This is a genomic window from Bradyrhizobium centrolobii (assembly GCF_001641635.1).
Classification (GTDB): Bacteria; Pseudomonadota; Alphaproteobacteria; order Rhizobiales; family Xanthobacteraceae; genus Bradyrhizobium; species Bradyrhizobium centrolobii.
On record NZ_LUUB01000041.1, the window covers coordinates 1 to 57,098 of the forward strand.

52 protein-coding genes and 1 tRNA gene (1 of these 53 running past the window's edge) are annotated in these 57,098 nt (G+C 59.8%); 41 read left to right on the forward strand and 12 right to left on the reverse strand.

Going from position 1 to position 57,098, the window contains the following annotated elements:
* Positions 1-39: 39 nt before the first annotated feature.
* Positions 40-1,935: a group II intron reverse transcriptase/maturase gene (gene ltrA, locus AYJ54_RS11030; RefSeq protein ID WP_063696148.1), complete on the reverse strand. Its 1,896-nt coding sequence runs from the start codon at positions 1,933-1,935 to the stop codon at positions 40-42.
* Between the two features lie 937 nt (positions 1,936-2,872).
* Here ltrA and AYJ54_RS11035 point away from each other — a divergent pair.
* The 3 genes from AYJ54_RS11035 (at position 2,873) to AYJ54_RS11045 (ending at position 7,877) form a co-directional block, all read left to right on the forward strand.
* Complete coding sequence (locus tag AYJ54_RS11035) at positions 2,873-5,248, forward strand: DUF3363 domain-containing protein (RefSeq protein ID WP_245328988.1); 2,376 nt, start codon at positions 2,873-2,875, stop codon at positions 5,246-5,248.
* A 205-nt stretch (positions 5,249-5,453) separates the two neighbouring features.
* Positions 5,454-7,460: a conjugal transfer protein TraG gene (locus tag AYJ54_RS11040; protein ID WP_063698954.1), complete on the forward strand. Its 2,007-nt coding sequence runs from the start codon at positions 5,454-5,456 to the stop codon at positions 7,458-7,460.
* Positions 7,461-7,463: 3 nt separating this feature from the next.
* The gene (locus AYJ54_RS11045) at positions 7,464-7,877 is read left to right on the forward strand and encodes a hypothetical protein (protein ID WP_063698955.1); all 414 of its coding nucleotides are present in this window, start codon (positions 7,464-7,466) and stop codon (positions 7,875-7,877) included.
* A gap of 367 nt (positions 7,878-8,244) precedes the next feature.
* On the opposite strand, the gene AYJ54_RS11050 is transcribed toward AYJ54_RS11045, so the two are convergent.
* A complete protein-coding gene (locus tag AYJ54_RS11050; RefSeq protein ID WP_136623612.1) occupies positions 8,245-8,604 on the reverse strand; it encodes a hypothetical protein in 360 nt (119 codons plus the stop codon).
* Here AYJ54_RS11050 and AYJ54_RS11055 point away from each other — a divergent pair.
* The 12 genes from AYJ54_RS11055 to AYJ54_RS47060 all read left to right on the forward strand — a co-directional run bounded on the left by AYJ54_RS11055 (position 8,572) and on the right by AYJ54_RS47060 (position 20,377).
* Positions 8,572-10,350, forward strand: a complete 1,779-nt coding sequence (locus AYJ54_RS11055; protein ID WP_347337210.1) for an MFS transporter — start codon at positions 8,572-8,574, stop codon at positions 10,348-10,350. The genes AYJ54_RS11050 and AYJ54_RS11055 overlap by 33 nt on opposite strands.
* Before the next feature lie 666 nt (positions 10,351-11,016).
* Entirely contained in the window at positions 11,017-11,937 is a 921-nt protein-coding gene (gene trbB, locus AYJ54_RS11060) for a P-type conjugative transfer ATPase TrbB (protein WP_063698957.1), read from the forward strand.
* Entirely contained in the window at positions 11,934-12,260 is a 327-nt protein-coding gene (locus AYJ54_RS11065) for a TrbC/VirB2 family type IV secretion system protein (RefSeq protein ID WP_082905608.1), read from the forward strand. The genes trbB and AYJ54_RS11065 overlap by 4 nt, the downstream gene beginning before the upstream one ends.
* The gene (locus AYJ54_RS11070; RefSeq protein ID WP_063698958.1) at positions 12,260-12,523 is read left to right on the forward strand and encodes a VirB3 family type IV secretion system protein; all 264 of its coding nucleotides are present in this window, start codon (positions 12,260-12,262) and stop codon (positions 12,521-12,523) included. The genes AYJ54_RS11065 and AYJ54_RS11070 overlap by 1 nt, the downstream gene beginning before the upstream one ends.
* Before the next feature lie 8 nt (positions 12,524-12,531).
* The gene (gene trbE / locus AYJ54_RS11075) at positions 12,532-14,973 is read left to right on the forward strand and encodes a conjugal transfer protein TrbE (RefSeq protein WP_063698959.1); all 2,442 of its coding nucleotides are present in this window, start codon (positions 12,532-12,534) and stop codon (positions 14,971-14,973) included.
* Positions 14,970-15,704, forward strand: a complete 735-nt coding sequence (gene trbJ / locus AYJ54_RS11080) for a P-type conjugative transfer protein TrbJ (RefSeq protein WP_063698960.1) — start codon at positions 14,970-14,972, stop codon at positions 15,702-15,704. Before trbE ends, trbJ begins: the two co-directional genes overlap by 4 nt.
* Positions 15,704-16,078 (forward strand): putative entry exclusion protein TrbK-alt, encoded by a 375-nt coding sequence (trbK-alt, locus tag AYJ54_RS11085; protein WP_063698961.1) that lies wholly within the window; start codon positions 15,704-15,706, stop codon positions 16,076-16,078. The genes trbJ and trbK-alt overlap by 1 nt, the downstream gene beginning before the upstream one ends.
* Positions 16,079-16,081: 3 nt before the next feature.
* Positions 16,082-17,287: a P-type conjugative transfer protein TrbL gene (gene trbL, locus AYJ54_RS11090; protein WP_063698962.1), complete on the forward strand. Its 1,206-nt coding sequence runs from the start codon at positions 16,082-16,084 to the stop codon at positions 17,285-17,287.
* On the forward strand, positions 17,287-17,967 hold the full coding sequence (gene trbF, locus AYJ54_RS11095) for a conjugal transfer protein TrbF (RefSeq protein ID WP_063698963.1): 681 nt from the start codon (positions 17,287-17,289) through the stop codon (positions 17,965-17,967). Before trbL ends, trbF begins: the two co-directional genes overlap by 1 nt.
* Entirely contained in the window at positions 17,967-18,950 is a 984-nt protein-coding gene (trbG, locus tag AYJ54_RS11100; protein ID WP_063698964.1) for a P-type conjugative transfer protein TrbG, read from the forward strand. Before trbF ends, trbG begins: the two co-directional genes overlap by 1 nt.
* A complete protein-coding gene (locus tag AYJ54_RS11105; RefSeq protein WP_063698965.1) occupies positions 18,947-20,140 on the forward strand; it encodes a TraB/TrbI/VirB10 family type IV secretion system protein in 1,194 nt (397 codons plus the stop codon). Before trbG ends, AYJ54_RS11105 begins: the two co-directional genes overlap by 4 nt.
* A 6-nt stretch (positions 20,141-20,146) precedes the next feature.
* Positions 20,147-20,377, forward strand: a complete 231-nt coding sequence (locus AYJ54_RS47060; RefSeq protein ID WP_082905609.1) for a DUF2274 domain-containing protein — start codon at positions 20,147-20,149, stop codon at positions 20,375-20,377.
* Here the strand turns inward: AYJ54_RS47060 and AYJ54_RS11110 are convergent.
* Complete coding sequence (locus AYJ54_RS11110) at positions 20,359-21,291, reverse strand: LysR family transcriptional regulator (protein ID WP_082905610.1); 933 nt, start codon at positions 21,289-21,291, stop codon at positions 20,359-20,361. The two genes, AYJ54_RS47060 and AYJ54_RS11110, sit on opposite strands and share 19 nt — an antisense overlap.
* 656 nt (positions 21,292-21,947) lie before the next feature.
* Between AYJ54_RS11110 and ccrA the strand changes: the two genes are divergently transcribed.
* The 3 genes from ccrA (at position 21,948) to AYJ54_RS11125 (ending at position 25,529) form a co-directional block, all read left to right on the forward strand.
* A complete protein-coding gene (gene ccrA, locus AYJ54_RS11115) occupies positions 21,948-23,213 on the forward strand; it encodes a crotonyl-CoA carboxylase/reductase (protein ID WP_063699002.1) in 1,266 nt (421 codons plus the stop codon).
* 80 nt (positions 23,214-23,293) lie between these two features.
* Positions 23,294-24,133, forward strand: coding sequence for an enoyl-CoA hydratase/isomerase family protein (locus AYJ54_RS11120; protein WP_063698967.1), 840 nt, complete (start codon positions 23,294-23,296; stop codon positions 24,131-24,133).
* 4 nt (positions 24,134-24,137) lie between these two features.
* Positions 24,138-25,529, forward strand: coding sequence for a class I adenylate-forming enzyme family protein (locus AYJ54_RS11125; RefSeq protein WP_063698968.1), 1,392 nt, complete (start codon positions 24,138-24,140; stop codon positions 25,527-25,529).
* A gap of 35 nt (positions 25,530-25,564) precedes the next feature.
* On the opposite strand, the gene AYJ54_RS11130 is transcribed toward AYJ54_RS11125, so the two are convergent.
* A complete protein-coding gene (locus tag AYJ54_RS11130; RefSeq protein WP_245328989.1) occupies positions 25,565-26,416 on the reverse strand; it encodes a FadR/GntR family transcriptional regulator in 852 nt (283 codons plus the stop codon).
* Between the two features lie 98 nt (positions 26,417-26,514).
* Between AYJ54_RS11130 and AYJ54_RS11135 the strand changes: the two genes are divergently transcribed.
* The 14 genes from AYJ54_RS11135 to scpA all read left to right on the forward strand — a co-directional run bounded on the left by AYJ54_RS11135 (position 26,515) and on the right by scpA (position 42,274).
* Positions 26,515-27,315, forward strand: a complete 801-nt coding sequence (locus tag AYJ54_RS11135; RefSeq protein ID WP_063698969.1) for an enoyl-CoA hydratase-related protein — start codon at positions 26,515-26,517, stop codon at positions 27,313-27,315.
* 9 nt (positions 27,316-27,324) lie between these two features.
* Positions 27,325-28,488 carry an iron-containing alcohol dehydrogenase gene (locus AYJ54_RS11140; protein WP_063698970.1) on the forward strand — a complete coding sequence of 388 codons (1,164 nt, stop codon included), beginning with the start codon at positions 27,325-27,327 and terminating at the stop codon, positions 28,486-28,488.
* A gap of 12 nt (positions 28,489-28,500) precedes the next feature.
* Positions 28,501-30,060, forward strand: coding sequence for a CoA-acylating methylmalonate-semialdehyde dehydrogenase (locus tag AYJ54_RS11145; RefSeq protein ID WP_082905611.1), 1,560 nt, complete (start codon positions 28,501-28,503; stop codon positions 30,058-30,060).
* A 33-nt stretch (positions 30,061-30,093) separates the two neighbouring features.
* The gene (locus AYJ54_RS11150; RefSeq protein WP_063698971.1) at positions 30,094-31,206 is read left to right on the forward strand and encodes an enoyl-CoA hydratase/isomerase family protein; all 1,113 of its coding nucleotides are present in this window, start codon (positions 30,094-30,096) and stop codon (positions 31,204-31,206) included.
* Positions 31,207-31,221: 15 nt separating this feature from the next.
* A complete protein-coding gene (locus tag AYJ54_RS11155; RefSeq protein ID WP_063698972.1) occupies positions 31,222-31,980 on the forward strand; it encodes an ABC transporter ATP-binding protein in 759 nt (252 codons plus the stop codon).
* Complete coding sequence (locus AYJ54_RS11160; protein WP_063698973.1) at positions 31,973-32,713, forward strand: ABC transporter ATP-binding protein; 741 nt, start codon at positions 31,973-31,975, stop codon at positions 32,711-32,713. Before AYJ54_RS11155 ends, AYJ54_RS11160 begins: the two co-directional genes overlap by 8 nt.
* A 34-nt stretch (positions 32,714-32,747) precedes the next feature.
* Complete coding sequence (locus AYJ54_RS11165; protein WP_063698974.1) at positions 32,748-33,965, forward strand: ABC transporter substrate-binding protein; 1,218 nt, start codon at positions 32,748-32,750, stop codon at positions 33,963-33,965.
* Positions 33,966-34,025: 60 nt separating this feature from the next.
* Positions 34,026-34,889 carry a branched-chain amino acid ABC transporter permease gene (locus AYJ54_RS11170; protein ID WP_063698975.1) on the forward strand — a complete coding sequence of 288 codons (864 nt, stop codon included), beginning with the start codon at positions 34,026-34,028 and terminating at the stop codon, positions 34,887-34,889.
* A gap of 1 nt (position 34,890) precedes the next feature.
* On the forward strand, positions 34,891-35,865 hold the full coding sequence (locus tag AYJ54_RS11175) for a branched-chain amino acid ABC transporter permease (RefSeq protein ID WP_063698976.1): 975 nt from the start codon (positions 34,891-34,893) through the stop codon (positions 35,863-35,865).
* A gap of 236 nt (positions 35,866-36,101) precedes the next feature.
* Complete coding sequence (locus AYJ54_RS47065) at positions 36,102-36,815, forward strand: AraC family transcriptional regulator (RefSeq protein ID WP_245328991.1); 714 nt, start codon at positions 36,102-36,104, stop codon at positions 36,813-36,815.
* A gap of 251 nt (positions 36,816-37,066) precedes the next feature.
* On the forward strand, positions 37,067-37,852 hold the full coding sequence (locus tag AYJ54_RS11180; RefSeq protein ID WP_136623613.1) for a hypothetical protein: 786 nt from the start codon (positions 37,067-37,069) through the stop codon (positions 37,850-37,852).
* 22 nt (positions 37,853-37,874) lie between these two features.
* Positions 37,875-39,026, forward strand: a complete 1,152-nt coding sequence (locus AYJ54_RS11185; protein WP_063698978.1) for a CaiB/BaiF CoA transferase family protein — start codon at positions 37,875-37,877, stop codon at positions 39,024-39,026.
* Between the two features lie 106 nt (positions 39,027-39,132).
* Positions 39,133-39,897 (forward strand): AraC family transcriptional regulator, encoded by a 765-nt coding sequence (locus AYJ54_RS11190; RefSeq protein ID WP_063698979.1) that lies wholly within the window; start codon positions 39,133-39,135, stop codon positions 39,895-39,897.
* Positions 39,898-40,138: 241 nt separating this feature from the next.
* Positions 40,139-42,274: a methylmalonyl-CoA mutase gene (gene scpA / locus AYJ54_RS11195; RefSeq protein ID WP_063698980.1), complete on the forward strand. Its 2,136-nt coding sequence runs from the start codon at positions 40,139-40,141 to the stop codon at positions 42,272-42,274.
* A 196-nt stretch (positions 42,275-42,470) separates the two neighbouring features.
* Here scpA and AYJ54_RS11200 read toward each other — a convergent pair whose 3' ends face one another.
* A complete protein-coding gene (locus AYJ54_RS11200; RefSeq protein WP_063698981.1) occupies positions 42,471-43,841 on the reverse strand; it encodes a tyrosine-type recombinase/integrase in 1,371 nt (456 codons plus the stop codon).
* A gap of 222 nt (positions 43,842-44,063) precedes the next feature.
* Positions 44,064-44,148 (reverse strand) — tRNA-Leu (locus AYJ54_RS11205).
* 159 nt (positions 44,149-44,307) lie between these two features.
* On the opposite strand from AYJ54_RS11205, the gene AYJ54_RS11210 reads away from it, so the two are divergent.
* Positions 44,308-44,850, forward strand: a complete 543-nt coding sequence (locus AYJ54_RS11210) for a disulfide bond formation protein B (protein WP_063698982.1) — start codon at positions 44,308-44,310, stop codon at positions 44,848-44,850.
* 105 nt (positions 44,851-44,955) lie between these two features.
* On the opposite strand, the gene AYJ54_RS11215 is transcribed toward AYJ54_RS11210, so the two are convergent.
* Positions 44,956-46,041, reverse strand: coding sequence for an AbrB family transcriptional regulator (locus AYJ54_RS11215; protein WP_063698983.1), 1,086 nt, complete (start codon positions 46,039-46,041; stop codon positions 44,956-44,958).
* A 101-nt stretch (positions 46,042-46,142) separates the two neighbouring features.
* Positions 46,143-46,412, reverse strand: a complete 270-nt coding sequence (locus tag AYJ54_RS51240) for a PsiF family protein (RefSeq protein ID WP_063698984.1) — start codon at positions 46,410-46,412, stop codon at positions 46,143-46,145.
* Positions 46,413-46,612: 200 nt separating this feature from the next.
* On the opposite strand from AYJ54_RS51240, the gene AYJ54_RS11225 reads away from it, so the two are divergent.
* A complete protein-coding gene (locus AYJ54_RS11225) occupies positions 46,613-47,104 on the forward strand; it encodes a hypothetical protein (RefSeq protein ID WP_063698985.1) in 492 nt (163 codons plus the stop codon).
* 45 nt (positions 47,105-47,149) lie between these two features.
* Here the strand turns inward: AYJ54_RS11225 and AYJ54_RS11230 are convergent, their stop codons facing one another.
* Positions 47,150-47,698, reverse strand: a complete 549-nt coding sequence (locus AYJ54_RS11230) for a TetR/AcrR family transcriptional regulator (RefSeq protein ID WP_063698986.1) — start codon at positions 47,696-47,698, stop codon at positions 47,150-47,152.
* 111 nt (positions 47,699-47,809) lie between these two features.
* Here AYJ54_RS11230 and AYJ54_RS11235 point away from each other — a divergent pair, with 111 nt between their 5' ends.
* The 3 genes from AYJ54_RS11235 (at position 47,810) to AYJ54_RS11245 (ending at position 49,560) form a co-directional block, all read left to right on the forward strand.
* On the forward strand, positions 47,810-48,238 hold the full coding sequence (locus AYJ54_RS11235) for an acyl-CoA thioesterase (RefSeq protein WP_063698987.1): 429 nt from the start codon (positions 47,810-47,812) through the stop codon (positions 48,236-48,238).
* A 3-nt stretch (positions 48,239-48,241) separates the two neighbouring features.
* Positions 48,242-48,685, forward strand: a complete 444-nt coding sequence (locus AYJ54_RS11240; protein ID WP_063698988.1) for a PaaI family thioesterase — start codon at positions 48,242-48,244, stop codon at positions 48,683-48,685.
* A 212-nt stretch (positions 48,686-48,897) separates the two neighbouring features.
* Entirely contained in the window at positions 48,898-49,560 is a 663-nt protein-coding gene (locus AYJ54_RS11245; RefSeq protein WP_063698989.1) for a DsbA family protein, read from the forward strand.
* 80 nt (positions 49,561-49,640) lie between these two features.
* Here the strand turns inward: AYJ54_RS11245 and AYJ54_RS11250 are convergent, their stop codons facing one another.
* The 3 genes from AYJ54_RS11250 to AYJ54_RS11260 all read right to left on the reverse strand — a co-directional run bounded on the left by AYJ54_RS11250 (position 49,641) and on the right by AYJ54_RS11260 (position 52,005).
* The gene (locus tag AYJ54_RS11250; protein ID WP_018316294.1) at positions 49,641-49,847 is read right to left on the reverse strand and encodes a hypothetical protein; all 207 of its coding nucleotides are present in this window, start codon (positions 49,845-49,847) and stop codon (positions 49,641-49,643) included.
* An 81-nt stretch (positions 49,848-49,928) separates the two neighbouring features.
* Positions 49,929-50,999 carry a carboxylesterase family protein gene (locus AYJ54_RS11255; RefSeq protein WP_063698990.1) on the reverse strand — a complete coding sequence of 357 codons (1,071 nt, stop codon included), beginning with the start codon at positions 50,997-50,999 and terminating at the stop codon, positions 49,929-49,931.
* Positions 51,000-51,033: 34 nt separating this feature from the next.
* Positions 51,034-52,005 carry a S1C family serine protease gene (locus tag AYJ54_RS11260; RefSeq protein WP_063698991.1) on the reverse strand — a complete coding sequence of 324 codons (972 nt, stop codon included), beginning with the start codon at positions 52,003-52,005 and terminating at the stop codon, positions 51,034-51,036.
* A 290-nt stretch (positions 52,006-52,295) separates the two neighbouring features.
* Here AYJ54_RS11260 and AYJ54_RS11265 point away from each other — a divergent pair, with 290 nt between their 5' ends.
* From AYJ54_RS11265 to AYJ54_RS11280, 4 genes are all read left to right on the forward strand, one after another.
* Positions 52,296-53,714, forward strand: coding sequence for a M20 family metallopeptidase (locus AYJ54_RS11265; protein ID WP_063698992.1), 1,419 nt, complete (start codon positions 52,296-52,298; stop codon positions 53,712-53,714).
* Between the two features lie 264 nt (positions 53,715-53,978).
* Entirely contained in the window at positions 53,979-55,769 is a 1,791-nt protein-coding gene (locus tag AYJ54_RS11270) for a peptide ABC transporter substrate-binding protein (RefSeq protein ID WP_063698993.1), read from the forward strand.
* A 30-nt stretch (positions 55,770-55,799) separates the two neighbouring features.
* Positions 55,800-56,759, forward strand: coding sequence for an ABC transporter permease (locus tag AYJ54_RS11275; RefSeq protein WP_063698994.1), 960 nt, complete (start codon positions 55,800-55,802; stop codon positions 56,757-56,759).
* A protein-coding gene (locus AYJ54_RS11280; protein WP_063698995.1) for an ABC transporter permease crosses the window boundary here: on the forward strand, positions 56,725-57,098 show its beginning. It continues 544 nt past the right edge of the window; the window shows 374 of its 918 coding nt (coding positions 1-374); the start codon lies at positions 56,725-56,727; its stop codon lies beyond the right edge, outside the window. The genes AYJ54_RS11275 and AYJ54_RS11280 overlap by 35 nt, the downstream gene beginning before the upstream one ends.

Here is a 57,098-nt window from a genome sequence, read left to right on the forward strand (position 1 = left end):
CGGTAGGGTAGGCGTGGAACACCTCCGCGGAGGATGTCCCTACGCCTCCCCCCAAACCGTGCGGGCACCTTTGCGATGCACACGGCTTTCCATATGCGTATACTCTCGATTGGAAACGGCCACCCGGCACGACGGGCACAGGACGATCGTCTTGCGCCGCCAGCCGGACCGTTTCCAGACTATCAGCGACCCACTCTGCAGGTCTCGAACGCGGCGGAGGTGATGCATCTCGAATGGTCCTGTCGCGCCGCCACATGCTTCGCATCGGCGAGCATGCAGCCGGTCGATTAGGTCATTCGAGTTTATGACCCACCACGCGCCTCTTGTGAGATCGTCAATTCCTTGACTTATCCAAAAGGTTCGCGTGAGGTGCTTCAGTCTCCACAGTTTGATCGTGCGAAGCTTGCCTCGGACTACAGAGGACACCTCGTAATCCGACCCTTTCCACAGACGGGCCATGATTTGTGCCCTCGTCGTTCGATGGCGCAACGCCAGCGTCTTGATGAGGCTGCGGAACACAACGAGCTCCAGCACTCCCAAGGCACGTTTGTTGTCATCGGCAAACGAGTAATAGTTGGCAAAACCACGGAACTCCGAGTTATAGGCGAGCACGGTCGCGGTGTCGCTGGTGACCAAGAACTGCTCACGAGCACGGCCGGTCTTCCTGGCGAGGTCGCCATACCCATGCCGTTTGCAGAACTCGGTTATCCGCTTGCGTGGCACACGCAGACTGATGTTGCCGGTAGTCGGCCGACGCGTAACGCGCCATGTCCGTGCTGCCGGTCCCTTGCGGTTGGACTTTCGTCCACCCCCGTAGGACGTGTACGCCGCGATGCGGTAGCCGAGGAAGGTCACTCCCTTTGAAGCGGCCTGAATCCCACTCTTCTCAGGCGAGATCGCGAGCTTCAGCGTCTCTGTCAAGAATCGCTCAACAGAGGCCATGGTCTCACGAGCCTCCTCCTTGCTGCCGATGATGCCGATCAGGAAGTCGTCGGCGTATCGACAGTAGCGGAGCCTTTTGAAATTGGGATCCATGGGATCGACGGAAGGTAGTTTCCGTCTCTCCTTATTGATGGCTTTGATCTCTGCCAATGCGGCATTGATCTCGGCCAGCTCCGCGCCGTTGGCGCGCAGCCGCTCAATCTTCCGGCGGAGGCCCAGGACGCGCCTTTGCAACGCCGCATAGGGCGGGAATGCGCGTCGGTCGCGGCCTCTATCGAATCCCGCCCTCATTGTCTGCATGTGCTGATCCAGCTCGTGCAGATAGATGTTGGCGAGCAAGGGCGATACGACTCCGCCCTGTGGTGTACCGCTGTATGTGCGTCCATAGACCCAATCTTCCATGTAACCCGCTTTCAGCATTCCTTCGATCAGACCGATGAATCTGTCATCATCGATCCGCTTCTTGAGAAGCCTGAGCAGGACGTCATGGTCGATGTTGTCAAAGAACCCACGCACATCCACTTCGATCAGCCACTTGCAACCCGTCCAAGTCTTCTTGACGAGATTTAAAGCGGTGTGACAGGACCGCCTCGGGCGGAACCCATGCGACTCACCGAGGAACACAGGTTCATAGATTGCTTCGAGGATGGTCCTGACCGCCTCCTGAACGAGTCGGTCTTCCACCGTGGGAATTCCCAGCGGTCGTGTCTTGCCGTTGCCCTTCGGGATATAAACCCGTCGGACAGGTCGGAAGCGATATGTGCCCTCTGCCACGCGACGGGCGAGGTCGGCGAGCTTCGCCAGCGACATGCCGTCGAAGGTCTTGCCGTCAACACCAGGCGTCAAGGCTCCCTTATTTTGGGAGACCTTTTCGTAGGCCCGCTCAAAGAGAAATGGAGATCTCATCAGGCGGTGAAGGCCATTGATCCGCTTGCCCGACCGCGACAAGGTCGGAAGTGATTCAATTCTCCTCTGGATGGTAGCGGCCTGCATCAGCAGAACCTCTCCGTCGAAGAATCTCTTCTACGCATACTGCAAATGCCGTTTTTAGCGGCATCGTCCTTCCCCCGATCGGAGGCGCTTTCGATCCGGTCACCCGGCCTTATACGCATGATCGTCCGCCTTGCGGCGGCTGTCCCGGCCGTTACGCCAGGCATTTGGGTACTACGACGGCTCCGTCGCCATACAGGCTCGCGAACGAACCTGCTGCAGGCGATCCCGTAGTTGCGTGTGTGGGGAGTTGCGGTGTGTTTAGGTGTCCCATTTGCTTCCTTGACCCTCCGATGGAGGTCGTCCCACGCGGACTGGTGGCAGATCGCACTGGCCGGTGCGTTTTGCCCCGCGTGGCGTAGCGTGTCAGCCGCGTTCGCTACCGCCAACCCTTTAGCGACTGGAAACTGGGATTCAGGCAATACAGCTTTCACCGTGCACACCTTACTCTGTGCTCTCCACCGGGCTGCGGCGCCCGATTTCGAGACGTTTCCCGACATGCTCTGGTCCCGTTCCTCTTTCGAGGTCTCAGTCGTTTCCGACACCGGTAAGTCGGGCAAGTAAGAGCCAAACCAGTAGGCTCCATTCTTTCGAACACTCCCTTCTTCTTCACGCCACAACGGCGCACGCCCTTCGGGTAACGATCGCTATCGCAAACGCTCGCTTCGCTCGCAAACGGTTCGGGGCTTCGCAAGTCAACTGCCAAGTCGCGGCGGCTCTTTCGCAATGAATCGGCCACCAGCCGACGTGTTCGGGCAGGCGCTATTGGAGGATCCACCGCAATGGGCCGAACTGCATGTTGTCGCAAATCGCCGCGAGTACCGAGAGTCTCTTGGCTTGGAAGTTGGGCCCTGGGAACCAGCGAACCAGCGACCGAGGAGGGCAAGATAAAGCGAACTGGCGTTCGCAAATTCGCCGACCTTCAGCGATCGAGAAACCTTTGTCTGCACATTGGTTTTTAGCAACGCGACGACTGGCGCTCAAACGACGTTTAGGTGAGGGCGGCTGGCGCCGTTCAAACTTTTCGAACAATCTCAACGCGCCAAGAGATGGCGCTCGCGGAGTTCGATTTGAAGATTTCCGCATTTTATTCGATCTCGTGCGCCTCACTACGATTTTATGCGATCGACCCGTCGTGGCTCTTGCGCGAGGCGCAAGCGATGAGGATCGTCAGTTCATGGCGCAAGATCAAGGCGACGATTTTCATGTGCGGCCTGGACGCGTTGGTAGCCGCGGGGCCCGGATCAATCCACGCGGCAACCTCCGGTCACAGCCGTTTCTGAAGCAGGTACAGGTGGCCGTCAGGAAGGCTGGCGGTGACCCGAACAGGATTGGCCGCGAACCTGGTCCCAGTGGCGGGCGGCAGAGAGGGCTAAGCGGGCGGTTCAATGCGCGGGGACGCGGCGCAAAAGTTGTCCCTTTGTTTCTTCGTGAGGGGCACGATGGTGGTTGGCAGCAGGACTCAAGCGGTCGTTTCCGATCACGTCGCGTCGCCGTCAAGGCGAGGATCATCAAGCTCAATCCCCAGGGGCTGAAGCACAAGCCGCATGGGACTGAGAGGGCCAAGGCGGCGAGCAAGGCGATTGATGCTCATCTCCGCTACCTCGAACGCGATGGGGTCAATCGGGACGGGCAGAGAGGGAAGGCCTATTCGGCCGTTGAGAACGAAGCCGATGGCAAAGCCTTTGTCGAGCGGGGTCGAGACGATAGGCATCAGTTCCGTTTTATTGTGGCGCCCGAAGACTCCAATGAAATGGCCGATCTGAGAAGCTTCACGCGAGACCTGATGCGCCAGGTCGAAAAGGACCTGGAGACGCGCCTCGACTGGATCGCGATCAATCACTACAACACCGGCCATCCCCATACCCACATCATTGTCCGCGGAGTCCTCGATGGAGGCGGTGTCCTCAATATCGCCGGAGATTATATCGCCCACGGCATTCGTCATCGCGCTTCCGAACTGGTGACGCTGGAGCTCGGACACCAGAGCGAGCTCGAACTTCAGGCCAAGTTGGAGACGGAGGTTGAGGCGGAACGGTGGACCCGGCTCGACAAGCTGCTGGCGGCCGAGCAGAGGGAAAGGGGGATAATTGACCTACGACCGGGAGAAGGGACGACCTACGCATTTCGTGAGAACCGCGGGGTCATGATCGGACGGGTGAAGTTCCTGGAACGTTATGGCTTATCGAGCCAGGTTGAGACGGGGCAATGGGTGATCTCAGATCGTGCCGAGGAGACCTTGAAGGAGCTCTCCGATCGAAACGATATCATCAAGACCATGCATCGGGCGCTCGCAAGCCACGGACTGGAAGAAGAGCGCGGGATCGAACAGTACGTCCGCCATGGTGTTCGGCCGGGCGAGAAGATCGCAGGTCGAATCCTCGCCAAGGGGTTGGCCGGCGATGAAATGGACGAGCGGGTCTATTTGGTGATCGACGGGGTCGACGGCCGTGTCCATCACGTTGAATTCCCCGACGGCTCGCATCTGAAGGATATTGGACGGGACGCGATTGTGGAGGTGGTTCCGGCCACCTCCGGACCGCGAACCGCTGATCGCAATATCGCGCTCAACAGCGGCGAGAACGATGGAATTTACCGGCCGAGCCGGCACTTGCAACGGATCCGCCAGCAGTTCGAACGAGAACTCAAGGATCCTGAGTCGTTTGTCCGCTCGCATGTCCGCAGGTTGGAGGCCTTGCGTCGCGCGGGACACGTCGAACGGATCAACGACGACCATTGGAAAATCCCCGGAGATATCCTTGAACGTGGCCAGGCCTACGATCGCACGAGAGGCGGTGATGGGCCGAGGATTAAGATCCTTTCGTCGGAAAAGCTCGAGCGGCAAATTGCAACGGAGGGCGCCACATGGCTCGATCGTGAGCTGACGGCTCGCGAGCCTCAGGCTATCGCTGATAGTGGCTTCGGCCGAGACGTCAAAAGTGCTCTTCAGCGCCGCGCCGAGCGCCTCGTTGAAATGGGCTATGCCACCGTCAGAGAGGGCACCGTCCGAATTCCGCCCCATACCGTCGCAAATCTGGAGCAACGGGAGGTGGATCGCGTCGGTCGCGAAATGGCTTCCGAGCGAGGCTTGACCTTCACGTCCAGTAAAACGGGCGAATATGTCAGTGGCCGCCTCACCGGTGTTGCCTCTCTTGCCAGCGGACGTTTTGCCATGATCGAAGATGGATTGGGTTTCCGGCTTGTGCCTTGGCAACCCATTCTCGAAAACCGCATCGGCCAATTCATGGGCGGCATTCAGCGAGACAGCGGCGGCATCGATTGGGACTTCGGAAGGAAACGTGGGTTGGGACTGTAAATCCCGTTTGAAAAAAGCGAGCGGTCTAACGGATCATAGCCGTCAACGATGAGATCGTCTCGCTCCCAGAACTTGACTGCCCTGTTTGACGCCTAATCGCTGATCGCCCGCGAACGCTTGTCCGATTTCTACGCCAGGACCACATGTTCTACCACCGCAAGCGAATCCGTCTTGCGGCGTGCCGAGGACTCCGCAACCTGCGCGTATGTCCTCGACCAGAATCCTTTGGGGTCAAATTTGCGCTGCTCTCGGCATCGTGCTCGTCACAATGTGGGCGGCAACGCAATGGGTTGCCTGGAAGCTGGGATTTCAGCCGCAGTTAGGGGCGCCCTGGTTTGTACTGATTGGTGGGTTGCCCGTTTATTATCCACCGGCCTTCTTTTGGTGGTGGCTGGTCTACGACGCCTACGCACCGAGGATATTCATGCAGGGCGCCTGCATCGCAGCGTCGGGCGGCATGCTTTCGATGATCGTCGCCTTTGCCATGTCGATTTGGCGGGCGCGCGAGGCGAGGACGGCCGCGACCTACGGCTCGGCGCGTTGGGCTACAGCATCTGAGGTCCGGGCTGCGCAGCTGTTGGGCCCCGACGGCGTAGTGCTCGGCAGATTCGGGCGCCAATACCTTCGCCACAATGGACCGGAGCATGTGCTTTGCTTTGCGCCGACGCGGTCTGGCAAGGGCGTTGGCCTCGTCGTTCCGACCCTTCTGTCGTGGCCCGGCAGTTGTATTGTTCACGATATCAAAGGTGAAAATTGGAAGCTGACCTCGGGTTTCCGTGCGCTCCATAGCCGCGTATTGCTTTTCGATCCGACCAACCCGAGATCTGCCGCTTATAATCCGCTGCTAGAGGTTCGTCGCGGGGAGTGGGAGGTGCGAGACGTCCAGAACATCGCGGACGTGCTCGTCGATCCCGAGGGCGCCTTGGAGAAGCGCAATCACTGGGAGAAGACCAGCCATTCCCTGCTGGTAGGCGCTATCCTTCATGTGCTTTACGCGGAAGAGAATAAGACCCTCGCCGGGGTCGCAAATTTCCTGTCCGACCCCAAGCGGAAAATCGACGCCACATTAGACGCCATGATGACGACGGCGCATCTTGGTAATTCCGGCCCACATCCAGTTATTGCGTCAGCGGCGCGTGAGCTCCTGAACAAGAGCGAGAACGAGCGCTCCGGCGTATTGTCGACGGCAATGTCGTTTCTTGGTCTCTATCGCGATCCAGTCATCGCGCAGGTCACGCGACAGAGTGATTGGCGGATCAGTGACCTTGTCGAGGGCAGGCAACCGGCCTCATTGTATCTGGTCGTGCCGCCATCCGACATCAGCCGGACCAAGCCGCTGATACGCCTGATCCTCAACCAGATCGGGCGGCGCTTAACGGAAGATCTCGATGCCCAAAAGCACCGGCATCGGCTGCTATTGATGCTGGACGAGTTTCCCGCCCTGGGGAGGCTCGATTTCTTCGAATCGGCGCTGGCGTTTATGGCGGGATATGGCCTGAAGAGCTTCCTGATCGCCCAATCCCTTAACCAGATCGAAAAGGCCTACGGTCCGAATAACTCGATCCTCGATAATTGCCACGTCCGCGTTTGCTTCGCGACCAATGACGAACGGACCGCCAGGCGGGTTTCGGATGCGCTCGGAATGGCGACAGAACTTCGCGCCATGAAAAACTACGCCGGTCACAGGCTTAGCCCGTGGTTGGGGCACCTGATGGTGTCAAGACAGGAAACCGCCCGACCTTTGCTTACCTCAGGCGAAGTCATGCAATTGCCACCCGACGACGAATTGGTCCTGATTTCCGGTTGCTCGCCGATCCGGGCGAAGAAGGCGCGGTATTTCGAGGATGAGCGTTTCCGCGAACGCGTGATACTGCCTGCCAAACTTGGCGGCATCGCAGGAGCCGGCGATCGGCGAAACGACTGGAGCGGCCTCGATCCGACTCCGGCGAACGTCAAAGAAGTCGGCACAACGAACGGACTCCGGAACGGCAAATCAGCTGATGATCACGCCAACAGCGGTATTCGGCGGGAACCAGAGCTGCTTCAGCATGAAGAGGTCATACCGGAGCCCGCTCCGGCAAGGCCGGAGTTCCAGTTCGCCGACGACGAACCGGATGACGAGGTCCAGCGTGCAACAACCTTGAGAAGGCAGGCAGCTAACATTGCACGCCAGGCCGCGATGGATCCCGACGACGGTCTGGGCCTCTCTTGAGCGATGCGGACCAAGCATACATTTCGCCTGCCGCCCGAGCTTGCGAGACAACTTGCCGACTATGCCGGTCGTAAGCGCTTGCATCAGGCATTCGTCGTCGAAACGGCGCTTACCTCTTTTCTGTCGCCGGATAATTCCGAAAGAATGGAGGCGGCACTCGGGAAACGGCTGGACCGGCTCACGCGCCAGGTCGAGCGCCTTGAACGTCATGTCACGATCTCCAATGAGGCGCTCGCCCTATTCGTGCGATTCTGGTTGACTGCGACGTCACCTGTACCTGACGCCGCGCTCCCCGGCGCGCAGGCCAAAGGCCGAGAACGCTACGAGGGGTTTGTCGAGGCTCTGGGAAAAAGGCTGGCCAAGGGCCAGAGTCTCGCAAAAGAGATATCGTTGGACGCCGAGCCGCAAGGCAAATAATCGAGCGAGGAAGCTTCGGCGCGATAGCGCTCGCCAATCCTCCATTTTGCCACGCTTGACTACGTCCAGCATCGTTAGCCGTTCGAAAACAAAGCCGGCTGGGCTTTTTTCGCAAGAACGCTGATCCGCTCGGCATCTCTCTATCGGATCGAAGGCTCTCAATAAGTTGGCGCCGAATTTGAGGAAGGCGCGCCATAGAGTTTCGCGCGTCGTCCATGCGTTTGCCGTTACGCCAAGACTGAGTCCTGACAGCGCGACTCCGCATCTTCTTTCTTTTTCTACGCCAGCGTAGGGCAGGCAGATTTGTGCTGTTGAAGCTATGCTCAGCCTGTTCTTTCTGTAATTCCCGTCAGCTTGGTTCACCTCATCAATCGTGTCGCGACGCAGCGGTCTCGATCGTGGGGTCTTGGGGGACTATCAGAAAATGCAACAGGTAGCCGAGGCGCAAGCCGATCGCCTTGAAGTTCGACCGTCGCGCGGGCGAAAAACCTCGGAGCGTCGCAAAGTAACGGTTCGGCTGAGTGAGGGTGTCTGCGGTCGGCTCGATGTTGCAAGCGACCGACCAGGTGCCGGCAAGAGCATGCTTGTTGAAGCTGCTCTTGAGCATTTTTTGAACCCCACGCCATCCGTCGAAGCTTTGCTGCGCGAGCGTCTCGACGGCATACACGCCCGATTCGACCACCTCGAACGCGACATGCGGATAATCGCCGAAACCGTCGCGCTGCACGCTCGCTATCATCTCACCGTTGTCCCGCCGCTTCCGGAGTCACGACAACGCGAAGCAGTTGTTCTCGGCGACGAACGCTTCAAGGTCTTGGCTGAGCAAGTCGATCGACGTGTTCGTCTCGGTCAGCCTCTCATGCAGGAGACCATCAATCGCCTAAACTCCGCGGAACAGGAAGGACCAGGGCCGGCGACGGGCGAGGAATCGGGGTATAATTCGCAGCGAGCCCGCAAGAACCCCAATGCTGCCTCTGGAGGCGTCGACCTCGAGCAGACACCGCCCGCGTCAGCCAAGGCGGCGCGCGGCAATCCGACCTTTCCGAAGGTGACGAGCCGGGCCAACGCGGCCCCCGATGACGAGTTAAACCCGCGCGTCACACAAGAACCCGATCCAACATCAGCAACAGCGAGGTTGGAAGCCGCGCGCGAGACGCCATTGCCAAAATGGCGACTGATCCTCTCGGTCTTCCTTCCCTTTGCTGCTGGCTATTATCTCTCTTTCCTGTTTCGAACTATCAATGCCTCGATTTCGCCATTTCTGGCATCCGATTTTGGGCTCGGTGCGGCCGAAACGGGGTTGCTTGCGTCGGTCTATTTCCTTGTCTTTGCCGGCGCCCAGATCCCTATCGGCGTCCTACTTGATCGATACGGACCACGGCGAGTCCAGAGCGTCTTGCTGGTGATTGCGGTCGGCGGGACCTCACTGTTCGGTAATGCTGATAGTTTTGCTGAGCTTCTCGTCGGCCGCGCCATGATTGGGTTAGGTGTTGCCGCTTCATTGATGGCCGGGCTTAAAGCGATTGTCATGTGGTTTCCGAGAAATCGAGTGGCCTTCGTCAATGGCGGCATGATCATGTTGGGCTCGCTGGGAGCCGTCACGGCTACGGCGCCGACAGATTGGTTGCTGACTTGGTGCGGCTGGCGGAGCCTGTTCGAACTCCTGACCATCGCGACGCTAGCGGTCGCAGGCCTGATCTATTTTGCCGTGCCTGAATCCAACGAGGGTCCCAAACGCTCTGTTCCGTCTGGCAAATCGCTTACACTGCGCTCCATCTTTTCGGATCCGCGTTTTCTGAGAATTGCCCCTCTCTCCGCAACCTGCATCGGATCGTCCTGGGCGATGCATTCGTTGTGGGCTGCATCCTGGCTCGCTGACGTCGAAGGTTTCGACCGACAAGGCGTGATCAATCAGCTCTTCACGATGGCCATTGGAATCAGCCTAGGCGCATTGCTACTGGGAACGCTCGCGGATCGTCTGCGCAAACGCGGTATTTCGACTGAAGCTCTATTGGCAGTGTGTGGCGCACTATTCATGTTGGCCGAACTCGCCCTGATTATGCGCGTGCCACTGCCATCGATCTTGCCCTGGTCCATTGTATCAGTGGTGGGAGCAGCTACCGTACTGAGCTATGCGATCATCGCGGACTACTTTCCCGTAGAAATCGCTGCTCGTGCCAATGGCGCTCTGAACCTACTGCATTTCGGCTGGGCATTCGCGGTTCAATACGGGATCGGACTGATCGTCAACCAATGGGCGCCGCAAGACGGACATTATCCGTTAGACGCCTATCAGACTGCATTTGGCTTCAGTCTCGCGCTTCAGTTCGCTGCTCTGTCGTGGTTCGCAGTACCTTGGCTCCGGAGCTTTGTCAGATTCATCTTTGTTCCAGCGGATGGCCGGGCAGTGCTCGCGCCTGCCGTGGTCGCCGAGGAATCTGTCCTTGAGCCCTCTCAAGGAATCGAATGGTAGAACAGGCGCAAAACCTGCAATCTCAACTTCTGTTTATTGTCCGGAGACGTTGGCCCAAACGCTGAATGCGGCAAATGTTTCCCTTCAGGACCTCTGCGCGACCTTTGACCGGGCGTGGTACGTCCACTTGAACCTGAATCATCACCATTTGTCGCCTTCTCGATGAAGTTGGAGACAACCAACGAACCTCCTCCTTGAAGTTGAGGAAGCAAAGCGAGTTCTGTTGCTTGTAGCCCATTGTGGCTTTTCGTCCCGACGATGCCAGAGGTCCGGCTGCGCCGAGCTACGCCTGCGTGGACGTGTGTTGTGCGAGGCGCATTGGGGCTTTCCGTCCCATCCGACACGCGGACATCGGAGCAAGTCAAGCTCATGACGCCACGCTGCGTGGTTGTTTGCTCAAGCAACAGACGCTAACCCATGGGGGGAAGTGGTTCACGTGGTTCACATGCCGCGGTCCGTGCGACGGAATCGCTGCGCCACGGTAGATCCCAATCTTTCTTTTCGTACGCCACGCTGCGAACAAGGTCAGCCACTTGTTGCGCGAAGCCGTTTTCTGCCTTTTCTAATCATCCCCATCCGAGGCCACCTGAAGTGTGCCTCGGCTCTTGGGGGACGGTGGTGGCAGTCCATTCCTTTCAGTCGGAAGCGATCTCGCGTGGCGCGCGCATGCTGCGCACGGCATTTGGTCCCGCGATTGCGCACTTTCTTGAAGATCCGGCCGTCATTGAGGTGATGCTTAACCCCGATGGCCGGCTGTGGATCGACCGGCTATCGAGCGGCTTGGCAGACACCGGAGAGGTCGTCTCTGCTCCCGACGGGGAGCGCATCGTTCGGTTGGTAGCCCATCACGTCGGCGCTGAGGTTCATGCAGGCAACCCGCGCGTATCAGCCGAGTTGCCCGAGACGGGGGAGCGTTTCGAGGGTCTGTTGCCGCCAGTCGTAACGGCTCCGGCGTTTGCTATCCGCAAGCCCGCCGTCGCCGTGTTCACGCTGGACGACTATGTCGCCAAAGGGATCATGACCTCCGGCCAGGCCGGCGCGTTAAAGGAAGCCGTTGCAGCGCGCCACAACATCCTTGTTGCCGGCGGCACTTCGAGCGGCAAGACGACGCTGACCAATGCGCTGCTGGCCGAGGTTGCCAAGACCTCCGATCGGGTGGTCCTTATCGAGGACACGCGTGAGCTTCAGTGCCAGGCGCCGAATCTCGTGGCGCTGCGCACGAAGGACGGCGTGATCTCGCTGTCGGATTTGGTGCGTTCATCGCTGCGTCTTCGACCCGATCGCATTCCGGTCGGAGAGGTCCGTGGGGCGGAGGCTCTCGACCTGCTCAAGGCCTGGGGCACAGGTCATCCCGGCGGCATCGGCACCATTCACGCGGGCAGCGCGCTTGGAGCCTTGCGCCGGCTCGAGCAACTGATCCAGGAAGCCGTCGTCGCCGTCCCGCGTGCCCTGATTGTGGAGACCATCAACGTCATCGCGGTCCTTTCCGGTCGCGGCGCCGATCGCCGCCTGGCCGAACTCGCCAGCGTCACAGGCCTTGGGCCTTCCGGTGACTACAGCCTCACCACAATAGGGGACAAAACATGAGTGCTATTTCGTCGTTAGAGCGAAGGATCGTTTCGACCGAGGTATTCGTCGCCGCCTGTCTTGCCGCCAGTCCGGCGTTCGCCGCCGGCTCCAATATGCCATGGGAGCAACCGCTCAACCAGATCCTGCAATCGGTTGAAGGGCCGGTCGCCAAGATCATCGCGGTCATCATCATCATCGTCACCGGACTGTCGCTCGCCTTTGGCGACACGTCGGGTGGCTTCCGCAGGTTGATCCAGATCGTATTTGGGCTGTCCATCGCGTTCGCCGCGTCGAGTTTCTTCCTGTCGTTCTTCTCGTTTGGCGGCGGGGCGGTGATCTGATGGATTCGCAGATCCCAGGCTTTGAGGCGCCCGTCCATCGCGCTCTTACTGAGCCAATCCTCATGGGCGGCGCGCCACGCTCCATCGCGATCCTCAACGGTACGCTCGCCGCTGCTCTCGGTATCGGCCTTCGTCTCTGGCTCGCAGGCCTACTGCTTTGGTTTGTCGGCCACATGGCGGCCATTTGGGCGGCCAAACGCGACCCTGACTTCGTCGAAGTCGTTCGCCGACACCTTCGTATTCCCGGCCATCTCAACACCTGAGGTCTTCCATGATGAATCTCGCCGAATACCGCCGTTCCAATACGCGCCTTGCGGATTTCTTGCCGTGGGCAGCCCTTGTCGATGAGGGGATCGTACTCAACAAGGACGGGTCGTTTCAGCGGACGGCAAAATTTCGGGGACCGGACCTCGACAGCGCCGTGCCGGCCGAACTCGTTGCCGTTGCGGGCCGTCTCAACAACGCGCTGCGCCGGCTTGAATCCGGGTGGGCGATCTTTGTCGAGGCGCAACGTCATTCGGCAGGAACTTATCCATCCGACACGTTCCCCGACGTGGCTTCCTCTCTGGTCGATGCTGAACGAAAAGCGCAGTTCGAGGAGGCCGGTACTCACTACGAGTCGAGCTATTTTCTGACCTTTCTCTATCTGCCGCCCGCCGAAGGGACGGCGAAAGCCGAACGGCTGCTCTACGAGGGGAGCAACCGCACCGTCGATGCTGATGCGCGCGAGATTCTGCGTGGATTTGCCGATCGCACCAGCCGCGTGTTGCAACTCGTCGAAGGGTTTATGCCGGAATGCGCCTGGCTCGACGATGAAGAGACCCTCACTTACCTGCATTCGACGGTCTCGACCAAGCGGCACCGGGTCAGGGTTCCCGAAATCCCCATGTACCTCGACGCGCTGCTCGCCGACCAACCACTGACCGGTGGTCTCGAGCCGATGCTCGGATCGGCACATCTGCGAGTTCTGACGGTCGTCGGGTTTCCGACCGCGACGACGCCCGGGATTCTCGATGATCTAAATCGCCTTCCGTTCGCTTACCGCTGGTCGACCCGCGCGATCATGCTCGACAAGACCGATGCAACAAAGCTCCTGACCAGGATCAGGCGGCAATGGTTCGCCAAGCGGAAATCGGTGGCTGCGATCCTGAAGGAGGTGATGACCAACGAGGCGTCTGCGCTGCTCGACACCGATGCCCACAACAAGGCTATGGACGCCGACGCAGCGCTGCAGGAGCTAGGTTCGGACCAGATTGGTGAAGCTTTCGTTACGGCAACCATCCCGGTCTGGGATGGCGATCCTGCCACTGCTGACGAGAAGCTCCGCCTTGTGGAAAAGGTCATTCAAGGGCGTGACTTCACCTGCATGGTCGAGACGGTCAATGCGGTCGAGGCCTGGCTCGGCAGCATTCCGGGACATGTCTACGCCAACGTCCGCCAGCCGCCGATCTCGACTTTAAACCTGGCGCACATGATCCCGCTGTCCGCGGTATGGGCCGGGGAGGCGAGGGACCATCATTTCAAGGCCCCGCCCTTGTTTCTGGCTAAGACAGAAGGATCGACCCCATTTCGCTTCTCACTGCACGTCGGCGATGTCGGCCATACATTGGTGGTCGGACCGACGGGCGCCGGAAAATCGGTGCTACTGGCGCTGATGGCGCTCCAGTTCCGCCGCTATCCGAACGCCCAGATCTTCGCCTTTGACTTTGGTTGCTCCGTACGCGCCGCCACCATCGCCATGGGTGGCGATTGGCATGACATCGGCGGTGTACTCTCGGGCGAATCGACGGAATTCGTGGAGCTTCAGCCGCTCGCCGCAATCGATGATACATCCGAGCGTGCGTGGGCGGCCGACTGGATCGGCGCGATCCTTGGCCGCGAGAGAATCGAAGTCACGCCGGAAGCACGGGAGCATCTTTGGTCGGCATTGACCTCGTTGGCCTCCGCGCCAATTCCGGAACGAACCTTGACGGGTCTTTGTGCGCTTCTTCAGTCGAATGTGCTCAAGCGCGCACTCCAGCCCTACTGCCTCGGTGGGCCGTACGGCCGACTTCTTGATGCAGAGTTCGAGCGTCTTGGCGAAGGCTCCGTTCAGGTGTTTGAGACCGATGGATTGATTGGCACAGCGGTTGCGCCAGCCGTCCTTTCCTATCTGTTCCATCGCATTGAGGGGCGGTTTGACGGCCGGCCAACCCTGCTCGTCATTGATGAAGGGTGGCTGGCGCTTGATGACCGGGAATTTGCTGGTCAACTGCGGGAGTGGCTGAAGACGCTTCGCAAGAAGAACGCCTCGGTCATTTTCGCCACCCAATCGCTCGCGGATATCGACGGTTCGGCGATCGCGCCGGCGATCATCGAGAGCTGTCCGACGCGAATTCTGCTCCCAAACGACCGCGCCATCGAACCACAGATCATGGCGATTTACCGACGCTTTGGGTTGAATGACCGCCAAATCGAGATCCTCGCTCGCGCCACCCCGAAGCGCGACTACTACTGCCAGTCACGTCGCGGCAATCGACTATTCGAGCTCGGCCTTGGCGAGGTCGCGCTCGCCTTTACGGCCACTTCCTCAAAGGCCGACCAGCTCTTGATCGAACAGGTCCTTACCGATCATGGCCGCAACGGCTTCGTGTCCGGCTGGCTGAAGGCTCGCGACATCGGCTGGGCGACCGATCTCATTCCACATCTGCCTGAGTTGGAGGCACCCAAATGAACCGCCTCTGTCGTCTCGCCTCTGCCAGCCTGATCGCGATCACCATTGCCGTCGGCGTTAAGCATGCGTCGGCGCAGTTGATCGTGTTCGATCCTAATAACTACGCGCAGAACGTCCTGACCGCAGCTCGCGCCCTGCAGCAGATCAACAACCAGATTGTCTCTCTGCAAAATCAGGCACAGATGCTGATCAATCAAGCAAGGAATTTGGCGACGTTGCCATTCTCGTCGCTGCTGCAATTGGAGCAGTCGATCCTGCGGACCCAACAGCTTCTAGCACAGGCCCACCGCATCGCCTACGACATCCAGCAGATCGACAGAGCATTCTCGACGACCTACGCGCCCGCATCATCCAGTGTCTCCGACCAGGCGTTGATCGCAAATGCTCAATCGCGTTGGCAGAACGCGATGTCGGGTTTCCAGGACGCCATGCGAACACAGGCCACGGTCGTCGGCAACCTCGATACCAACCGTACGCAGATGTCCGCGCTTGTCACCTCCAGCCAAGGCGCGACCGGTGCCTTGCAGGCAAGTCAGGCCGGCAATCAGCTCCTGGCGCTGGCTGCACAGCAACTCGCGGATCTCACCGCCGTCGTCGCTGCCCACGGGCGCGCGCAAAACCTGGAGTCCGCGCAGCATGCGGCAGCCCAGGACCAGAGCAGGGAGCAATTGCGCCGCTTCCTGGCGCCAGGCGCCGGCTACCAACCCACAACCGTGCAGATGTTTCACTGATGAACATGCAGAAGCTCAGCCACATTCCGTACCTAATGGCCTTAGCGCTTGTCGCGCTCGCCATCGCAGCCTGCACCATCCCGCTTCGCGGTGGCGAGCAGCAGGCAAAGATAGCGGAGCCCAGCAGCACGTCCTCTGATCCCCTGGCAGCAAAGCTCGCGGAGTGCCGCTCTGTGACCTATGAGCAGAAGGACGCTCTCACCGAGTGCCGGAAGGCTTGGGCGGAGAAACGTCGCCAATTCCTCGGACAGGACGCTCGGCCCCTCTCCGATAGTCGGATGCCCCAGGCAGGATCATCGTTGTTTGTAGCGCCGAAGGACGAGAGCCGCCTGCCATCTGGCTTCCCTTCGATTCAACAGAACGGGAAGGAGTGAATTATGGGCGGCACTGGGATTATTGACCAGTTCCTGGAGACATTCACCCGTTACATCGATTCCGGTTTCGGGCTGCTCGGAGGTGAGGTCGGATACCTTGCCAGCACACTGGCCGCAATCGATGTCACATTGGCGGGCCTGTTCTGGGCCTGGGGAGCCGACGAGGACATTCTGGCCCGCCTCGTCAGGAAGACGCTTTTTGTTGGGGTCTTCGCATTTCTCATCAGCAACTGGAATAGCCTGGCCCGCATCATCTTCGAGAGCTTTGCTGGCTTGGGTCTGAAAGCCTCTGGCACTGGTCTAACTTCGGCAGACTTCCTTAGACCCGGGAAGATCGCCCAGGTCGGGCTCGATGCCGGACGACCGCTCCTCGAGTCGATTTGGAGCATGATGGGCTATGTCGGCATTGTCGAGAATTTTGCGCAGATCGCCATTTTGCTGTTTGCCTGGATCGTGGTGCTGCTGGCCTTCTTTATTCTGGCCATTCAACTCTTCATCACCCTGATCGAGTTCAAGCTGACGACCCTCGCCGGCTTCGTGCTGATCCCATTCGGTCTGTTCGGCAAGACCGCCTTTGCCGCCGAACGCCTGCTGGGCAACGTCATCTCCTCCGGCATCAAAGTGCTGGTGCTGGCCGTCATCGTCGGCATCGGGTCCACATTGTTTGCACAATTTACGGCAGGTTTTGGCGGCAACCAACCCACCATCGATCAAGCCATGGCGCTTGTGTTGGGAGCGCTTTCCCTTCTCGGCCTCGGTATCTTTGGACCGGGAATCGCCAACGGTATCGTCTCCGGCGGACCGCAACTCGGCGGGGGTGCTGCGGTTGGGACTGGTCTTGCCGCGGGCGGCGCTGTTGTTGCAGGCGCAGGTCTCGCAGCCGGTGGCGCTGGCCTCGCGGGTGGTGCGCTCTTGGGCGGAGCCCGAGGAGCGGCCACGGTCGCGAGTGGAGCAACAAGTGCTTATCGTGCTGGTGGCTTGAGTGGCGTCGCCAGCGCGGGCGGTTCAGCCATCGTCAGCCCGTTGCGCCGCATGGCGGCCAGAGTTTCAGGCGGTTCACCACCAGCGGAGGCGGCTCCGGCATGGGCGCGTCGCATGAAGCGCGCACAGAGCGTCAACCAGGGTGTGTCCGCCGCTACCCAAGCCGTCCGCAGTGGTGATGGTGCAGGTAGCGGATCCTCGATCGATCTGTCCGAGGGAGGGCACTGATGTTCAAACGACCCTCCGAGCATTACGGCCGTACGCCGGAAGCCGTGACGCCCTACCAGAGAGCAGCGCAGGTCTGGGACGAGCGCATTGGCTCGGCTCGTGTCCAGGCCCGGAACTGGCGGCTGATAGCGTTCGGATCCCTATTGTTGTCGGGCGGGCTTGCCGCGGCTCTCGTTTGGCAGTCTATCCAAGGCACGATCACACCCTGGGTCGTGGAGGTGGACCATCTCGGTCAGGCCCAGGCCGTCGCGCCAGCGAGTCCCTTCTATCAGCCGGCCGATCCGCAAATCGCGTTCCACCTCGCGCGCTTCATCGAAGATGTGCGAGGTCTGCCGAGCGACGCCATCGTGCTGCGGCAGGATTGGCTCCGGGCCTACGACTTCGTAACCGATCGTGGCGCCGCGGCTCTGAATGACTACGCGCGCACCAACGACCCCTTTGCCAAGCTGGGCAATAATCAGGTAGCGGTCGAGATCTCCAGCGTCATACGCGCCTCGCCGAATAGCTTTCGAGTCGCTTGGACCGAACGCCGTTACGACAACGGTCAGCTTGCTGCGACCGAGCGCTGGACGGCGATCATCTCCATCGTCATCGAAATCCCACGTGATGCTGACCGGCTGCGCAAAAATCCGCTTGGTATTTACGTCAACTCCATCAACTGGTCGAAGGAGCTCGGCTAGTGAGAAACCTTGCACTCTGGTCGCCTACATCAAGCTTCAATCGCAAGCCTGTGCATCTCGCCCTTCTGCTGACGGTCGCCCTTTCCGGCTGCACAACCTTCAAGCCACCACAGATCAGTTATGATGACGATGTGCCGCCGTCCCCCGATCTACCGATGCCGTTGGATGAGCACGCGAAACCCTTGAATGTCCCTCCAACGTGGATGCCGGCCCGTGGCGGCAACAAGGGTGAAGCGGAAGCCAAGGATCCCAGCGATCGCATCGAGATTGCCAACGAGGTCGCGCGCGTCCAGCCGCGGCGCGCGGGATATTTCAATGCCGTCCAGGTTTTTCCCTTTAGTCCCGGCGCGCTTTACCAGATCTATACGTCGCCAGGGCAAGTCACGGATATCGCGCTTGAACCGGGCGAGCAACTGACCGGCTCCGGACCGTTAGCTGCCGGCGACACCGTTCGCTGGATTGTGGGCGACACCGAGAGCGGCAACGGCGACACCAGGCGCGTCCACATCATGGTGAAACCGACACGACCTGCCATCGAAACCAACCTCGTCATCAATACCGATCGGCGGACCTACCTGATCGAACTTCGCTCCCGTGAAAAGCTCTATATGCCGTCGGTCGCCTGGTTCTACCCCGAAGACCGAAGTGGTCGCTCGAAAGCTCTGCCTCTAACACCGTTCATCCCGGAGATGAGTGAGCGCCGCTACCGCTACGTCATCGAGGGCGACAAGCCGCCCTGGCGGCCGGTGAATGCCTATGACGACGGCCGCAAAGTCTATATCGAGTTCTCGCCCGGCATCGGTCAGGGCGAAATGCCGCCGCTGTTCGTCCTCGGCCAGGACGGCAAGCCCGAGCTTGTCAATTATCGCGTCTATAGGAATGTCTTGATTGCCGACCGTCTGTTCGCCGCGGCCGAACTGCGCCTCGGCGGAGAGAAACAGCAGAAGGTGCGGATCATCAGAAACGACGGGAGGCCATCGTGAATGACAATGGCTCAGACCCCAATGCAGGTCCGGTATCACGAGGACCGTCATCGCACGAGAAGGGCACACAGGCCTTGCATCTAGGAGCCGAACGTCCGCGGATTACACGGCTCTCGAGGAAAGTCCTTGCAGGCGGTACTGCACTGGCGTTGCTGCTCATCGCCGGAGCGGTGCTATGGGCGCTCAGGAGCAATCAACCGCACAATCCATCTCCGGATGAACTCTACAGCACGGATCATCATACTATTGCAGATGGCCTGATGACGTTGCCGCGGGACTACGCAGGGATTGCCCACGACATCCCACAGATCGGACAGCCACTCCCAGGCGGACTGGCGCGCCCCATCTCTTCGACTGAAGGCCAACCTGCGCCGATCGGTCTGGATGCCGAACAACAGCGTGCCAACCAGGAGACCGAGGCAGCACGAACCAGCAAAGTATTTGCGCCCACAACGGCGCCGGTTGCCCAACCAAAGTCGTCAAAGGAAACGTCAACCAACGCGACCTCATCTTCGGATGAAACTTTCACGCAGAACGGGCAGGACCGCAAACTACTGTTCGTCAATAGTCCCGTCGGCCCGCGCACCGTGGCGCCCGACAGAATTTCACGTCTCGCATCACCCTTTGTCATCCAGGCGGGAACGATCATTCCAGCGGCCCTGATCACGGGCGTTCGCTCCGACCTTCCGGGACAAATCACCGCGCAGGTCACCGAGACGGTGTACGATACGCCTTCTGGCCGTATCCGCTTAATCCCGCAGGGCGCGCGGCTCATAGGCGTCTACGATGCCCAAATTTCGTTCGGCCAATCGCGCGTGCTGTTGGTATGGACGCGTCTGATTATGCCGAACGGTCGCTCGATCGTGCTGGAACGGCAACAGGGAGCTGACGCGGGTGGTTATTCCGGTCTCGAGGATGAGGTCGACAATCACTGGACCGAGTTGTTCAAGGCGGCGCTGCTGTCCACCATCCTTGGCGTCGGAGCGGAGCTTGGCTCAGGTTCAGATACCGGTAGCAACACGGACATTATTCAGGCTCTCCGCCTCAGCGCGTCCAATTCGCTGAACCAGACCGGACAACAGGTTGTTCGAAGGAATCTCAATATCCAACCTACGCTGACAATCAGGCCAGGGTTTCCAGTGAGCGTGATCGTTAATCGAGATCTGGTGCTCGAGCCCTATCGGGGGTGACCGTACATGACCAAACTGAAGATAGGCGCAATCGAGGAAGATAAGTGGATCACAATGACCATAAAATTGCCAGCTGCGGTTCACCGGGATCTGATAGCGTACGCAGAAGCCTTGAAAGGAGACCGCAGTCAAGCAATTGATCCGAAGTCGCTTGTTGCGCCAATGCTGGCGCGATTTATGGCGACCGACAGAGCATTCAGAAGAGCGCGAAGACAAATTCAAAATGACGATGGGTAGCGCCGTTTGAGCAGGTTCAAGAAGTTCGCCAGGGCGGGATTCTCGTTATCTTCTAGCCAGTTTATAGAAAGCCCAATTCGGGCCGGACCGCCGCCATCCCGAATTTCTCTATGGACGACGCCGTCAGAGTTCGTGCCGAGGGACGCCTCCAGTGTGAGCCCGATTCCCAGGTGCGCCGCGACCAAACTCTTTATGCTTTCTCGGCTCACATCGTGCCATACGATCCGCGGCCGGTCTTCGGGTGAAACGAGTTTCGCGTTGAGGCACTCCTGAATGACTGGCCCGGGATCGCGGCGGCCCAATAAGAGCACTTCGCCGGCGAGGTCTGTCCACGACACTGTCTGGTTTTCGGTCAATCTGTGGTTTTCAGGCAAGACAACCAGAATGCGCTCGCTCCAAAGCGGCATTGATTTTGACCCGAGGAGGGCTCGTTCGCCGGTCACGATTGCGGCGTCTATGGCTCGGTTGCGCAGAGCGGTCGTAAGGCGGTTCCTCGAACGCTCGATCATTTCGATTTCGATCTGCGGAAATTGCTGCGTGTACTCAACAAGGACGGCGCGAAGATTGCCGGCGCTAAGCGACGTATAGAAGCCAATAGAAATTCGGCCTAATTCACCACGTCCAGTCATCTGCGCAGATGTTACGATACTGTCGACCTGCTCCAGGATGCTTCTTGCGAGGCGCAGGAAACTCTGACCGAATTTTGTTGCTCGCACGCCGCCGCTATATCGATCGAAGATCGCAGTGCCGATCGCATGCTCAAGTTGATGAATACAGCGGCTCAATGTCGTTTGTTGAATCATCAAGGTTTCTGCGGCGCTTCGAAAACTACCGTGATCGGCAGCAGCAACTGCGTAACGCAAATGTTGAAAACTTACAGCGATATTTCTTCCTGAGCTGATCAGGTTGCGCATTGGGCCGCGTGTCATCTCTTGCTCGTGTTGCTTAGCTCAAAAGAGCTGCTTTCTGATGAGGCGATTGGAGAGGACTCGATTTAGTAAGGTAGTGGTGCTACCGGCGAGTGCGTTTCTAAGATCGAAAACAGTGCAGGCGGTTGCTAAAGCTGCGCGACCTCGTTGTATCTTCTGAAACGGGACCCTCGACATGGAGGACAGGCAATGGGCGCGTGGATCCGTAGCTGCGATAGATTTTGACAATGCCAGGAGGCCGTAATTCTGGAGTCTGCCTAGAGTTGGTGGAAATTGACCGAGATGCACAAATTGGGTCGGTCGATGAAACCTTCGCACCTGCGACTCGCCGACGACGAGCGTTCGGCGCGCAATTGACTGTAGTACTTGAGTCGTTTGACGATGAGCGGCTGCTGAGGGGATGTACACGTCACTGCCACCAACTAAAGCACAGAGGCTCTCGCTATTTCGAGAGCCTTTTCGGCGGCAACGTCCGCGCCGAAAAAATGCCGAGGCGCGAGGCCTCGGCAGTTAGGGAGGAAACCCATTTGGGATCCGGCATCACGCCCTTCCTATAGCCGAAACCTATTTGCTTGACAAATATTGAATTGACTAATTTTTGGATTTTTGTTTGGTGGGTCTCGCCGAATGAGGAGTTCAAGATGACCAATACCTCGCAGAGCGAGAAAGACCTCTACGATCTTGGCGAAAAACCACCTCTTGGAGTGGTGCCAAAGAGCATGCATGCATTTGCGATTCGTCAGTCCCGATACGGAGAGCCCAATCAGTCACTGCGCCGAGAGGTGATCAACACGCCGCAGATCGGAGCGGATGAAGTTCTCGTTTACGTCATGGCGACCGGTATCAACTACAACAACGTCTGGGCCGCGTTGGGCTTTCCTATTGACGTCATTGCCGAGCGGCAGAAGTCATTGAGCCACGTAGAGGACTTCCACGTCGGCGGTTCGGATTGCTCAGGGATTGTCTGGGCCGTCGGGCAGAACGTGAAGAACGTCAAGCCGGGAGATGAGGTCGTTGTTCATTCCGGCTGGTGGCCGTCCGACGATCCGTGGGTTATTTCCGGAAACGACCCAATGCTGGCAGAAACTGCCCGGGTGTGGGGCTATCAGACTAATTATGGCAGCTTTGGTCAATTCTCTGTCGCGAAAGCACACCAATGCCTGCCGCGCCCGAAACATCTAACCTGGGAGGCTTCAGGTTGCTACCTGCTTTGCGCATCCACCGCTTATAGAATGCTTATGGGTTGGGCCCCTCACACCGTGGAAAAAGGAGACGTTGTCCTTGTTTGGGGGGCCGCAGGCGGTCTCGGTTCGATGGCAATTCAAATCTGCCGCGTCAAAGGGGCGAAGCCCGTTGCCGTGATCTCAGGCGAGGAGAAACGTGAGTTCTGCCTCAAGCTCGGCGCAGTCGGTGTTATCGACAGAACGAAGTTCGACCACTGGGGCCAACTGCCGGACACGAACGACGCCGATGCCTATGGTCGGTGGCTAAAGGGAGCTCGTGCCTTCGGCAAGGCGATTTGGGATGCGGCTGGTAGCCGAACGAGCCCGCGTATTGTCTTCGAACATCCCGCCGAAACGACCCTGCCAACCTCAAATTTCGTCTGTTCGACAGGTGGAATGGTGGTCATTTGCGCCGGGACAACTGGCTACAACGCCACACTCGATGTGCGTTACCATTGGATGCGGCAAAAGCGCTTCCAGGGTTCCCATGTCTGCAACACCGAGCAGGCCAAGGATGTCAACGATCTCGTTCGCGCTCGCGAGATCGACCCATGTCTATCTCGAACCTTCTCTTTCGATGAAATCGGTGTTGCGCACCAGCTAATGCGTGAGAACAAACATCCATTTGGCAATATGGCCTGTCTAGTGAATGCTACAGCGCCCGGCCATGGCGCGACTGCCTGACGGAGGCCCCCCGCGGACGATCGTCCTTGGCATATCGCGGGTTCCGACCGGCTCGATGCTCCAATTTGGGAGGAGACAAAATGAGCTCAAAGAAGCTTGTCCTAGTGGAGCGGCAGGGAAAAGTTGGAATCGTCTCTTTGAATCGACCGGAGCGTCTCAATGCTCTTAGCCAGGCCCTGGTAGACGATCTGTCGTCTGAGCTTCGACTGCTCAACGAGGACAATAATATCCGGGCGATCGTCCTGACGGGCGCTGGGGACACGTTCTCGTCAGGGTTTGACTTGAAGGAGCAAATGGAGACACGGCCAACCGGAGTAGCGGATTGGCGTACGCTGCTTCGGCACTGCTTCGATGGCGCCTTTCAATTTTGGCGCTCGCCAAAGCCGACGATCGCAGCCGTGAGGGGCCACTGTCTTGCTGGCGCCTTCGAACTGGCCCTCTGTTGCGACATGACAGTGGCCGCAGAGGATTCGGTTTTTGGTGAACCTGAATTGAAGTTTGGCGCCGGGATTATCGTTATGATGCTTCCGTTCATGGTCAACCCAAAGCGGGCCAAAGAGATCATTTTTCTTGGTCGCGACCAGATATCCGCGCGCGAAGCACTCGATCTTGGCTTGGTCAATCGGATAGTTCCCGCAGCGTCGGTTCTGGACACAGCAATAGAGATGGCAAACACCATGGCGGTAATAGATCCTATGGTGGTTGGTCAGACGAAGCGGGCAATCAATAAGGTCTATGACACGTTAGGTTTGGGACTTGCGCTCGAATCTGCCTTGGATATCGACATGCAGATCGAAGGGCAGGGAAGCGTCGACAAGAAGCAGTTCATGGAAATCGCCCGAAGCCAGGGGATGCGAGCTGCGTTTCAATGGCGAGACGCTCGCTTCCAGGACGTCTCCTCCAAGAAGGGGGGGCACTGAATTCATGGCTACGCTCCAGAGGGCACTCATCGAGGCGTGTACAAGGTTTGCTGACAAAACGGCGGTCGAGGAAGCCGACGGCAAGATGACGTACCGCCAACTGTATCAATCAGCGTCGTCCTATGCAGATTTGTTAAGGCGCGCAAGCGTATCAAACGACGAGGCTGTCATCATACCGGTGACCAACGCCGCCGCCGATATAGCGAAGATCTTCGGCGCCTGGCTCGCTGGCTGCGTTGCCGTTCCGGTCCATCCACTAACCCCTGAGGCGTCTCTGTCCTCGATCAGCGCAAGATGCCGTGCGCAACGAACCTTGCTTGATCTGCATGTTTCGTCATCCCTCACGACATACCCCGATCGACCGATTGCATTGACAGGGGCGGGCCTCGTGATCTTCACGTCGGGATCGTCTGGAGAGCCTAAGGGGGTCGTGCTGCGTCACGACCGCCAGTACAATAAGCTGCTCAGCAGTCAGCAGATGATGGCGTTCTCAGAGGCAACTCGCTTCTACATGCCGCTCCAATTGACGTTTATCTTCGGCATCTGGTCGGTCTTGCTGACACTGTACGCCGGCGGAACGGTCGTATCGCCGGGAAAGTTCGAACCGCGCACTGCTGCGATCGATCTTCTGGAAAAAAACATCACGGACGCAGCATTCGTACCGACAATGCTCCGGTTGATGCTTGCTGAGGCTATCGCCCGACGTTCTAACGCACGCATTATCACCGCTGGCGAATTCATGGATCCTGCACTTTCACAGCGCGTCGTTGACACGATGGCTGCAGGCGTCGTCAGTATCTACGGCCTTACCGAAACCGGAGCAGCAGACTTCTTCCGAATGCCCGCGCAGGCGCAAGACCTCGCCTTGGGGAAGACTGCTCAGGGCGTAAAGATCCGTATTCAATCTCTAGGCGATGACAGTGACGCCGGCGAACTTCAGATCTATTCGCCGAACGGAATGGTCGGATACCTCGATGCCCCGGAACTCACCAAGGCCGCATATCAGGATGAGTATCTCAAAACCGGAGATTTGGCGCGGCGTCGCGAGGATGGCGAAATCGAGATTGTCGGCCGACTCAAAGATCTGATCTCACGAGGTGCGGTCAAGATTGCTCCTGCAGAGATTGACACTGCAGTTGGTGCTCATCCAGCTGTTGCTGCCGCGGTGTGCGTCGGGATTCCCGACCCCTTGATGGGCGAGTGTATCCATGTCGCCGTCGTGCCCCAGCAAGGGGCTTCCGTGACGGCGGAGGAACTCAAGACTTGGGCGCTTGAGAAATTGGGCCGACATAAGGGGCCTGACGAGGTTCATCTTTTTGGAGAACTGCCGCAAGGCCGGACAGGAAAGTCCGATCGTCTGGCCGTCCGCGAGGCTATTCTTGCCAAAAAATCCTGATGCAGCTCCGACACAATGAACGCGGCTGTTAAGGATCAAGCGGTTCTTCGGGCAAATGATTCACGGTAGGAGTCTTGAGTGTAGGCGACAAGATCGGCCAGTGCCTTGACCGCCGCCTCTTCATCGCGCTCCTCGACCGCAGCGAGTATCCTCTTATGATAGGAGACGATCGCTTGGCGCTCTCGTACGCGATAAATTACCATATTGCTAATGGGTTGCAGGGCTTCAACCACCGAGTGCATGAGGAACTTCATTACGGCATTTCCGCCTGCGTTCACCAGGGCGCGGTGAAATCTTACGTCGGCCGCGCAGAACTCTTCGTCTGTCAATGCAGACTTCTTCTGCAAACCAATTTCGACATTCATGGCGTCCAGGTCAGCCTGAGTACGCTGCTGGCAAGCCAAGCGGCAGCAAACCGATTCGAGCTCCAGGCGGGCCGTCGCCATGTCGTCCAGGCTGATATGACCCACAGCCACCATCAACGTCGTCATGTTAGCCAAGGAAAATGCGGCGTCCACCGCCGTTGGCGCGGTGACAAAATTGCCTCCCGCAGGTCCTCGCCTTGATCGAATGAGATGTTGGGCCGCGAGCCGTTTAAGAGCTTCGCGGATCGTTGGTCGCGACACCTTGAAGCGAACCGCAAGCTCGTCCTCCGAAGGCAAGCGCTCGTCGACCTTCAGGCGGCCTTCCAAAATCGCGCCTCGAACACTCTCAGCGATCTGCTTGGCTGCACTCGTGGTTACGACGTCGTCGAATTCCAGGCCCGTCGTCTTCCGTTGAACGGTCATGAACAAAGCGGCTCCTTCCAAATCAGCGCAACCATAATCGTCTATCAATGGCCGAACAACACCAAATAGCCTTTCAATTATTTGATAGACCTTTTGCATCTCCTATTAGAATATTTGTTTGACAAATATACTAATGTCGCCCATGTTTCGAGAGCTCCCGCGCAAGCTGCGCGGCTCACTCTGCATGGAGAGGCTTGATGCATCCGCAAGCTGCGCAATCTGGTGTCGATAACCAAAGCATCCGATTAGAGAAGCGAGGGGCTGCTGCTCTGATCACCTTGGATCGGCCCAAGCAGCTCAATGCGCTGAACGACGCTCTCTCCCGAGAAGTTTTGCGGGCCGCGCAGGGCTTCGATGCTGACCCGGAGGTGGGTGCAATCGTTCTGGCGGGCTCGCAGAAGGCGTTCGCGGCGGGCGCCGATATCAAGGAGATGCTAAGCAAATCCTTTGCCGATCTTTTCACCGACAACTATTTCGCGGCTTGGGATCAGCTTGCGACGATCAGAAAGCCCCTTATCGCCGCCGTGAATGGCTTCGCGCTCGGAGGAGGCTGCGAACTCGCCATGATGTGCGACTTCATCATCGCGGGCCAGGGCGCTCAATTCGGCCAACCTGAAATCAAACTAGGGATTCTGCCCGGCATCGGCGGTTCACAGCGCCTGACGAAGCTCGTCGGACGATCGCTCGCGATGGATTTGATTCTCACCGGTCGTTTGATCTCGGCCGAGGAGGCGCGCTCGGCGGGGCTGGTTGCGCGGGTCGTTCCCGACGACCAGGTGCTTGCAGTCGCGCTGGAGGCCGCAGCCACGATCGCCGGCTATAGCGCGCCAGCGGTGATGATGGCGAAAGAGGCGGTCAATCGCGCTGAAGAGACCGCCCTAACGGAAGGTCTGCTCCACGAGCGTCGCCTCTTTCAGGCGTCCTTTGCGACGCAGGGCCAGAAGGAGGGCATGTCGGCATTCCTTGAGAAGCGCAAGCCCGCGTTCTCGGGCCGTTGAGGTGCTGCCATGATTTCCTCGGTGCTATTTCCACGCGAAATGCTGGTCGGCGGCGGCGCCATCAATCAGATCGGCGCGTTGCTAGGTCGTTTGGCGTTGTCGCGTCCATTGATCGTAACCGACCGCTTCATGGTGGACAGTGGCCTGGTGGGCCGACTTCTCGGCGCCCTTCATTCTGCCGGCTTGCCCGAACCCCGCATTTTCTCGGAGGTCCTGCCCGACCCGACAACTGGAATCGTGGAGCGGGGGGTCTCATTTCTCCAGGCCGATAAGCACGATTGCGTCATCGGTTTCGGCGGCGGCAGCCCGATCGATACTGCGAAGGCAATATCAGTTCTGGCTCACTTTGGTGGTCCCTTGCGAAAATTCAAAGCTCCGCATCTCCAGGAGCTGCCCGGGCTACCAATTTTGGCGATTCCGACTACGGCAGGTACGGGGTCCGAGGCAACGCGCTTCACGGTTATTACCGACGATGAAACGCAGGAGAAAATGCTCTGTGCAGGAGCGGCCTTTCTCCCGATTGCTGCTGTCGTCGACTATAAGCTTACCCTGTCGAAACCCGCCAGGCTTACGGCAGATACAGGGATCGACGCGCTAACTCACGCAATTGAGGCGTACGTGAGCCGTCGCGCCAATCCGTTTTCGGATGGCATGGCCCGTCTAGCCATGCGGGCGATCTCTCCCAATCTCCGCACGGTCTACCTTGATCCGGCGAACCGCCAGGCCCGTGAATCGTTAATGATTGGCGCAACTCAGGCTGGTGTCGCATTTTCAAATTCTTCAGTTGCGCTGGTTCATGGCATGAGCCGGCCGATCGGGGCCCATTTCCACGTCCCACACGGACTGTCCAACGCGATGCTTCTTCCATCCGTGACGGCATTCTCTGCGCCCAGCGCCATCGCACGTTACGCAGACTGCGCGCGCGCTATGCAGCTTGTTCCGGACAGCAAAGATGACGACGCCGCGGTCGGCGCTCTGCTCAACGAACTCCAATGGCTAAACAAAGAGCTTGGCGTGCCAAGCCCTGCCAAATACGGCATCGATCGCGAAGCTTGGCATCGCCTCATTCCAACCATGACTGAACAAGCTCTCGCCTCGGGTTCACCGGCAAATAACCCGCGAGCTCCGAGCCCCGACGAGATTCAAGCAATCTACCGCGAAATCTACGACTGAGGACACCATTCAATGGCAACCCAAGTGCGCCACGGTACGCAATCTAACGTTCGCCCACAGGACGGCGGCTCCCGGCTACCGGAGCTGGCACATTTCATTTCGGGAGAGATCGCTCCTCGCAAGGCGGAGCGCTTCGGAGCGGTCTACAATCCGGCTTCCGGGAAACAGACCGCAAAGCTGCAGTTCGCATCCGCCGGAGTGGTGAACGAGGCCGTTGCCGCTGCCAAAGCGGCGTTCAAGGATTGGTCCGCGACTGCACCCCATATGCGTGCCCGGGTGCTCTTCCGCTTTCGTGACCTCGTCGAAAAAAACGCGGATCGTCTTGCAGCCCTGATCAACCTCGAGCACGGCAAGGTTCTGTCGGATGCGCGCGGTGAAGTCATTAGGGGCCTTGAGGTCGTAGAGTTTGCATGCGGCATACCGCAACTCCTCAAAGGCGAATACTCGGAGACCGTGGGGAGGGGTGTCGAGAGCGTCGCTATCCGTCAGCCCCTGGGCGTTGTCGCTGGCATTACGCCCTTCAACTTCCCCGCGATGGTCCCAATGTGGATGTTCCCCGTCGCGCTCGCAACGGGCAATACCTTCGTCTGCAAAGTCTCAGAAAAAGTCCCTTCAACGATCAACGCGCTCGCCCAACTGCTCAGCGAAGCGGGGCTCCCGCCAGGCGTCTTCAATGTCGTCCACGGGGACAAGGAGGCGGTCGATGCCTTGATCGATCACCCCGACATTCAAGCGATCAGCTTTGTGGGCTCGACACCGATTGCCGAGAGCATCTACACGCGTGGAAGCGCGCGGGGTATGCGCGTCCAGGCATTGGGCGGCGCGAAAAACCACATGCTCGTGATGCCGGATGCCGACATCGATCAGGCCGTCGATGCATTGATGGGCGCAGCCTACGGCTCCGCTGGTGAGCGTTGTATGGCGATCTCGGTTGCCGTTCCCGTCGGGGAAAAAACGGCCGATGCCTTGGTTGACCGCCTTGTGCCGCGCGTCCGCTCACTCAAGGTGGGAAGCGGCCTTGATGCCGACGATGAGATGGGTGCGCTTGTCACGCGCGAGCATCGCGACAAGGTGCGCAGTTATATTGATTTGGGCGTGAAGGAAGGCGCTTCCCTTCTGGTCGATGGGCGAGACATCCGACTCCAAGGCTATGAAGACGGCTTCTTTCTCGGCGGATCTCTTTTCGATCACGTCAAGGATGACATGCGCATCTACAAGGAGGAGATCTTCGGGCCGGTCCTTTCAATCGTCCGCAAGAATACGTTCGATGATGCGCTTGATCTAATCAACCGCCATGAATTCGGCAACGGCACGTCGATCTTCACGCGCGATGGCGACACGGCGCAAGCCTTCCTATCACAGGTTCAGGCCGGCATGGTCGGTGTGAACGTGCCGATCCCAGTGCCCATGGCGTTCCACTCGTTCGGCGGTTGGAAGCGATCCTTGTTCGGCGACCATCACGTCCACGGACCAGAGGGGGTGCGATTCTATACAAAGTTGAAAACAGGCACAGTTCGCTGGCCGACGGGAATCCGGAAGGGGGCTGAATTCGTCATGCCGACCCTGGGTTAGTCCACGCAAGCGCGTCAGAAAGTTCGCAACTCAATGCTCCAAGAGCCTCACCTGTCGACAGTCCTGGACTGTGCCGACGCCTCGATCAAAGCGGGGATCGTTGGTTGTCGAGGTTGGATTACTCTTGATAAGCCGAAATCGTACAACGCTCTGACGCTCCCAATGATCAGAGCGATCCGGCGCGTGTTGGACATGTTTGCTGAGGAGGAGCGCGTTCGGTGCATATCGATCGCGAGCGCTGTGCCGAACGTTTTTTGCGCGGGCGGTGATATCCGGGCAGTCCGTACTGCGAGCCTCGCGGGACGGCACGACGAGAACGAGGCGTTTTTCTCGGAAGAGTACCAGCTAAATCTGCTGATCGCGAACTATCCTAAACCCTACATGGCCCTGATCGATGGCATCTGTATGGGAGGCGGGATGGGGCTGTCAGTGCACGGCAGGCATCGAGTGGTCACGGCGTCTTTAAAAATGGCGATGCCGGAGACTTCCATCGGCTATTTCCCCGATGTTGGGGCCAGCTATTTTCTCGGACAACTGCCGCTGGGTCTCGGCAATTTTCTCGCCCTGACCGGCCACAGCATGAGCGCGGAAGACGCAATGTATTGCGGTCTGGCGAACCTCAGGGTCAGTAGCGCAACATTCGTTTCTCTGATGTTGCCGACCTTTGACTTCACCTCGCCCTCAAGCTTGACCGCCTTGGCGATGCCCTCGACGAAGGTCGGCCATCTTGAGATGCACGATAAGGACATCGAACAATGCTTCAATGTTCCGAGGTTGGGCGACATTTTTGATCAACTCCGTCGGCATCAAAGCCCTTGGTCCGAGCAGACCCTGGCGATGCTCAAAAAGTCGTCACCAACGAGCCTCGTGCTGACCTTCGAGCTTATGCGCCGGTGTCGAAATCGTTGCCTCGCCGAATGTCTGGATAATGAGCTGAAGCTCACGCGCAAAATCACACGATCGGCGGATTTTATGGAAGGCGTGAGGGCGGCGCTCGTCGAAAAAGACAAAAAGCCTTCGTGGCACCCACAACAATTATCCGACGTCGATGCGTCAGCGTACTTCGATGATGAAGCCCAGTTACCGCGAGTCGGTCGCAGAGCACTCAATCACTCGCCGCCAAAGCGGAACGGAACGATTAACTAATTGACAGGCCCCCAATTGACCGCCAACGACTACATACTCGAGACAAGCGGCTTAACGAAGGAATTCGCTGGCTTTGTCGCGGTTGATAACGTGAACCTGCGAGTCCGCCGTGGAACCATTCACGCATTGATCGGACCGAATGGCGCCGGGAAGACGACCTGCTTCAATCTTCTTACGAAATTCCTGATTCCGTCACGCGGGCACATCGCCTTCAACGGAAAGGACATCACAGGGACGCGCCCAGCGGATATCGCAAATCTCGGGCTCGTTCGTTCATTCCAGATCTCTGCCGTCTTTCCGCACCTGACCGGGCTCGAAAACGTCCGCGTTGCGCTCCAGCGGAGGCACGGAAGCTCGTTCGATTTCTGGCGATCCAAGTCGGTGCTCGACGTCTTCAATGATCGCGCGCGCCAGCTCCTTGACGACGTGGGTCTCAGCGATTTTGCCGAGACCACGGCACTTGAAATGCCCTATGGCCGCAAACGTGCGTTGGAGATCGCAACGACCCTGGCGCTCGATCCAGAAATGCTGCTGCTCGACGAGCCCATGGCCGGGATGGGCCACGAGGACATCGACAAAATCGCGGCGCTCATCAAGCGAGTTTCTGCCAACCGTACGATTCTGATGGTCGAGCACAACCTCAACGTAGTCTCTGACCTCTCGGACGCGATCACAGTGTTGACGAGGGGACGGGTACTTGCCGAGGGTAACTACCAGGAACTGACAAACGACCAGCGCGTCAAGGAAGCCTACCTGGGGGCAGCCCATGCTTGAGAGGGTGCGCGGGGACGCGAACTCAGTTCAGTTGCGTGACCACTTGGCCGTCGAACAGCTGGAAGCGTGGTACGGCGACTCGCACGTTCTTCACGGGGTGCAGTTCAAGGTGCGTCCGGGAGAAGTCTTGACCCTTCTGGGCCGAAATGGCGCGGGAAAGACGACCATTCTCAAATCGGTGATGGGCATCATCGGCAAGCGGACCGGATCCATTCAATTCGAGGGACAGGATATCTCTCGTGCATCGTCCGACAGGATTGCGCGTCTTGGGATCGCATTCTGCCCTGAAGAGCGAGGCATCTTCTCCAGCCTTGACGTGCGCGAAAACCTCATGCTGCCGCCGCAAGTGCGGGATGGGGGGCTCTCACTCGATAAGATTTTCGACCTGTTTCCGAATCTCAAGGAGCGCCTCACAAGTCAGGGCACCAAACTGTCCGGCGGTGAACAGCAGATGCTCGCGATCGCTCGCATCCTTCGGACCGGCGCGAAGTTCTTGATGCTCGATGAGCCGACTGAAGGCCTAGCTCCGGTCATCATTCTTCAAATCGGTGAACTGATCAAGCGGCTGAAACTTTCGGGATACACGATCCTTCTGGTCGAACAAAACTTCCGATTTGCCTCGACGCTCGCAGACCGGTTCTGCGTCGTCGAACATGGCCGGATTATCGACCAATTCGAAGCGAGCGAATTGCCAGCCAACATGGAGAAGCTGCACCAGTACCTCGGAGTTTGATGCTCGACTACTCAAGGACAATGAAGGAGGAAACATGAAAAAATATATCTATCGGCTCTTTGCCTATCTCTGCCCGCTCCTAGTATCGTTCAATGCATATGCGTTGGACAAGAATGTGAAGATCGGCGTGCTCACTGATCTGTCTAGCCTATATGCTGACAGCGCTGGTAGCGGGTCTGTTCTCGCCGCACAGATGGCTGTGGAAGATTCCGGTCTAACCAAGAAGGGTTGGACCGTCGAAGTAATCTCGGGCGATCACCAAAATAAGCCGGATATCGGAGCCAGTATTGCGAGACGATGGTTCGACGTCGATAAGGTCGATCTGATTGTGGACGTTCCGAACTCTGGTGTTGCGCTTGCAGTGAGCAGGGTAGCCAAGGAGAAAAATGGCGTCCTGATTGTCAGCTCTGCGGCGGTATCCGATCTCACGAACGCGCAATGTACGTCTAACACCATCCACTGGACCTACGATACCTATACACTTGCCAATGGCACGGGAACCGCCCTGACAACGGCGGGTGGGAAGACCTGGTATTTCCTCGCGGCAGACTACGCTTTCGGCGCCGCCCTTGAGCGCGATACGGCTGCCGCCGTGGAGGCCACTGGTGGCAAGGTCATCGGCCAGGTGAAGCATCCGCTCAACACGTCTGACTTTTCGTCATTCCTGCTCCAAGCCCAAGCGTCCAAGGCAGATGTCATCGGTCTTGCAAATGCCGGCGCCGATACGTCAAATTCGATCAAGCAGGCGGCCGAGTTCGGAATCACTCGCGGGGGACAAAGGCTTGCGGGGCTGTTGCTCTTCATTAACGAGGTGCACGCACTCGAGCTAAACGCGGCCCAGGGCCTGGTGCTCACGGCGACATTCTATTGGGACCTGAATGATCGAACGCGCTCGTTCTCCAAGCGCTTTCAGGAGCGGAACAAGAAGGGGGACATGCCTTCGATGCCTCAGGCCGGCGTTTACTCGGGTGTTCTTCATTATTTGAAGACCCTTGATAAGGCTGGAGCAAACTCACATGACGGCGCCCAAGTGGTCGCCGCCATGAAAGAGCTTCCCACGGATGACGATGCGTTTGGGAAGGGGTACATCGAGCCAAACGGCCGAAAGATCCATCCGGCATACCTATTCGAAGTGAAGAAGCCCTCAGAGTCGAAGGGGCCGTGGGACTATTACAAGCTCCTGGCCACTATTCCTGCGGAGAAGGCGTTTACGCCGATCTCGCAAAGCTCCTGCCCGCTGTTGAAGAAGTAACGGGGGGGGGCGCCCGGCGGCCTGCCGCCGGGCCTTCGTCGGCACGAAAGATCATTATCTATGCAAGCACTCTATGCCCAGCTTCTGGTTGGTTTGATCAATGGCTCGTTCTACGCGTTGCTCAGCCTCGGCCTTGCTATCATCTTCGGTATGCTCAACATCATCAACTTTGCACATGGCGCGCTCTACATGATGGGCGCATTCTGCGCCTATTTCCTTCTGAGCGTCGGGGGACTCAGCTATTGGTGGGCGCTCGTGCTCGCTCCGATAGTTGTCGGTCTCTTCGGCATATTGCTCGAGCGCACAATGTTGCAGCGCCTGGCCGGGCTTGACCATCTCTACGGCCTGCTGCTGACCTTCGGTATCGCGCTGATCCTGCAGGGCGTATTCCAGAATTATTTCGGCTCGTCAGGACTGCCGTATGCGATCCCGGATCTCCTAACCGGTGGCGTCAATCTGGGCTTTATGTATCTGCCGATCTATCGCGGCTGGGTGGTCATTTTCTCCCTTGCCGTCTGTGTCGCTACCTGGTTCGTGATCGAGAGGACCAAGTTTGGCGCCTACCTGCGCGCCGCGACCGAGAACCCGACGCTCGTGCGTGCCTTCGGTATAAACGTGCCACGCATGATCGCGTTGACTTACGGCCTGGGCGTCGGCCTTGCGGCGCTCGCTGGCGTGCTCTCGGCGCCCATCAATCAGGTGCGGCCGTTGATGGGCGCAGATCTCATCATCGTGGTATTCGCGGTGGTCGTGATCGGCGGCATGGGCTCGATCATGGGCTCGATCATCACCGGTTTTACGCTTGGTGTGATCGAAGGCCTGACCAAATATCTTTATCCGGAAGCCTCGAACACGGTCGTTTTTGTGCTGATGGTGCTGGTGCTCCTGGTGAAACCGACTGGATTGACGGGACGGGCGGCCTAATATGACAACGCTGACCACAAACTCGATTGCCAACTCCAAGCCGACGGCGCCAGTTCGTGATGAGATAAGGACGTTCATCATTCTGACGGCGCTCCTGGTCGCCGTTCCAATCTCAGGCCTCTATCCGTTCTTCGTGATGAACGCGCTGTGCCTGGCGCTCTTCGCATGCGCCTTCAATCTTCTGATCGGCTACGGAGGGTTGCTATCCTTCGGCCATGCTGTGTTTCTCGGTACCGCCGGGTACATCACTGCGCACGCACTCAAGGTGTGGACGGTCAGCCCCGAGCTCGGCATCGTACTGGGCGTCGCGGCCTCGACCGCGCTGGGCGTGGTAACAGGTCTTGTTGCTATTCGTCGTCAAGGCATCTACTTCTCAATGATTACGCTGGCGCTATCTCAGCTCGTCTACTTCATCTATTTGGAGGCGCCCTTCACCCATGGTGAGGATGGCATTCAGGGCGTGCCGCAAGGCAAGCTATTCGCGTTTATCGATCTGACAAATCCGATCGTACTTTACTACGTCGTACTCGCTGTCTTCTTGGCTGGCTTCTTCCTTATCTATCGTTCAATAAACTCGCCGTTTGGCGAAGTGTTGAAATCAATTCGTGAGAACGAACCGCGCGCGATATCGCTGGGCTACAAGACGGACCACTACAAACTGCTGGCATTTATTCTCTCCGCAGGATTGGCAGGGCTCGCCGGTGCAATGAAAGTGTTCGTCGCGCAGAACGCATCGCTCACCGATGTATACTGGACCATGTCGGGCGAGGTGGTGCTGATTACGCTGCTTGGCGGCCTCGGCACCGTGTTCGGGCCGGTGGTCGGAGCATTCATCATCGCTGCCATGCAGGAATATCTGGCAAGTTTCGGCCAGTGGGTCCTGGTGATTCAGGGCACGATCTTTGTTATTTGCGTCCTTACCTTCCGCCGCGGCATCGTTGGTGAAGTCGCGCATTACTTCAAAATGTCGCTGTAACTGTTGGAACGACTTACGTCAGGTTGCGGTGCAGCTTGTCATTGCAGCGTAAGCCGCGTCGTTGGATAGGTCCTAAGAATACCGAGGCGCAGCTTTCTTGAAGTCTGCGCACCAAAAGTGTAACGATAATTTGAACATGCGTTGGGGAGCGAGCTGGCAGTACCATGTTGGACGAACACCTGATCCAGTGCACGCGAGCGCAGCGATACCAAGTATCGGCGCGCCCCATTGCAGTCATGGCAAAACCATTCTCCCCTACGACGGTTATAGCTCCTCATAGTCATCCACGTGGACAGCTTGTCTACTCCACAGTTGGCGTAATACGAGTAACAACCGAGGCGGGCAGCTGGACTGCCTCACCGTTGAGGGGAGTTTGGATACCCCCTGCGGTAGATCACGAGACGAGAATGATCGGAGCGGTCGAGATGCGCACCGCTTACCTTAGAGAAGATCTCTGCGATCAACTGCCTGCAAGAGTAAGTGCGGTGGAGGTCACACCTTTGTTGCGCGAATTGATTATTCGCGCGAGTATGGCGCCGTTCGACTATGATCCGGATAGCCACACTGGAAAACTGATTGAAGCCATCCCTGGGGAAGTGAGGGCGACGGACGCGAGGCCGATCCATCTTCGAACGCCGACTGATCCTCGTCTACTCGTGGTTTGCCGTGAGTTGGAAAAAAATCCTGACAACAGTGAAGACTTGGAGGTATGGGCGAGGCGAGCAGGGGCAAGCTCAAGAACACTGCATCGATTGTTCTGTGCCGAGACCGGAATTAGCTTCGTCCGGTGGCGCGAACATGTTCGGATCCGAAGCGCAATCGAGCGGCTGGACGCTGGCGTGCCACTAGAAAAGGTCGCTCGTCAGGTGGGCTATAGCAGCGCTAGTGCCTTCACCGCGATGTTTCGGCGCATTTGCGGTCATCCCCCTTGCTTCAGGAATACGAGATAACTGACGGTTCGCGTCAGGCAGGTGCCGGAAGGTTCGTCCCGATGGGGGTAGCAAATCGCGCTTTGCCGTAGGCGGATAGAGCATCGGCGCCCGTTAGATGCGATGCACGAAGCCAGCAATTTCTGGATACCTCGCCCGGTGGCCTCGGAGACGAACCTGTCCGATTCGCGATGGTCTTTGGCGAATCAAAGTAGCGCTGCCGCATTATCTCTCGACCCAGCAGGTTTCAGACAAACAGCGGGTCAACAGATATGTCTACTTCTTTCGCTATCGTTCCAAGCATGGAGCCGAGCCACCACCGCACAAACAATGTGGTCCATGACGACGCCGAAGCCCGTAAGCTTGGTTTCAAGGCGGGCCTGATCACTGGGACCACGACCTACGCCTATCTCACCCGACCCGCGGTAGCTCATTTTGGCAAATCCTGGTTCGAGCAGACGCTGAACACGATCAAGTTGAAGGCCCCAACCTTTGAGGGCGAGAAGCTGACTGCCAGACTCGTTTCTTCTTCTAAAGATGCCTGTGAAGTGGAACTAGCCGACGACGATGGGGTCAGAGCTACGCTTTCCTGTCAGAAGTTGGAGAAGCCGGCCAAAGCGGCTGTGCTTCTGTCCGCGCCCCTCAACACCGCTCGCCCAAAGCTGACTGCGGAGCTTATCCCAGCAGGCATGGTGCTTGGTACTCTTCGTGATCCGCTCGCCCCCGACGAGTGTCTCGAGTACCTGGACCAGGTCGGGGATCCTCACGCGATCTATCGTGAACAGAGGATTGTTCATCCTGGACAGCTTCTGCACCTTGCGAACGAAGTCATGATGAACAACTTCACCCTCGCTCCGTGGTTTCATGCAAAGTCCCAAATCACCAACTACCGCCCGATCGGGATGGGAACGCCGATCGAGGTCCGCTCCAAGGTCGTTGAGGCGAGTGAGCGCAACAGCAACAAGCTGGCAACGATCGATTACGTCTGGGTTTTGCCGGATGACTCGGTCGCGATGTCGGCGCGTCACAGCATCGTCTACGAGCGCGGCGCCAAGTAAAATCTGACCGAGGGGATACTCAATGAGTAACGCTTTGCCACTTAGCGGCCTTCGCGTGCTTGACTTTACGCAAGCCTTGGCCGGACCGTTCTGCACGATGATCCTTGGAGATCTGGGAGCAGACGTCATAAAGGTTGAAACGGCCGGCAAGGGTGACGATACGCGCGGCTGGGGTCCTCCGTTTGTCGAAGGCACCGGAAGTTACTTCTTCTCGGCGAATCGGAATAAACGCAGCATCATCATCGATCTCAAGTCTGCCGAGGGACACGCGGCGGCGATCGACCTCGCTGCCTCGTCCGATATCGTCGTGGAGAACTGGCGCCCCGGGACTGCTGCGAAGCTGAGGATCGGGCCATCCGACCTGCGCGACCGCTTTCCGAAATTGATCTACTGTTCGATCAGCGGCTTTGGAGCAACTGGTCCGAACCGCCTCGGCTACGACCAAGTCATACAAGGAATGTCTGGCTGGATGAGCCTCACGGGAGAGCCGGCGGGCACCCCCATGAAGGTTGGCCTTCCGATCGCGGATCTGTCGAGCGGGCTGTTTGCGGCGCTCACGATTTGCGCCGTTGCTCGAGAGCGAGAAAAGACCGGCGTTGGGAAATTTGTCGACATCGCTATGTTGGACTCCATGGCCTCGCTGCTATCCTACCAAGCGTGCTCATACTTCGTTACCGGGGCGCAACCGAAGCGCCAGGGTAACATGCACGGTACGATTGTCCCGTACGGCAGCATCGAGACGGAGGACGGGCTTATCAACATGACGGTCGGCAACGATAGCCAATGGCAGAAGCTTTGCAGTGGGATCAACGCCGAGGAACTCGGCAAGGACGAGCGCTTCTTGACGAATCCGGACCGGGTCAAAAACAGAGACGTTCTTTATCCGCTACTCCAGCAGCACACCCGAAAGTGGAAAAGTGCCCAGCTGATTGATGCGCTCGACAAGGCGGGAGTGCCTGCCGGTCCGGTATGGAATATTCCGCAGCTGTTTGAGAGTGAGGACGTAAGGAGCCGGAGCCTTCGTTTGGATGCTCCTCATCGTCGCTATGGCCAAGTGTCCACCGTCGGACAGCCGTGGCGGATTAATGGAGACGCCGCCGAGATGCGCAAACTGCCTCCTGAACATGGAGAGCATACTGCAGAGATACTCGGCGAAGTCGGTCGCTCGAAGTAGTCGCAACAATCGTGCGGCCTCACCTTTCCGAGCCGCCACCCTCGCTTGTGAGGGGGCGGCTTCTCGGCTTGGCGCCCCAATAACAGGCGAAAGGGATCTTGACCTGATGGCAGGCGCCGTTCGCGATACGAAACGAGCATTATCTGTATTGAAGAGCACCTATCCGCGCGGCGCTAAGCTCTGCGCCCAGCCGCAAGACGCGCAGCTCATACTCGTAACCGCAGGCGCCATCGAGATTCACACCGGCGCGGGGCGGTGGGTAGTTACACCCGGCTTAGGTCTCTGGATGCCCCTGCGCACGTGTCATGCCGTAACGACGCTCTCTCGCGTCGAGATGTTGGTCTTGAGCAGCAGCGATCCAGCTGGATTGCGCGGCGGGCCCGGTGAATACGGTCGCGTCTTTGCCCTGCATGTGACTGATTTGTTGCGTGAACTCGTTCTTGAATTATCGAAGATATCCCCGCAGTCAGCCAGGGCCACAATACTCGCAGGTCTCGTTATGCTCGAACTCAAGGAAATGCCCGACGCCGCAACATTCCTGCCCTGGCCAAAGGGATTGGTTGCGTGTGCCGCAGCGGACATCGCGTTATCAGATATGCTTGGGGTTCTTGAAATCGATGAATTGGCCGCGGGCGTAAGCAGGTCTGGGCGGGCGCTCTCGCGCTTGTTTCTCGCCGAGACAGGTCTCAGCTTTCAAGCGTGGCGCCGTCGAGCTCGCATTGTCGCAGCCGCGCGTCGCCTGTCTTACACCTCGAGCATACCTTCGGTCGCAGCTGAATTTGGATACGAGAGTAATTCGGCGTTTTGCGACGCGTTTCACAAGGAAATCGGCGTGGCTCCAAACGAGTTTCTAAAATTGTACCTCCGGTAGTCGGAGAGGCTCAGGCGCAGAGCGATAGCAAAGCGGAAGACCAGAGAATGCGCCACCGCATTAACCAGCCAGGACGGCTCAGTCGCGGGCTCCGGGGATCGGATGCCTCGATTGAACCGATGCCTGGTCTTCACTTCGCCGAAAGTCGGCCAGGGTTAGTCAATGGTCGGCCCGAAGGAGAAACCATCTGCGTCCACAGCTCGGTATGTGATCCCTCAACCAACCACGAGATGAGACGACAATGATCGTGTTTCCAAACGAGTGGAGAAAGAATGCAGAGAAGGAGCTAAAGGGCGATCCAGTCGCACTAGTGCGAAAAACCCCTGAGAATATCGAGATCAAACCTGTCTACACGGCCTCGGACCTTGATGGGATTCCGCATCTGGACTCGTTGCCGGGAGCTCTGCCCTTTGTTCGCGGTCCGCGCGCTACGATGTATGCTGGTCGGCCGTGGACCATTCGGCAATATGCCGGATTTTCGACCGCAGAGGCATCGAACGCATTCTATCGAGCCGCGCTAGCCTCCGGGCAAAAAGGGCTGTCAGTCGCCTTCGATTTGGCGACGCATCGCGGCTACGACTCAGATCATCCTCGCGTCGTGGGAGATGTCGGGAAGGCCGGCGTCGCCATCGATTCAGTCGAGGATATGAAGCTTCTCTTCGACCAAATTCCGCTTGAGGAAACGTCCGTTTCGATGACCATGAACGGTGCGGTAATCCCCATTCTTGCGGCCTTCATTGTGGCGGGAGAGGAGCAGGGGGTCCCGCAGGCAGCCCTGTCAGGGACAATTCAGAACGATATTCTCAAGGAGTTCATGGTTAGAAACACCTACATTTATCCTCCAGAGCCGTCGATGCGCATCGTTGCAGATATAATCGCTTATACCGCGCAACACATGCCCCGATTCAACTCGATATCGATCTCCGGCTACCACATGCAGGAAGCCGGAGCGACACTGGTACAGGAGCTTGCCTTCACGCTTGCTGACGGCCGTGAATATGCTCGCGCAGCGCTCGCCAAAGGGCTGAATATAGATGACTTTGCAGGAAGGCTTTCATTCTTCTTCGCCATTGGGATGAATTTCTTTATGGAGGCCGCAAAACTGCGAGCCGCCCGTCTCATCTGGTCGCGCGTAATGGCGGAATTTAAACCCAAGAAGCAATCGTCCTTGATGCTTCGCACGCACTGCCAGACGTCTGGTGTCTCTCTTCAGGAGCAGGATCCGTACAACAATATCGTTCGTACCGCTTACGAGGCGCTGGCAGCGGTATTGGGCGGAACGCAATCGCTGCACACAAACTCGTTCGATGAGGCTATCGCCCTGCCAACCGAATTCTCAGCGCGAATCGCACGCAACACGCAGCTGATACTTCAGCATGAGACTGGCGTGACCAATGTCGTCGATCCTCTCGCTGGATCCTACTATGTCGAGCGGTTGACGGACGATCTGGCTCGTGAGGCGTGGAAGCTCATGGAGAAGATCGAGGAGACGGGAGGAATGACGCACGCGATCGCGACCGGATGGCCCAAGCGGCTCATCGAAGAGTCCGCGACGCGCAGACAGGCGGCAATCGACCGAGGGGATCAAGTCGTGGTTGGCGTCAACCGTTATCGGCTTGAAGAGGACCAACCCATTGACATTTTGGAGATCGACAATTCGACTGTACGAGCCTCACAGATAAATCGTCTCTCGCATATCAAGAGATCACGCGATCGAAACCGGCACCGCGCCGCGCTAGAGGCATTGGCCGACGCTGCTAGCACAGGAAAGGGTAATCTACTGGAAGCGGCGATAGAGGCAGCCAGGTACCGTGCTACACTAGGTGAGATGTCCGACGCCATGCGACAGGCCTTCGGCGATCACAATGCGATCCCGGACGTAGTTTCAGGCGTTTACGACCGCGCTTATGGCAATGACCCTGAGTTCACCAATCTCGCATCGCGCGTCGGCGAGATGTCCAAGACGATCGGTGGCCAACCTAGGATCATGATCGCCAAGCTTGGTCAGGATGGACACGATCGGGGTGCGAAGGTCATCGCCTCGGCGTTTGGGGATATTGGCTTCGATGTCATTGCTGGTCCGCTGTTCCAGACGCCTGCCGAGGCCGCGGCGACCGCGGTTCGCTCTGGCGTGCATGTGCTTGGCGTTTCATCACTCGCGGCGGGACATAAGACGCTGGTGCCGCAGGTCGTTGAGGAGCTGAAGGCGGCGGGAGGTGACAAAATCATTGTCGTTTGCGGTGGAGTAGTGCCTCGACAGGACTATGATCACCTGTTTCACAACGGAGTAGCCGCGGTGTTCGGGCCCGGCACCAATGTCCTCGAAGCGGCTAATGCCATTCTCGATCTTATCGAGGGTCGACGAAGGAATCGATAGGTTAGGGAGGCGATCCGGATCATCGCTGCTGCCGTAGGGAATCTGCCCCTTTTGCTTGGCGATCAGGAGCGCGATTGTCGAGATCCGCTAGAAATCGATCGGCCTCCAGCACGAGATGCACAAGTGTCGACGACTATCACATGAGCTTGCCACGGGTTGAATTGGGCAACATTAATCGCGCCTAATGATAGGTGACTCAAGCCTGCGCGCCTCCCTTTATCGGCATCACCTTCCTGGGATCGAGCCAGTGGTCGATCCGATCAGCCCAATGCTGCATCAGCTTCGTGCGCGAGCCGATCAGCGCGAGCGGTCCGTGCCTCTTGTAGAGACCTTCCACAGTAGAGTTATCGAGATGAGCGAGCTGCAGCTCCACGACATCGCCATCCCATGCCTTGGCGTCCTTGATCTCTTCGTGGTGAGACAGGGTCGAGAAGGTGGTCCGGAATCCGTGTGCACAATGATCAGTCTTGGTGTCAATGCCAAGCAGTCGCAAGCGCTTGTTGAGCGTGTTATTCGATAGCGGCGCGTCCTTCGAGCAGGAAAACGCATACTGGCGATGGCCGGTCAGCTTCTGAACACTGCGCAGGATTGCGAGTGCCTGCCGTGATAAAGGTACGACATGGTCCCAACCGGTCTTCATTTTGGCGGCTGGAATAGTCCAGCGTTCGGCATCCCAATCGACCTCGCTCCACTCCATTTCATTGACCATGCCGGGGCGGGGAATGGTCAGCGCATCGAAGCGCAAGGCAAGGCCAACAACGTCACCAAACCTCGCTCTCGTCCAAGGTGCGCTGATGAGCTTGAAGACGCGCGTCACGTCACGTGGTTCGGTGACGCCGGGACGCGGCGTCGAAATGTTGGCGATCATTTGCCCATTCAGGTTGCGGAATGGATTGTAGCCGTCGCCTTCGACATCGGCATAGTTGCAGATTTGCTCGGCGATGCTGCGTACACGGTCACGGGTTTCCAGCTTTCCCTCGGCCTCGTATGAACGCATGAAAGCCAACACGTCCGGACGCTTGATGTCCTGCCTGCACAGTTTGCCGAAACGATCCTTGACGTAGCCGACGCGCAGCTCGAGCACCTCGACGGTCTTGGGGTCGCGCACTGCGACGATCCTGCCGCGCTTGACTTTCTCCACCTTCTTCTTGGCGAGCCACTCATCGGCCCATTGCGCGAAAGGCCGGGCGGCGGCCTGCCTGTGCTTGTCGAGCTGCTTCTCGATGCTCGGGTCTTTGCCTTCCTTGAGCAGGTCTTTGGCCTTGTCGCGCTCGCGCCGCGCGTCTGCGAGCGAGAACGTGCCATCCCTGCCGTTCCCGTAGGGGCCGATTGAGTAGGTTTTCTGGCGGCCGTGGAAACGGTAGTCCATCCGCCAGAGCTTGGAGCCAGCGTTGCCGGGCCTGCTCACGTCCGGCGTGACGAAGAGATAGAGCCAGCCGCCGGTCACGTCGGAAATCTTGGCGGGACTCCACGCGCCATTGTCGAATTTCGGTCGGGCGGCGCGGCAGTCGACGTCGGTCTTGATCTGCTTGGGATTGGCGCACGCGCCGTCGTTCTTGCCGGCCATCTGCTCAATTCCTTCATTCGGAAAAGCGAAAGTTGCCGTGAACGTTTGTTCTCCCGATACCAAGACGATACCAGCAAAAATACCAGCAAATCGGGCGGCTGGGATCGGAGGAGAACAAACGGTGACGAACTAGAATGTACGCGGAAGTGCCTATTTTTCAAGGGTTTCCGAGCACTGAGCGAACGGTTGCGGACGGTTTAGAACGGGCTCGAACAGCCTAGTTGGTGCCCCTGGCCGGAATCGAACCAGCACTCCTTGCGGAACTCGATTTTGAGTCGAGCGCGTCTACCAGTTCCGCCACAGGGGCCCTCGGTCGGCCCCTCCTAGCGAGGGCGTCGCGAAGCCGGCGGACTATAGCCATGGGAAGGGCGGGGTCAACCCGCGCCAAAGTGATCCCGGCCGTTCTCGACAGCGGCATGGGCCGGAGCTACAGCCTTGGGCAGCGACCTATTCGAAAGGGGCTGCCGTGACGACCCAGAGTGCCGCACTACCAGCGTTCGACCGGGCCGCGAGCGGCCCCGCGCTGACCGCCTCGCTTCTCGTCACCCTGATCGCGGCCGCGACGATCGCGGGCGCCTGGTTCTTCCAACTCGTGCTGGAGATCCTGCCCTGTCCGCTCTGCCTCGAGCAGCGCTATGCCTATTACCTGGCGATCCCGATTGGCGCGCTCACCGTACTGGGAGCACGAAACGGCGCGCCGCGACCGCTGCTGCTCGCGGGGCTCGCGATCCTCGCGCTGGCCACGCTCGCCAATGCCGGGCTCGGCGGCTACCACGCCGGCGTCGAATGGGGCTTCTGGAAGGGGCCGACCGACTGCTCCGGTCCGGTCGTCAATCTCGGCAGCGCCACCGACCTGCTCTCGCGGCTCGACACGGTGAAGGTGGTGCGCTGTGACGAGGTGCAGTGGCGCTTCCTCGGCATCTCGCTCGCCGGCTACAACGTGCTGATCTCGCTGCTGATGGCGGCAATCGCCGCGTGGGGGGGTGTGGCGACGGCGAAGCGCGCTTAGCTGCCTAGGGTGGGCCAAGCGAAGCGTGCCCACCATTTCCAGCATCAGTGCGGAAGCATGGTGGGAACGGCGCGAACGCTCCTTTGCCCACCCGACTGGAGCGCACTAATCATCCACGTCGTCCTGCGTGCGCCCGAACAGGTGCACGATGCCGGGGGTCGCGATCGTCACGAACACGAAGCGCGACAGATGATGGGCGCCGACGAAGATCGGGTCGATGTGCAGCGTCAGGGCCAGCGCCAGCATGGCGTCCATCGCGCCCGGCGCGAAGGCGACGACGACGTCGGAAAATTTCACCTGCGTCGTGAGCGCTACGATGCCGACGAAGACGCCGGAGACGGCAATCGCGACCGCAAACGAGCCCAGCGCCGCGTTGATGTGACCGGCGAGCGTCTTGATCCTCATCCGCGCGAAACGGCCGCCGATCAGCGCGCCGATGCCGACCAGCGCCACGCCGCGTACCCAGTTCGGCAAGCCGCCCTCGACCCAGCCTGCGCCATGCAGCACGCTGGAGGCGATCATCGCGCCGAACATCCAGCTCGCCGGAAACTTGATCAGCCGCAAGAGGAGTGACAGCGCCAGCGAGGCGCCGACCAGCTCCAAAAGGTCGAGCGGTGAGGCAATCGTCGTCGCCATCGACGGCGCGGCGGAGGGCGCAACGCCCGCGAGCGCCAGCACCAGCGGCAGCGCCGCGGTGAGGATGATGACGCGCATCGTCTGCACCACCGCGATCCCCGGCAGGTCGGCGCCCCGCTCGACCGCCAGGATCGTGATCTGCGACAGCGCGCCGGGACTGCCGGCCAGGAAGGCGGAGGTGCGGTCCCAGCCATGGACCCGCTGGAGGTAGTAGCTCGATCCGAACGTCGCGCAGAAGGTTGCCAGTGCAAGCAGGCCGATGGTCAGGGGATAGGCGCTCACCTGCTGAATCAGATGGCGGGAGACGACCGAGCCAAGCGAAATGCCGAGCAGCACCAACACGGTCTGGGTCAGGAGCGGCGGCACCGCGAGCTGGCGCCCGGCAATGGCGGCGATCCCGACAGCGATCATGGAACCCGAGATCAGTCCACCGGGAAGGCCCAAGACCAGAAACAGCAGCCCACCGACAGCGCCGATGACGAGCGTCTCCACCGTGCTCAAGACCTTGGCGCGGCTCGGCCATTCGAACGGCAGGGAGGCGGTGATTTGCTTCACGCCACCTTATGGCAAATCGGCGGGAGGCGCACAATTGCGGCTATGTCATGCCGCAATGCGTGCGCATCCCGCCGAGAGCGGAGACCCGGTTTGTGACGGATTTACTTCTTGTCGGCGGGGGCGGCGGTGCCGGCCTTGGCTTCCTTCAGGCACTCGCGGCGGAATTTCTTGCGCTCCTTGCCCTTGAGCCCCTTGGCATCCGCCTGCTTGGAGCATTCCATCGATTCGGCCGAGCGCTCCTTCGGCGCCTTCTTGTCGGCGGTGGCAGCGGTGTCAGTCTTGGCCGCCGGCGCGGCGGTCTGCGCGAAGGCAGTGCCGGTGGCGAACATGGAGACAAGGGCGACGGCGGCGAGGCGCGAAGCAAGGGTCATGGCGTTGCACTCTTGGTTGCAAGTTTGCGAGGGACGCGAACGTCGGCTCGCGATGCTGAACGCGACATGAATAATTCGCGCGGGGCGATCACTAAATTTTGGCCGAGAGCAGCATCGCTTCCTTGTCGGAAGCCGTCGACACGCTAGGATAGCAATCCTCATTTCGCTTCCCCAGGGAAGGCCAAGGAGGGAGACCAAGGATGACCATTCAGGCAAAATTGTTGTGTGCAGTTGCGGTGTCGGGCTTCGCCGCGCTGGTGGCGACCGCGCCGGCGCAAGCGCTGACCACGCAGGAATGCAGCGCGAAATACCAGGCCGCCAAGAAGGACGGCACGCTCGGCACCATGAAGTGGAATGACTTCCGCAAGGCGCAGTGCGGCGCGGATGCCACCCCTGCTGCTGCGCCGGCCGCGGCCGCCCCGGCTGCCCCCGCCGAGCCGAAGGCCGCTGCGAAGAAGGAGGCGGCCCCTGCCGCCGCTCCGGCGCCGACCATGCCGATGGGCAACGCCACCTTCCCGAATGCGGTCGATCCGAAATATGCCAAGGAGACCGCCGGCAAGGCCCGCCTGCACACCTGCGTCGACCAGTACAACGCCAACAAGGCGACCAATGCCAATGGCGGCATGAAGTGGATCGAGAAGGGCGGTGGCTATTATTCGGAATGCAACAAGCGCCTGAAGGGCGCCGCCTGAGCTTCGACGTGATGCGATGGCCGGAGCAAAGCTCCGGCCATTTGCTTAGTCCAGCAGCTTCTCGGCCGACTTCGCCACGAGTTGCGAGCGCTTGCGCGGGCCTCGCTCGACGAACAAGAGGCTCTGGCCAAAGATGAAGCAGTAGAACAGGAAGGCCTGCGCGTCGGCTTCCTCGGTCGCAAGGCCAGTGGCGCGATAGAGCTCGGCGACGTGCTTCAGCCGCGCCTCATCCACGCTCGCGACCGCCGCGCTTGCGCTTTCGTCCGCGCGGGCCCATTGCCGGATCGCGAGCTCGATCGCCATGCCTTCGGGGTTCAGCCGCTCGGAATAGAGCTGGATCAGCGCCTTCAGCCGCTCGCGAGGCTCCTGTCCGTCGAGGCTCGTCTGCTGCGCGATCGCCGCGGCGCGACCTTCGCGCCAGCGCTCCAGCATGGCGTTGAGCAGCGCGGCACGATCGGCGAAGCGGCGGTAGAAGCCGCCCTTGGTGACGCCCAGGTTTTTGGCGAGCACCTCCACCCGCACCCCCTCGACCCCCGAGCGGGCGAGCTCGGCAAACCCCGCCTCGACCCAGAAATCGCCCTTGCCGTCGCTCATGAAGGAAGCCTCACCGGTTCTTGATACGGTACCGTATTGCTAACGCGACAATGCCCTGATACGCTACCGTATCAAAATTAAAAGGCAGGCAGCAAAAGGGCGGGAATTGCGATGGAGCAGGAGGCGACCTATCGCGGCACGGTCTATCCGTGGCAGTGCGATCACGTCGGCCACATGAACATCATGTGGTATGTCGGCAAATTCGACGAGGCCAACTGGAATCTGTTCGCGCGACTCGGCCTGACGCCAAGTTACTTGCGCAGCTCCGGGCGCGGCATGGCCGCGGTGCAGCAGAACATCACCTACAAGCGCGAGCTGCTCGCCGGCGATATTATCGAGATCCGCAGCGTCCTGCTCGAGGTCCGCGAAAAATCGATCCGCTTCCGGCACGAGATGACCAATGCGGAGACGGGCGAGATCGCGGCGACTTGCGAGATCACGGGCGTGCATATGGACCGCGAGCTGCGCAAGTCCGCGCCATTCGCGGCTGCCATTCGCGAAATCGCTATGAAGCATCTCGCCGAACCGGCCGAGGCTTAGGCAATGGCCGCGTTCGAGCCGAAAAACCCGGACTACCGCGCCGCCGCCACCGCGCTGTTCGAGGGACAGCCGGCGATGCGCAGCCTCGGCATCTCGATCGTCTCCCTCGCGCCGGGCGAGGTCGAGCTGGCGATGCCACATTCGTCCGCCTTCACGCAGCAGAACGGTTTTGTTCACGCCGGTATCATCACGGCGGGGCTTGACAATGCCTGCGGGGTTGCCGCCTTCACCTTGATGCCGCGCGAGGCCGACATCCTCACCGTCGAGTTCAAGACCTCGCTGCTCGCACCGGCCCGCGGCGAGCGCTTCGTCTTTAAGGCCGAGGTCGTGAAGCCGGGCCGCACGCTGACATTCTGCGAGGCGAAAGCCTTTGCCGAGCATGACGGCAAGACCACCTTGATCGCCGCTATGACCGGCACGCTGATGGCGATGTTGTCCCGCGCCTAGTTTTCGCAGGTGCCGCGCGCGTCATCGGCGTCGCGCGGCGATTGGCAAGCCTGCCGTCGCATCCCTTGATCCGATCGTCATGCTCGCAAATCTCGGACTTACCTGCTTTGTCAATTGATTGGCGACATCGCCGCCGCGACGCTCTATATGACGTATAACAACTCCCGGCCCTGAACCGTATCAGCGGCGATGGGACCGAAACGGGACGAGATATGACTGGATCCAGGAATAGCAGGGGCCTTGTACCGACGCGGCGCGCGGCGCTGACGCTGATCGGGGCCGGCGCCCTCGCGGCGAGCGGTATCATGTCGGCGCGCGCGGCCGTCGACGACGACGAGGTGCTGACCGAAGCCAAGGTGCTGCGCGATCCCGACGTTCCCGTCGCCGGCAATCCACAGGGCGACATCACCATCGTCGAATGGTCCGATTATAATTGTCCCTATTGCCGGAAGCTCGAGCCCGAGCTGCGCCAGGTGGTTCAGGACGACGGCAGGGTGAGGCTGGTCCTGAAGGACTGGCCGATCCTCGGTCCGGTCTCGGTCACGGCGGCGCGGATCGCGCTCGCGGCAAAATTCCAGGACAAATACCACCAGGCCCATGACGCCATGATGGGCGTCAGCTCGCGCCTCACCGAGCCGCGCATCAACGAGCTCTTGGCCGGCGCCGGCGTCGACATGGACCGCCTGAAGCGCGACCTCACCGCGCGCGCCAAGGACATCGACGCAATCCTCAAGCGCAACAACGACCAGGCCGAGGCCTTCGGCTTCCGCGGCACCCCGTCCTTCATCGTCGGCAAGTTCCGCGTGCCTGGCGTCTTGACCATGACCGAGTTCGAGCAGGTCATCGCCGACGCCCGCAAGGCCAAGATGAACTGATACGCGCACCGCACTGACCGCGCTCAACACAAAGGCGCCGCCGCGGATCGCGACGGCGCCTTGTTCATGTTGGGGCGATGTTACTTCGACGAGATCCGGACCCAGTCCTTGTGCGCGCGATCGCGCAGCGCGTCCCAATCGGCCTTGGCGACATCCCAGTTCACGATGGTGCGATTGGTGGTCGCGACCTCGCCATTGGCGACTGACGACGTCTGCATGGAGTCATAGACATAGACGCCGCCAGCCAGCAGCAGTGCGCCCAGGATCATTCCGAAAAAAGTCTGCATAGCGTACCTCCGGTGACCGGCGATAACGTCGGCCTGGAGCGATGGTTCCGCGACAGTACGGCGCGGTTAAGGACGGGTTGTTCATCCCCCATTCAGCCATTGCAGCAGCTCCGCGTTGATCTCGCGCGGATAGGTATGGCTGAGATCGTCGATTTCCCGATAGGTGACGTCGGCGCCGGCCGCGGACAGCGCCGCTTGTGTCTGCCGTGCTGTCTGCACGGGAAACATCCAGTCGAGCTTGCCGTGGGTGATGAAGATCGGCAGGCCCTGCATGCGCGCGGCGTCCGCCATCTGCGCCATCAGCGGATGGAAGGTCGCCGACACCGGCGCAAGATGTGTGAAGGGTGAGGCGACGTCGAGCCCGGTAACGTAGCAGAAGGTGCCGCCATCGCTCATGCCGGTCAGCAGCATATGCGAGGCATCGATCGTCCAGCGGCTGCGTACGGTCTGAAGAATGCGCATGAGGTTCGGCGTGTCGTTGTCCTCGCCCATCAGCGCCCAGGTCGGGCCGGTCGCGGTCGGCGCCACCAGGATCGCTCCCAGGCTGCGCGCATCGCGCAGCCAGCTCCACAGGAAGCCGCGGCCGTTGCCGCTGCCGCCATGCAGCGCCATCAGCAGCGGCAAGGGCCGATCGGGCGTGTAATATTCGGGCACATAGACCGAGAAGCCGCCGCGGCTGCCGGGCTCGTTGTGATCGTGGAAGATGCCGGTGTGTTCGCTTGCGCCCGCGGCGAGCCGCGTCAACAGGTCCTCATCCTCGCGTATCGCGGCATTGAGGAAGAAGCTGCTCACCGGCGGAAATTTCGCCGCGAGCGGGTAGAGCGCCTCCTGCGCGCGGGGCACGTGGCGCAGCGCGCGGAAGACGGCGACCAGATCGCCATTGCCGCGCTCGACGTCGCGAAGCCCGGCGAAGGCGGCGAGCGTCTCGTCGCAGGCGCGCTCCACGAGGCTGCGCAGGTCAGCGAACTGCTCCGGCCACTCTCCGATTCCAGCGCGCGCGGCTTGCAGCGCTTCATCCGGCGCATCGATTGCGTTCATCACGGTACCGAAGGTCGGCGGATGCAAGTGCCGACCCACGAAGCCAAGAGCGTCCAGCGCGTTGAGCAGCGGCGGCAGCACGGCCGCGATGTCGTCCACCACGGCCTCGGTCATTGCCACGTCCTTGCCTGCGATCAGTTCGATTTTGTCAGTGCAGCTTCGGCGCCTTCAAAAGCTTGAAGCGGTCGGTCGACGTCACCGTGACGTCGAAGGTGACGCCTTCATGATGCACGGTCAGCGGCACGTCGACGCCGGCGGCACCGAGCGCCCACATCTTGCGGTAGAAGGCGGTCTGGCTCGTCACCTTGTCGCCGTCGACCGCGAGGATGACGTCGCCGGTCTTGAGCTCGGCGCGGGCGGCAGGGCCGTCGGAGGAAATCCCGATCACCACGACGCGGTTGTCGATCTCGGTCGAGTAGAGCCCAAGCCAGGGCCGTGCCGGCTTGTTGACGCGGCCGAACTTGCGCAAATCGTCCAGGATCGGCTTCAACAAATCGATCGGCACGATCATGTTGACGTGCTCGGCCTTGCCGTCGCGTTCGCGCTCGAGCTGGAGCGAGCCTATGCCGATCAATTCGCCGCGCTCGTTGAGCAAGCCCGTGCCGCCCCAATTCGGGTGGGCGGGGTAGGTGAATACGGCTTCGTCGAGCAGATATTCCCAGTAGCCGGCGAATTCCTGCTTGGCCACGATCTGGCTCGCGACCGATCGAGTGCGCCCGCCGGCGCCGCCGACCACGACGCGGTCGCCGATCCGGGTCGCCACCGACGAGCCGAGCGGCAACGGCTCGATGTCGAGCCGGCCAAGCGCCTGCACCAGGCCGAAGCCGGTGGAGGAATCGAAGCCGAGCGCATGTCCTTCCACGACGCGCCCATCGGCGAGGTGCAGCCAAACCGATTCCGCCTCGGTGATGAGATAGCCGATGGTGAGCACCAGCCCGTCGTCGATCACGACGCCGTTGCCGGCGCGTTCGGTACCGAGCGTCTCGGCGCTGAAGGCGTCGGACGGGATGATGGCGTGCAGGCCGACGATGGAGGCGAGCGCGCGGTCGAGGTCAAAGCCGTAGTCGCTGGTGCGCGGCTGATTGGCCGGCGGCACGCGCCATTCGGTCAGAGCGGGCATGGAGTTCTCCTGATCAGCGAACGCGGCCCCTTCGTCGCCACAAGCGGACGCGCGAAGCAGTTGTAATTTAGGCCGGGGCCGGCCGTCTTGAAAGACTTGACCTGCAACAATTCCAGACGCCGCCGCGTGAATTCTTCGAAAGGGGACAGGAACTGCCTGCACAAAATTTGACAGTCATGCCGTCATACCGGCACCGGCCGCATGGCTGGTGTCCGGCCAACCGCTGGTCGTTCATGAATGAAGCTGCTAACGATTGCCGCTTCGTTTTGACCTGGATCACGGACCGAAGCATGGATAACCGCAGTGACATCTGGCGTGGCGTCGACACTATCAAGGCGCGTTTCATCGACCTGAGCAACAAGGTCTGGGGCACGCCCGAAGTGTGCTACACCGAGGCGCGGTCCGCCGCCGAGCATCTCGCGGAGCTGCGTCATCAGGGTTTCCGCATCACCGAGAACGTTGCGGGCATTCCGACCGCGCTGATGGGCGAATGGGGCGAGGGCGGTCCGGTCATCGCCTTCATGGGCGAATATGACGCGCTGCCGGGCCTCAGCCAGGAGGCCGGCGTCGCCGAGCATCGTCCGGTCGAGTCCGGCGGCCATGGTCATGGCTGCGGTCACAATCTGCTCGGTTCGGCGGCGCTGCTTGCCGCGACCGCGGTGAAGGACTGGCTCGCCGAGACCAAGGTGCCGGGCCGTGTGCGCTATTACGGCTGCCCCGCGGAAGAGGGCGGTGCGGCCAAGGCCTTCATGGTGCGCTCCGGCGCGTTCGCGGACGCCGACATCGCCATCACCTGGCACCCGCACAGCTTCTGGGAGGTGGCGGTGACGCCGTCGCTCGCCAACACGCGCGCCGACTTTATCTTTACCGGCCGCACCTCGCACGCGGCGGCCTCGCCACATCTCGGCCGCTCCGCGCTCGATGCGGTGGAGCTGATGAATGTCGGCGTGAACTACATGCGCGAGCACATGCCGAGCGATGCGCGCGTCCACTACGCGCTGCTCGATACCGGCGGCATCGCGCCCAACGTGGTGCAGGCGCATGCACGGGTGCGCTATTCCATTCGCGCCCGTGATCTGCCCGGCATGACCGAGCTGGTCGAGCGCGTCAGCAAGATCGCGCAAGGTGCCGCGCTGATGACCGAGACCAAGGTCGAGATGAAGATCATTTCCGCAGTCTCCAACATCCTGCCGAACGCGCCGCTGGAGCAGGCGCTGCACCGGGTCATGGAAGAGCTCGGACCGCCGCATTTCGACGACGCGGACAAGAGCTTTGCCACCCAGATCCGCGCGACCTTGAGTGAGAAGGATATTTCGTCGGTCTATTACGCGATCGGCATGGAGCCGACCGACCGGCCGCTCGCCGACTTCCTGGTGCCGCTCGATGCCAAGCGCAATCCGCTGGTCGGCTCGACTGACGTTGGTGACGTGAGCTGGGTTGTGCCGACGGTGCAAGTTCACGCGCCGACGGTTGCAATCGGAACGCCGTTCCACACCTGGCAGGTTGTGGCGCAGGGCAAGAGCGCGCACGCCCACAAGGCCATGGTGCAGGCGGCCAAGGCCATGGCCGGACTTGGCGTCAAGGCGCTCACGGAACCGGAGCTGATCAAGGCCGCCAAGGCGGACCTGACGAAGCGGACCGCCAAGACACCTTATGTCTGTCCGCTGCCGGACCATGTTGCGCCACCGCTCGATATGTCCGTGGCGTAGAATTTCGTCTCGATACTTCGTCTGATCCGGCGAACAAATTTTCCGCAGTGCAGCGCGGCTTCCGGCACGTTTTGACGCCGGATTGCCGCGCAGTTGGGCTGACGGAACGCGGTTTTGCCCAACGGAAAGTCAGAAGACCGTTTGCACACACACGGTCCCAGTTGACGCGCGCCCTATTCGGTGTGCCATCTACTGCCAGCCAAAATCCGGCGACCGCACGTTGCGGCTGCCTGCATCCGTAAGGGAACCAGACGGGGGACAACCATGCTGGATAAAGAACTGCGTTCGATGATCGGCAAAGTGAAGGACGGGCGGATGGATCGCCGCGCCTTCATCCAGCGCCTGGCCGCCGTCGGCCTCGCCGCACCCCTGGCCAACCAGATCCTCGCCCTTGGCGGCGTCGCCATGGCGGAAGGCGCCTCGACCTACAAGCCGACCAAGCGCGGCGGCGGCGGCGCGCTGAAGCTGCTGTGGTGGCAAGGCCCGACCCTGCTCAATCCGCATTTCGCCACCGGCACCAAGGACCAGGACGGCTCGCGCCTCTTCTATGAGCCGCTCGCCTGTTGGGATCCGGACGGCAACATGAAGCTGGTGCTGGCGGCCGAAATCCCCTCGATTCAAAACGGCCTGCTCGCCGCCGACGGCAGGTCGGTGACCTGGAAGCTCAAGCCCGGCGTCAAATGGCATGACGGCAAGCCGTTCACCGCCGACGACGTCGTGTTCAACTGGGAATACGCCAAGGATCCGGCGACCTCCGCGCTGACGATCGCGACGCACCGCGACATCACGGTCGAGAAAGTGGATGACCTCACGGTCCGCATCCTCTTCAACAAGCCGACGCCGTTCTGGGCCGACGCCTTTGTCGGGGCTCCCAACACCATCATCCCCAAACATCTGTTCGCAGACTACAGAGGGTCCAAATCGCGGGAGGCGCCGACCAACCTCTCGCCGGTCGGCACCGGCCCCTACAAGTTCGTCGAGTTCAAGCCGGGCGATCTCGTCCGTGGTCAGCTCAATCCCGATTACCACATGCCGAACCGTCCCTATTTCGACACGGTCGAGATGAAGGGCGGCGGCGACGCGGTCTCGGCCGCGCGTGCCGTGATCCAGACCGGCGAATATGATTTCGGCTGGAACATCCAGGTCGAGGACGACGTCCTTTTGCGCCTGGAGAAGGGCGGCAAGGGCAAGACGGTCTACGCAGTCGGCGGCGACACAGAATTCATCGCGCTCAACTTCACCGATCCCAACACCGAGGTCGACGGTGAGCGCTCCTCGATGAAGACCAAGCACCCGCTGTTCTCCGATCCTGCGGTGCGCAAGGCTCTGTCGCTGCTGGTCGATCGCGAGTCGGTGAAGAAGGCGATCTACGGCCGTGCCGGCCGCACCACCGCCAACTTCCTCAACGGCCCGGAAAAATTCGTCTCCAAGAACACCTCCTGGGAGTTCAGCGTCGAGAAGGCCTCGAAGATCCTGGATGACGCAGGCTGGAAGCCCGGCGCCGACGGCATTCGCGAGAAGGATGGCAAAAAGCTCAAGCTCGTCTACCAGACCTCGATCAACGGCCCGCGCCAGAAGACCCAGGCGATCGTCAAGCAGGCCTGCCAGAAGGCCGGCATCGATGTCGAACTGAAGTCGGTCGTGGCGTCCGTGTTCTTCTCCTCCGACGTCGCCAATCCCGATACCTATGCGCATTTCTACGCCGACCTCGAGATGTTCCAGATTCCGCTGAGCCAGCCGGATCCGTCTCAGCATATGCGCCGCTATATGTCGGCCAACGTCGCCACGAAGGAGAACAAGTGGCAGGGCACGAACTTCCCGCGCTGGGTCAACAAGGAATACGACGCGACGATCGAAGCCGCGGAAGGTGAGATGGATCCGGTCAAGCGCGCCGCCCTCTACATCAAGGCCAACGACCTGATGTACCAGGACATGGTGTTCATCCCGGTGCAGCATCGCCTGAAGGTGGAGGCGGCCGCCAACAATCTGCGTCCTATCATCAGTGGCTGGGCCAACGAAACCGACAACCTGTTCGACTGGTACCGCGAGGAATGATCCCCCAGCTCTAGACGGGGTCCTTGCCTCATGAGTCAGTACGTCCTGCGTCGTCTCCTGATCGCGATTCCGAGCCTGCTCGGAATCTCAGTCGTCCTGTTTGTCGTGCTGGCGCTCGCGCCCGGCGATCCCTTCGCGGAACTGGCGACCAATCCGAACGTACCGCCCGAAGTGCAGGCCGCACTTCGGGCCAAGTTCGGCCTCGACGATCCGATCTACCTCCGTTACCTGCACTGGCTCAATGCCATGCTGCACGGTGACTGGGGTTTCTCCTTCGTCAGCAGGATGAACGTCGACACGCTGATCCTCCAGCGTCTGCCGGCCACGCTCTATGTGATCGGTTCGGCGCAGATCCTGGCGCTCCTGATCGCGATTCCCGTCGGCGTCTATGCCGCGACGAAGCCCTATTCGCTGTTCGACCAGATCGCGAACACGCTCGCCTTCATCGGCTTCTCACTGCCGACCTTCTTTACCGGTCTCTTGTTCATCCTGATCTTCTCGGTAACGCTGGACTGGCTGCCCTTCGTCTATTCGACCGACATCAAGGCGACCGGCATCCGCTGGGTGCTCGAGATGATCCGGCAGGCGATCATGCCGGTGGCGGTGCTCGGCCTGTTCCAGGCCGCGTCGATGACCCGCTTCGTGCGCTCGGCGATGCTGGACGTGATCCGTCTCGACTATGTCACCACGGCGCGAGCCAAAGGCCTTGGACAGGCCAAGGTCATCGTCAAGCATGTGATGCGCAACGCCATGATCCCGGTCGTTACGCTGATTGCGCTGCAAATGCCCGCGGTGTTCGGCGGCGCCATCGTCACCGAGCAGATCTTCCGCATCCCCGGCATCGGCTCGCTGCTGATCTCCTCCATCCTTTCCAACGACACGCCGGTGGTGATGGCCGTCACCTTCGTCTTCGCGTGCCTCGTGGTGCTGTTCAATCTCATCGCGGACGTCCTGTATGGCTGGCTTGACCCTCGCATCTCCCTCCGCTGAGCGGCGCACCTACTCGCCCTGGCGCGAGACGTGGCGGCGCTACAGCCGCCACAGGCTCGCCGTGGTCAGCGCCTTCCTTCTCCTCATCCTGGTTCTCGCCGTGGTGATCGGGCCCTTCGTGTGGCGTGTGAAGATCAATGACATCGACATCGCCGCGGGCCTCCAGGGGCCCTCGCTCGCCCATCCCTTCGGCACCGACGATCTCGGCCAGGACATTCTGGCGCGCATGATCTATGGCGGGCGCATCTCGCTCGCGGTCGGACTCGCCGCGATGCTGGTCTCGGTCTTCATCGGCACGCTGATCGGCGCGCTGGCCGGCATGTCGCGGGGTGCGCTCGG

Excerpts from the sequence above, each read along its gene's own strand:
- AYJ54_RS11180 (WP_136623613.1), top strand. The coding sequence starts at position 37,067 with ATGTCTACTTCTTTCGCTATCGTTCCAAGCATGGAGCCGAGCCACCAC.
- AYJ54_RS11120 (WP_063698967.1), top strand. The coding sequence starts at position 23,294 with ATGAGCTCAAAGAAGCTTGTCCTAGTGGAGCGGCAGGGAAAAGTTGGA.
- AYJ54_RS11135 (WP_063698969.1), top strand. The coding sequence starts at position 26,515 with ATGCATCCGCAAGCTGCGCAATCTGGTGTCGATAACCAAAGCATCCGA.
- AYJ54_RS11265 (WP_063698992.1), top strand. The coding sequence starts at position 52,296 with ATGGATAACCGCAGTGACATCTGGCGTGGCGTCGACACTATCAAGGCG.
- AYJ54_RS11275 (WP_063698994.1), top strand. The coding sequence starts at position 55,800 with ATGAGTCAGTACGTCCTGCGTCGTCTCCTGATCGCGATTCCGAGCCTG.
- AYJ54_RS11160 (WP_063698973.1), top strand. The coding sequence starts at position 31,973 with ATGCTTGAGAGGGTGCGCGGGGACGCGAACTCAGTTCAGTTGCGTGAC.
- AYJ54_RS11185 (WP_063698978.1), top strand. The coding sequence starts at position 37,875 with ATGAGTAACGCTTTGCCACTTAGCGGCCTTCGCGTGCTTGACTTTACG.
- AYJ54_RS11150 (WP_063698971.1), top strand. The coding sequence starts at position 30,094 with ATGCTCCAAGAGCCTCACCTGTCGACAGTCCTGGACTGTGCCGACGCC.
- AYJ54_RS11040 (WP_063698954.1), top strand. The coding sequence starts at position 5,454 with ATGTCCTCGACCAGAATCCTTTGGGGTCAAATTTGCGCTGCTCTCGGC.
- AYJ54_RS11145 (WP_082905611.1), top strand. The coding sequence starts at position 28,501 with ATGGCAACCCAAGTGCGCCACGGTACGCAATCTAACGTTCGCCCACAG.
- AYJ54_RS11170 (WP_063698975.1), top strand. The coding sequence starts at position 34,026 with ATGCAAGCACTCTATGCCCAGCTTCTGGTTGGTTTGATCAATGGCTCG.
- ltrA (WP_063696148.1), bottom strand. The coding sequence starts at position 1,935 with ATGCAGGCCGCTACCATCCAGAGGAGAATTGAATCACTTCCGACCTTG.
- trbE (WP_063698959.1), top strand. The coding sequence starts at position 12,532 with ATGATGAATCTCGCCGAATACCGCCGTTCCAATACGCGCCTTGCGGAT.
- scpA (WP_063698980.1), top strand. The coding sequence starts at position 40,139 with ATGATCGTGTTTCCAAACGAGTGGAGAAAGAATGCAGAGAAGGAGCTA.
- AYJ54_RS11245 (WP_063698989.1), top strand. The coding sequence starts at position 48,898 with ATGACTGGATCCAGGAATAGCAGGGGCCTTGTACCGACGCGGCGCGCG.
- AYJ54_RS11065 (WP_082905608.1), top strand. The coding sequence starts at position 11,934 with ATGAGTGCTATTTCGTCGTTAGAGCGAAGGATCGTTTCGACCGAGGTA.
- AYJ54_RS11260 (WP_063698991.1), bottom strand. The coding sequence starts at position 52,005 with ATGCCCGCTCTGACCGAATGGCGCGTGCCGCCGGCCAATCAGCCGCGC.
- AYJ54_RS11070 (WP_063698958.1), top strand. The coding sequence starts at position 12,260 with ATGGATTCGCAGATCCCAGGCTTTGAGGCGCCCGTCCATCGCGCTCTT.
- ccrA (WP_063699002.1), top strand. The coding sequence starts at position 21,948 with ATGACCAATACCTCGCAGAGCGAGAAAGACCTCTACGATCTTGGCGAA.
- AYJ54_RS11190 (WP_063698979.1), top strand. The coding sequence starts at position 39,133 with ATGGCAGGCGCCGTTCGCGATACGAAACGAGCATTATCTGTATTGAAG.
- AYJ54_RS11055 (WP_347337210.1), top strand. The coding sequence starts at position 8,572 with ATGCGGATAATCGCCGAAACCGTCGCGCTGCACGCTCGCTATCATCTC.
- AYJ54_RS11200 (WP_063698981.1), bottom strand. The coding sequence starts at position 43,841 with ATGGCCGGCAAGAACGACGGCGCGTGCGCCAATCCCAAGCAGATCAAG.
- AYJ54_RS11235 (WP_063698987.1), top strand. The coding sequence starts at position 47,810 with ATGGAGCAGGAGGCGACCTATCGCGGCACGGTCTATCCGTGGCAGTGC.
- AYJ54_RS11175 (WP_063698976.1), top strand. The coding sequence starts at position 34,891 with ATGACAACGCTGACCACAAACTCGATTGCCAACTCCAAGCCGACGGCG.
- AYJ54_RS11130 (WP_245328989.1), bottom strand. The coding sequence starts at position 26,416 with ATGCAAAAGGTCTATCAAATAATTGAAAGGCTATTTGGTGTTGTTCGG.
- AYJ54_RS11140 (WP_063698970.1), top strand. The coding sequence starts at position 27,325 with ATGATTTCCTCGGTGCTATTTCCACGCGAAATGCTGGTCGGCGGCGGC.
- AYJ54_RS11125 (WP_063698968.1), top strand. The coding sequence starts at position 24,138 with ATGGCTACGCTCCAGAGGGCACTCATCGAGGCGTGTACAAGGTTTGCT.
- AYJ54_RS11045 (WP_063698955.1), top strand. The coding sequence starts at position 7,464 with ATGCGGACCAAGCATACATTTCGCCTGCCGCCCGAGCTTGCGAGACAA.
- AYJ54_RS11225 (WP_063698985.1), top strand. The coding sequence starts at position 46,613 with ATGACCATTCAGGCAAAATTGTTGTGTGCAGTTGCGGTGTCGGGCTTC.
- AYJ54_RS11165 (WP_063698974.1), top strand. The coding sequence starts at position 32,748 with ATGAAAAAATATATCTATCGGCTCTTTGCCTATCTCTGCCCGCTCCTA.
- trbB (WP_063698957.1), top strand. The coding sequence starts at position 11,017 with ATGCTGCGCACGGCATTTGGTCCCGCGATTGCGCACTTTCTTGAAGAT.
- trbJ (WP_063698960.1), top strand. The coding sequence starts at position 14,970 with ATGAACCGCCTCTGTCGTCTCGCCTCTGCCAGCCTGATCGCGATCACC.
- AYJ54_RS11110 (WP_082905610.1), bottom strand. The coding sequence starts at position 21,291 with ATGCGCAACCTGATCAGCTCAGGAAGAAATATCGCTGTAAGTTTTCAA.
- AYJ54_RS47060 (WP_082905609.1), top strand. The coding sequence starts at position 20,147 with ATGACCAAACTGAAGATAGGCGCAATCGAGGAAGATAAGTGGATCACA.
- AYJ54_RS11240 (WP_063698988.1), top strand. The coding sequence starts at position 48,242 with ATGGCCGCGTTCGAGCCGAAAAACCCGGACTACCGCGCCGCCGCCACC.
- AYJ54_RS11230 (WP_063698986.1), bottom strand. The coding sequence starts at position 47,698 with ATGAGCGACGGCAAGGGCGATTTCTGGGTCGAGGCGGGGTTTGCCGAG.
- AYJ54_RS47065 (WP_245328991.1), top strand. The coding sequence starts at position 36,102 with ATGGCAAAACCATTCTCCCCTACGACGGTTATAGCTCCTCATAGTCAT.
- AYJ54_RS11270 (WP_063698993.1), top strand. The coding sequence starts at position 53,979 with ATGCTGGATAAAGAACTGCGTTCGATGATCGGCAAAGTGAAGGACGGG.
- trbK-alt (WP_063698961.1), top strand. The coding sequence starts at position 15,704 with ATGAACATGCAGAAGCTCAGCCACATTCCGTACCTAATGGCCTTAGCG.
- AYJ54_RS11250 (WP_018316294.1), bottom strand. The coding sequence starts at position 49,847 with ATGCAGACTTTTTTCGGAATGATCCTGGGCGCACTGCTGCTGGCTGGC.
- trbL (WP_063698962.1), top strand. The coding sequence starts at position 16,082 with ATGGGCGGCACTGGGATTATTGACCAGTTCCTGGAGACATTCACCCGT.
- AYJ54_RS51240 (WP_063698984.1), bottom strand. The coding sequence starts at position 46,412 with ATGACCCTTGCTTCGCGCCTCGCCGCCGTCGCCCTTGTCTCCATGTTC.
- AYJ54_RS11255 (WP_063698990.1), bottom strand. The coding sequence starts at position 50,999 with ATGACCGAGGCCGTGGTGGACGACATCGCGGCCGTGCTGCCGCCGCTG.
- trbF (WP_063698963.1), top strand. The coding sequence starts at position 17,287 with ATGTTCAAACGACCCTCCGAGCATTACGGCCGTACGCCGGAAGCCGTG.